Below are 46,953 nucleotides of genomic sequence, written 5' to 3'. Positions count from 1 at the left end.
CTCCACAAGCACCCACACGAATTGCTTGATTCAGTTGTTAAAGAGCGGTTGGTTAAGATCTTTCGTCTCAACCGAGGCGCGCATTCTACAGCAGCCTCTGTTGCTGTCAAGCGGTTATTTTCAGAAGTTTTCAAAGTTTCCTTTGCAACTTCAACCACTTGCGCTTCCGATCTCTCGTTAGCGGGAGGCGAATTCTACAGCGTTACTCGCTGCTGTCAACACCTCTTTTTCTCCGCTTTCGACCGAGAAGATCGAACCGTCAATCAAGCCAAACAACCTTGCTTGATCAACTCCTTCTGGGCTTCGATGACCTGAAGCAACTCGCTGTCGAAAACTGCGTAACTCTTTGTTTACCAAGGAGTTTTCCGTTTCGACTGCGCCGGAAGTGGGGCGAATTATAGACTTCCAGAATCTGCCGTCAACACCTATTTATGCTTTTCTTGCAGAAGGCGCTTTTTTGGCTATTAAACGCGGGATTCGACGGGCCACAGGCGGAATGCGCAACACTAATAGCAGCGCACCTATAGAAGCATAGATCGCCCATTCCTTGAGATCGGCACGAACGATCCACAACATATGCAGCAATCCAAGCCCGAGAATGACATACACCAGCCGATGCAGCTTCTTCCAACGAACACCCAGCCGGCGCTGACTGTAACGATTAGAAGTCATCGCCAATGCCAATAAACAGAGAAACCCCAACGTCCCGACAATGATGTACGGCCGTTTGCGCAACTCGACACCCAACTGCGACCAATCAAATCCAAGAATGAACGCCGTGTAGCCGCTCAGATGCAGAACCACATAAGCGAAACACCACAACCCCAGCTGCCGGCGCACAGCAATCCACCCCGCCCAACCGGTGATTTTCTGCAGAGGCGTCATGCTTAACGTTATTAGCAGCAGAATAAGCGTCCCCAGCCCCAGCCGATCAACCAGGACCTTGCCCGGATCGGGACCCAACACATCCTGCCAGGCCTGATACAACCAAAGCAGCGGCCAGACCGCCGCCGCTATAAAGACGCCAATTCGCCAAAACGGATAACGCATCAGTAGTTCTTCCGCAGATCGAGCCTTGTATAGAGAGAAGCGACTTCATCCGAGTAGCCGTTGAACATCTGTGTGTCCCGAACATTGGGCTTGAACAGGCCGCTCGGCAAACGACGCTCACGAGCCTGAGTCCAGCGCGGGTGATCAACTGTAGGGTTCACGTTGGCGTAGAAGCCGTATTCATCCGCGGCAATGCTCTGCCAGGTGGTTTTCGGCTGTTCGCTGACCAGACTGATCCGCACGATGGATTTGACGCTCTTGAAGCCATACTTCCAGGGCACCACCAAACGCAGAGGCGCCCCGTTCTGATTCGGCAGTTCACGCCCATACATGCCCACCGCAAGAATGGCCAACGGATTCATCGCCTCATCCAGGCGCAAACCCTCTACATAGGGCCACTCGATCAAGGCAAAACCAGAGCGCTGCCCAGGCATGCTCTTGGGATCTTGCAGCGTTTCAAAGCGGATGAACTTGGCCTTCGATGTCGGCTCGACTTGCTTCAGCAACGCCGAAAGAGGAAAACCAATCCAGGGAATAACCATCGACCAGGCCTCAACACAGCGAAGACGATAAATACGCTCCTCCAGTTGATAGGGCTTCATGAAGTCTTCCAGCGCATACCGCCCCGGCTTACCTACCTCTCCATCCACCACCACGGTCCAAGGCTCAGTCTTCAGCGAACCGGCATTGGCGGCAGGGTCGCCTTTATCAGTGCCGAATTCGTAGAAGTTGTTGTAGTGGGTCGCATCCTTGAATGGCGTGATCGCCTCATCCTTGACGTTGACTGCCCCCCATTTAGTGGCAGGAAGCTTTTCGGCAAACCAGGAAGGCGCCTTGCCTGGCTCGACATCTGCGTAACGAGCGGCTTTGTCAGCACTGGCCCAGCGCGGCAGACTGCTCACGGCCAGACCGGCAACGGCTGCACCCAGTAGATTGCGTCGAGAAAAATAGAAGGATTCAGGCGTGACGTCCGACTCGTGACAGTCAGACGCTTTGGGGACTTTGATCAGCATGGCAACTCCGCAGCATTGGAGGACAGATGCACCAATAGACTGCGGAGTATGAGGGAAATTACATCACTCGGCGTTTTTGTGCCGACGAAGATGCAACAGGTATTGCACCGGACCAGACGCCGCGTAAGCGAGGAAAACCAGCAGTAGAATGCGCGGCGGATCACTGAAGACCACGGCAAACACCAGGACTACCGCGAGGATCGCGACAAAGGGCACTCGCCCCTTCAAGTCCAGCTCCTTGAAGCTGTTGTACTTGATGTTGCTGACCATCAGCATGCCGGCGGCGGCCACCATCAGCGCAACCAGGAACGACATCTTGGAACCCTGAATGCCGTAGTCACTGAACGCCCAGACAATCCCCGCGACAACACCCGCTGCAGCCGGACTGGCCAGACCGATGAAGTAGCGTTTATCCGCGGTGCCGACTTGCGTATTGAAGCGTGCCAGGCGCAACGCTGCACCCGCGACATAGATGAAGGCAACCATCCAGCCGACCTTGCCCATGTCGCCCAAAGCCCAGCCAAACGCCAGCAACGCCGGCGCGACACCAAAGGCGACCATGTCCGACAGCGAATCGTACTCGGCGCCGAAGGCACTCTGGGTATTGGTCATGCGGGCAACGCGACCATCAAGGCCGTCGAGCACCATGGCGACGAAAATCGCAATCGCGGCAAACGCAAAATACTTGCTCGCGCCAATCGAATCACCGGCACTCAACGCACTCTGGGCGCTCATCGAGCTGATGATGGAATAAAACCCTGCGAACAGGTTCGCGGTGGTGAACAGATTCGGCAGAAGATAGATACCACGATGCCGGACTTTACGACCTTCAGCGTCATGCCCTTCCTCGATGTGTTCATCGATGGGCAGCAGGCTTTCGGCGTCAGAAGCCTTGTTTGGCTCTTCGGGACGTTCGCTCATGGACATTACCTTGCAACGGGGTGGAAAGTTTCGACAGGTGTCTGGGACGACGGTTCGGCCGCAAACGATGCAGCTTTATACCAGAACCTTTCAGCCCAAACGAAAAAACGCGGCCTAAGCCGCGTTTTTCGTACAAGTGCGCGACTTAGTTTTTAGCTTTGTCGACGATCTTGTTGGCACCGATCCACGGCATCATGGAGCGCAGTTGCTCGCCGATGATTTCGATACCGTGAGCGGCGTTGTTACGACGCTTGGCGGTCATCGAAGGATAGCCGGTCGCGCCTTCGCTGATGAACATCTTGGCGTATTCGCCGTCCTGAATACGTTTCAGGGCGTTGCGCATAGCCTGACGGGACTCGGCGTTGATCACTTCCGGACCCGTCACGTACTCGCCGTATTCAGCGTTGTTGGAGATCGAGTAGTTCATGTTGGCGATACCGCCTTCGTACATGAGGTCAACGATCAGCTTCAGTTCGTGCAGGCATTCGAAGTAGGCCATTTCCGGCGCGTAGCCAGCTTCAACCAGGGTTTCGAAACCGGCTTTGACCAGCTCAACGGTACCGCCGCACAGAACGGCTTGTTCGCCGAACAGGTCGGTTTCGGTCTCGTCCTTGAAGGTGGTTTCGATGATGCCGGTACGACCGCCACCGACGCCTGCGGCGTAGGACAGTGCAACGTTTTTGGCGTTGCCCGAAGCATCCTGATAGATAGCGATCAGGTCAGGGATACCGCCGCCTTTGACGAACTCGGAACGCACGGTGTGGCCCGGTGCTTTCGGCGCGATCATGATCACGTCGAGGTCAGCACGCGGAACAACCTGGTTGTAGTGGATCGCGAAGCCGTGGGAGAAGGCCAGGGTGGCGCCTTTCTTGATGTTCGGCTCGATTTCGTTTTTGTACAGGGCAGACTGGAACTCGTCCGGGGTCAGGATCATGACCAGGTCGGCAGCTGCAACAGCGGAAGCAACGTCGGTCACTTTCAGGCCGTGAGCTTCGGCTTTGGCAACAGTGGCCGAACCTTTGCGCAGACCGACAGTCACGTCAACGCCGGAGTCTTTCAGGTTGCACGCCTGAGCGTGGCCCTGGGAACCGTAACCGATGATGGCAACTTTCTTGCCCTGGATGATCGACAGGTCGCAGTCTTTTTCGTAATAAACTTTCATGAAATTCCCCTATATATCCAGGCCGTTCAGGCCGTTCGCTAATTTGGTTTAGATGCTGAGTACTTTGTCGCCGCGAGCGATACCGGTTACGCCGCTACGGACGGTTTCCAGGATCGAGGCGGTGCCAATGGACTGAATGAAGCTGTCGAGCTTGTCGCTGGTACCGGTCAATTGAACGGTATAAACGCTGGCGCTGACATCGACGATCTGCCCACGGTAAATATCGGTGGTGCGCTTGATCTCGGCGCGCTGGGCGCCGGTAGCCTTGACCTTGACCAGCATCAGTTCGCGCTCGATGTGAGCACTCTCCGACAGGTCGACCAGTTTGACCACTTCGATCAGCTTGTTCAGGTTTTTGGTGATCTGCTCGATGATTTCATCGTGGCCGACAGTGGTCAGCGTCAGACGCGACAAGGTCGGGTCTTCGGTAGGGGCCACGGTCAGGCTTTCGATGTTGTAGTTGCGCTGCGAGAACAGGCCGACTACACGAGACAGAGCGCCGGGTTCGTTTTCCAGAAGCAGGGAAATAATATGTCGCATGATTAAGTACGCTCCGTCTTGCTCAGCCACATATCGCGCATGGAGCCGTCTTTGATCTGCATCGGGTAGACGTGCTCAGCTGCGTCGACCTTGATGTCGATGAACACCAGACGATCCTTCATCGCGAAGGCTTGCTCCATCATCGGCTTCAAATCCTTCAAGTCCGTGATGCGCATGCCGACGTGACCGTAGGCTTCAGCCAACTTGACGAAGTCCGGCAACGATTCCATGTAGGAGTGCGAGTGACGCGCGCCGTAGCTCATGTCCTGCCACTGACGGACCATGCCGAGCACGCCGTTGTTGAGCAGGATGATCTTCACCGGCAGGTCATGTTGCAGGCAAGTGGACAGCTCCTGGATGTTCATCTGGATGCTGCCTTCACCGGTCACGCAAGCCACATCGGCTTCCGGGAAGCTCAGTTTGACGCCCATTGCTGCCGGGAAACCGAAGCCCATCGTGCCCAGGCCGCCGGAGTTGATCCAGCGATTAGGCTTGTTGAAGCGGTAGTATTGCGCCGCGAACATCTGGTGCTGACCCACGTCGGACGCAATGTAGGCATCGCCCTTGGTCACTTCGTGCAGGGTTTCGATAACGGTTTGCGGCTTGATGATGCTGCCGTCCCCTTTGTTGTAAGGGAACATGTCGCGATCACCGCGCCACTCTTCAACCTGCTTCCACCAGGCAGCCACCGAGTCCTTGTTCGGGGTCTCGCCGATTTCCTTGAAGGTAGCGACCATCTCGGTCAGTACGCTTTCCACCGGGCCTACGATAGGAACGTCGGCCTTGATGGTTTTGGAGATCGAAGCCGGGTCGATGTCGATGTGGATGATCTTGGCGCTTGGGCAGAACTTCGATGCACCGTTGATAACACGGTCATCGAAACGCGCGCCAACGGCCATGATCACGTCCGCATGGTGCATCGCCAGGTTGGCGGTGTAGCTGCCGTGCATACCGAGCATGCCGAGGAACTGACGGTCGCTGCCCGGATAGGCGCCGAGGCCCATCAAGGTATTGGTGACCGGCACGTTCAGCAGTTGCGCCAGTTCGGTCAATGGCGCGGAGCCGTTGCCCAGAATGACGCCGCCGCCGGCATAGATGATCGGCCGCTTGGCCGCCAACAGCATTTCCACCGCTTTGCGGATCTGGCCCGAATGGCCACGAACCGCTGGGCTGTAGGAGCGCAGCTTGGCTTTTTTCGGGAAGATATATTCGAACTTCTCGGCCGGGTTGGTCATGTCTTTCGGAATGTCGACAACGACAGGACCAGGACGGCCCGATTGCGCGAGGTAGAAAGCCTTTTTCATGATCTCCGGGATTTCCGAAGCATGCTTGATCATGAAACTGTGTTTCACGATCGGCCGGGAGATACCGATCATATCGGTTTCCTGGAAGGCATCGGTCCCGACCATGGTGCTAGGCACCTGGGCGGTCAGGATCACCATCGGAATCGAGTCCATGTACGCGGTAGCAATGCCGGTAATGACGTTGGTCGCACCGGGACCGGAGGTCACCAGTACAACGCCTGCCTTGCCGGTGGCGCGCGCATAGCCGTCAGCCATGTGAGTGGCAGCCTGCTCATGACGAACGAGAATATGTTGAACGGCTGGTTCTTTGAACAGCGCGTCGTAGATATGCAATGCGGCACCACCTGGGTACCCATAGATATATTTAACGCCTTCGTCACGCAAAAAGCGGACGAGCATCTCACCGCCAGATAAAAGCTCCACGTTGCTCACCTCTAAAACGCCAGAATACCGCCCACATAAACGGGGACGGGTCTTAATAGGTTTACTTCTCAGCAGAGCATGAGCGACGGTGGTCGCCGACTACGTCAGCACTGACTGAGCAAGTATTGGGATCGTCCCAAGTGTTGCGGGCCTTTCCCACCCAGCGCGAGGTAACGCGTTGCGGGTGTAACAGGTCGGCGCGGATGTGCGCCTCATGATCTGCTGAGTGGGTCTGCTTCTGGCAGTCCCTCTACAGCGGACTTTGGATTCTTCTGTTTCGTCCTCTGCAAGTCAAGCCGTCTATGTGCTTTATTGAAGTAAGCACATGAGAAAGCAAGAAAAAACCGCTAAACCGCAACTGTGTTAGCTTCAATTGCGCAACTCTGGCAAGGAAATGGCATGCGAACGTTCTTAATGATCACTTTGCTGATCAGCCCTTTGTGTATGGCCGCTCAGATCTATAAATGGGTCGACGCCCAAGGCGTTACCCACTTCGACGCGCAACCGCCTCAAGGCCAGGAGGCCACCACCGTGGTGACGCCCTCCCCGCCTGCCGGCAAACCCGCCGCACCAACGCGCAGCACGGCGATTGGCGATCAACAGGCCATCGACAACACAGTGAAAAAGCAGGTTGCCGAGCAGCAAGCCCAGCTAAAGGTATTCTGCGAGCAGGCGCGAACGAACCTGGCCCAGCTGCAGAACAATCCGCGATTGCGTGAGGACGTGGACGGTGAGAGGCGCCGCCTGACCGATGAACAACGTCAGGAGCGCACTACCGAAGCACAGAAACAGATTGCGGATAACTGCCAGTAGGCACTGGCAGTACCCGGTTCAGCGAGAGGCGGTGATCAGCAGATCGAACTCTTTGAGCAAGACCTGCAACTGCCGGTCCCTGCCTTGGACATTGCGGGCGGCGAAGACCATTTCGGCCATCTCCTGAATCCCTGACGCGTTGGGCAGCGGTAGATCCTGTTCGAGGATGACCTTCATCTTCGGCAGGAAGATCCATTGCAGCCACTGCTCGAAATCGAGCGTATCGACCGAAAACGGTTCAACGCTGGATAACGCTTCAGCGGATGGCGAAACTTCATCCCACCAACCCTGAACCCGTAGCTCACGTTCGATCAACAGCAGTTGCTCGGCAATCCTGGGGAAGCGTGCGTCCATCACGACACAACCTTGGCCTTCTGACGGGCCAGTGCCGCACCTGCGGAATCACCCTGTTTCTCACGCGCCTGGGCGATCAGTTCCCACAGGCTGGCCTGAAGCGCCGGACGACCATTGGCGAACGTCAGGCCACGACGGGCGAACTGTTCAGCCTGTGGCGCATCACCTTGGGCCATGCGCACCTGAGCCAGACGATAAAGCACTTGCGGCTCACGCGGTGCAACTCGCTGGGCGCGCTCGAGGCTGGAGGACGCACCGTTGAGATCGCCGCCGGCCTGTTGCTGCTGAGCAGTGGTCAACAGCGCCAGCACCGGACCGTCCAGTTGCTCATCGGCAGACAATCCACCGGAGCTCGCCGAAGGAATCCCGCTCGGCGTCGACGGCATGCTGTAGCTGCCCTGATTGATCGGTGCCGACTGTACCGGCGAGGTGTCGATCGGCCCTGGGGTAATCGGGCCAGGCGTAATCGGACCGGTGCTGATCGGGGCCGACGCCACTGCGCCGCCACCTGGCACCATCACGACGACACCCGTGTCACCTTGCGGAATCGCTTGAGTCTGGGCTTGCACAGGACGTTTAGTCGTCGTCTTGCGGAAACCGCCATTTGCCGACACTCGCTCACTGTTGGAGACAGCACTGCCAGAGTCCACAACCGGAATCGAACCGCGTTGTACGGAGGAACAACCGCTGAGCAAAGCCACGGCGGTAACCGCTGGAATCAACCACTTGTTCACTTGAAACCCTCTTTGCTTAATTCATCCAGCCCTTGACCCAATCCATCACCGTTTCGCCGGATGCGGGACTGTCGCCACCGCAAGCCGCGCCGGGAGGCGGTTCGCTGCCGCGAATATACGGCATCTGCACGGCACCTGGGCAGCTGCCTTCGGAACCTTGCCCGGTCCGCGAATCGACCCAGGCCTGAACAACATTGTCCGGTTGCGGCATGTCCAGCGGCAATGGATCGGCCTTGCGCATGAAACTGGTCCAGACCTGCAATGCACCGGTGGCACCGGTGAACGGGGTCTTACCGTTGTCATCGCGTCCCAGCCACACCACCGCCAGCAAGTCCTGGCTGAAACCGGCGAACCAGCTGTCTCGCGAGTCGTTACTGGTACCGGTTTTACCCGCCAGGGTCAGGGTTTTCGGCAGCACGTTGTAAACCGAACTGCCGGTACCTTCACGCATGACTCGCTGCATGGCGCTCTGAATCAGGTAAATGGAGGCCGGATCGAAACGCTGCTCAATCTGGAACGGATAACGCTTGAGCGGCTCGCCTTCGGCGGTCAATACGCTACGAATCCCGCGCATCGGCGTATTGAAGCCGCCGTTGGCCAGCGTCTGGTACATGGTCGCCACTTCGATCGGAGTCAGACCACCGGCTCCCAGCAACATCGAAGGGAACGCCGGGAACTCGCGACTGACACCCAGGCGCGCCAATGTCTTCAGGACATTCGGCACGCCAACCGCCAACCCGAGGCGCGCCGTTGACAGGTTGTAGGAATGGGCCAGGCCTTGGTACAGGAAAACCGTACCGTGGGAACGGCGATCGTAATTCTGGGGTTTCCAGACCTGACCGTCCGCGCCTTTGACCGAGAAGGATTCGTCCGACAGCCAACTGGTCAGCGTGTACTGGCTCGGCTTCTCAAGGGCTGTCAGATAAACCGCAGGCTTGATCAACGAACCGATTGGTCGCACTGCATCCAGCGCCCGGTTGAAGCCGGCGAAACTTGCCTGACGGCTGCCGATCATGGCCTGGACTTCACCGGTTTCCGGGTTGGTCACGACCATCGCCGCCTCAACCTCATCGGAACCCTTGCGTCCGGACAAGCGTTTAAAGGTGTCGTTGACCGACGCTTCGGCTTTCATCTGCAGGATCGGGTCGAAACTGGTGAAGATCCGCAGGCCTTCTTCGGTCAAGTCTTCGTCGCGATAGTCTTCACGCAGCTGACGTTTAACCAGGTCGAGGAAGCCCGGGAATGAACTGTCCGCCAGCTTGCCGCGCGTCGTCACGCCCAGAGGCATATTCTTCGCCGCTGCGACCTGCTCGGCGGTGGCGACGCCTTGTTGCTCAAGCACATCGAGCACCAGATTGCGCCGCTCCAGCGCCCGTTCCGGGTTGCGACGCGGATTGTAATAGGACGGCCCCTTGACCATCCCCACCAGCATGGCGACTTGATGCAGTTTCAGCTCGGACAATGGCTGCCCGAAGAAGAACTGGCTGGCCAGGCCGAAACCGTGCACCGCGCGCTGCCCATCCTGACCGACGAACACTTCATTGAGGTACGCCTCAAGAATTTCCCGTTTGTCGTAATGCAGCTCAAGCAGCATCGCCATCATGGCTTCGGTGAGTTTGCGGGTCAGGCTGCGTTCGCTGGTCAGGTAGAAATTCTTCACCAACTGCTGGGTCAGCGTACTGCCGCCCTGGGTCATCTTGCCGCCGGAGGTGTTGACCCACACGGCGCGGGCAATCGACTTGGGCGACACGCCCCAGTGACTATAGAAATCCCGGTCTTCCACGGCGACCAGGGTTTCCAGCAGGTACGGCGGGACCTGATCGATTTTGATCAGAATGCGGTCTTCAAGATTTTTCGGGTAAATGCCACCGATCAGCAGAGGCTCCAGACGCACGACTGAAAGCTTCGAACCGTTGGTCGCCGAAAGGTCAGCCACGTAATCGCCGGAGAAACGCACGCGCACCGGCTGAGCTTTTTCCAGGCCTTCATAGAACTGGAAGCCACGGGTATTCAAGTCGACGGTGTTGCCGTTGACCGCCGCTGCGCCGGGGCCGTTGCTCACGGCTTCGCGGCGATAGCCCAAGGCGTCGAGCTCGGTGAGGAAGTCTTCCTTGCTCAGCTTCTGGCCGGTGAACAGCTCCAGCGGGCGCGCATACACCTTGGCCGGGATGGTCCAGCGCTTGCCGGAGAACTTCTCCTGGACCACGGCGTCGAGGTAAACCGCGAACCCGGCGAGCACCACGAGGCCGACCAGACTGAGTTTAAGGGCCCAGCCCAGCCAGGGGCTCAAGCCCCGGGAAGGTGGTTTTTTGGGGGTACGGGGGGATCGAGTACGAGTCATGGCGGCGGATTATACGCACTTTATTCATACTCAACAGGAGCCCTCCGAGGTTTGCGTCAGACGGACTTGCAGCCATAATGGCGGCCGTGAATTTTCCCCAGACTCTGAAGGATCGCCTGTGAGCCAGTCCCTGATCGCCGCCCTGCAAAACCCGGCCCTCTACCCGCATCCTGTCGACGGGTTCCAGGTCATCGAGACCCATATCTCCTGGGTCGTCCTCACCGGTCCCTTTGCTTATAAAGTGAAGAAGCCCGTGAATTTCGGCTTCCTCGACTTCACCAGCCTCGACGCTCGCGAGCATTTCTGCGGCGAAGAGCTGCGCCTCAACCAGCGCCTGACCCACGATTTGTACCTGGAAGTGTTGCCTATTACCGGCAGCGAAGCTGCGCCACAACTGGGCGGCGAAGGTCCGGTTGTCGATTTCGCACTGAAAATGCGTCAATTCCCACAAAGCCAGTTGCTCAGCACCCTGCAAGCCAATGGTGAGTTGACCACCGCGCACATCGACGAGATGGCCGCACAGATCGCCCAATTCCACCTCACTGCACCGAAAGTGCCTGGCGAACACGAAGCCGGCACCCCGGACAGCGTGATGGCACCGGTACGCCAGAACTTCGAACAGATCCGCCCGTTCCTCAGCGACAAGGCCGATCTGCTGCAACTTGATGCGTTGCAAGCCTGGGCCGAAAGCAGCTTCGAACGCCTGAAGCCGCTGTTCGCCCAGCGCAAGGCTGAAGGCTTCATCCGCGAATGCCACGGCGACATCCACCTGGGCAACGCCACCGTGATCGATGGCAAGGTCGTGATCTTCGACTGCATCGAGTTCAACGAACCGTTCCGCTTCACCGACGTTTATGCCGACACCGGTTTCCTGGCCATGGACCTGGAAGATCGCGGCCTGAAAAGCCTGGCGCGTCGTTTCATCAGCCAGTACCTGGAACTGACCGGCGACTATCAGGGCCTTGAGCTACTGAACTTCTACAAAGCGTACCGCGCACTGGTTCGCGCCAAGGTCAGCCTGTTCAGCATGCCGGCCGAAGCCGACCCGGTGCAACGCGCCACCACCCTGCGTCAGTACCGCAACTACGCCAACCTGGCAGAAAGCTACAGCACCATTCCTTCGCGGTTCATGGCGATTACCCACGGCGTTTCCGCTGTCGGCAAAAGCCACGTCGCCATGCGCCTGGTGGAAGCGCTGGGCGCCATTCGCCTGCGTTCGGATGTTGAACGCAAGCGTTTGTTCGGCGAGCAAACCGTACCGAATGACCCGCAGGCCGGCATTTATAGTGCCGACGCGAGCGCCGCCACTTACAGCCGCCTGCATGAAATTGCCGCGGTCATCCTGCGCGCCGGTTTCCCGGTGGTCATCGATGCGACATACCTCAAGCGCGCTCAGCGTGACGGCGCGGCGAAAATCGCCGAAGCCACCGGGGCACCGTTCCTGATCCTCGATTGCAATGCACCACAAGCAGTCATCGAGAGCTGGCTGGCCTTGCGTCAGGCAGACCAGAAGGATCCGTCCGACGCCAACCTCGCCGTTATCGCCGCCCAGCAAGCCAGCCGCGAAGCGCTGACGCCTGCCGAGATTCTTTGCAGCAAACGCGTCCAGACCAATGAAAGCGGGACGCTCGACACCGTTGTTGCACAGATTCGCCAGCGCATGCCGGGCCTGTAAAAACTATTTCAGCCGTGAAGCCATCGCCGGCTTCACGGCTGCCAAATAGTGGCACTATACTGGCGTCATAAAACCATCAGGTGATGCGACATGAGCCAGCCGAAACTTCTCGACACCCCGCTTTATGCCTTGCTGCACAAAGACGACATCGCAGGCTTCAATGCCGAGCGCGCCAGTCATGCCTCTGTCGACATGGTCGGCGGCGATTTTCGTGGTCTGGACCTGCGTGAGCTGAACGCCGATGGCGTCGATTTCACCGATGCCTATTTCCGCTCCGCCGATTTGCGTGGTATCGACTTCCGCAACTCCTGCCTGGAAGGCGCAAGCCTGGCTCACGCACAGATCTCCGGCGCCTACTTTCCGCCAGAACTGAGTGCTGACGAGATCCTGATGTCGATGAATTTCGGTACTCGCCTGCGTTATCGCACCCGCTAAAAACGACGTTCTACCTGACAAGTCCAGCGCCCCCGCTTCGCGCTGGGCGCTGGATTTTTTGTCGGGAAAGTTGATTCCTCCGCGCTTCCTCCGACTGCTCCCGCAGACCTTCACGCAGCTATCTGAGTCTTCCTCTTAGAAGCTTTTGCGTCGAAACCGACCAAACAATCACGCTTTTCCTACTGATGGCTACACTCCTGAGAGGCTCGCCCACGCACCGTTCGGCCGTCGCAAGGAGGCTTGATGAATGATGAACTGCAACACCTGAAGAATCTTGGCAAGACGTCGGCACAGTGGCTGCATGCCGTGGGCATCCACAGCGCGTCGGACTTGCGCCGCCTGGGAGCGGTGGATGCTTATCGGGCCGTGCGTACGCGCGGGTTCCGGGCGTCCAAGGTGTTGTTGTATGCGATCGAAGGCGCGCTGATGGACGTGCACTGGAACGACATTCCAGCTGATCGCAAAGAAGCCTTGAACAAACAACTGGAAGCCATCTCGTCCCGTCACAAGAACTGAACAGGCAGATTCGCCTCAGGATTACCGACTCAGGCGCAATGATTACGGGCTTTCGCGCAAGGAAAAAGGGGATTGCAAAGAAATCAAAAAAACAGCGGTTGACTTGGTAATGAGAATCGCTATGATTATCACAACTGGTCGCGAGACTGGTCGATATTTGAAAAGCCCTTGGTTCGGACTCTCAGATATCTCCTCATCAGGCTAATCACGGTTATTTGACCCGGCTCTTGCCGGGTCTTTTTTTGCCTGTGGAAAAGTCGTCTGTTTACTTGCCGAACTGCTTACGCATTTGGGCGCAGTAATCCTGAGCCGGCTTGGCAGGCGTGTACCAGACGTAATCAGCCATGGCCGACGTGACCTCACCCCCCTCCTCCGCCAGCATCAACACCGTCGGTGCTTCAGGCTCGCCAAGATCAAGGACGTGGATCGGCACGCCAACATCCTTGCGCGCGTGGTAAGCGCCGGCAAACAGCAGCGAAGGCGTCGGTGCCGACAACAAGCGCTCGGCCATCCGACGATCACGTTGTTGCTGGACCGCCAGCATCGCGGGCATCTGCGAGGTGGGCAGCAAGCCGCAATGGGAGTCGTTGATTTGCGCCAGCAACTCATCCTTGACCGACGGAGCATTGGAAAGCCGACCGTTTAATGTCGGGGGCTTGGCATAAACGGTACGGACTTCAAGAGTGTCCAGATTGGCCGCCAACAGCGGGTAGGGTTGAGTCAGCACAAAGCGCACGATCGGCCCGTACAGATTCCAGTCCCACCCCGACTGCCAGTTCAACGCGCCGGGAAGATCTGCGGGTAGCGTCGAGGCACGGCGAATGTCATCGACGCGCGATTGTTGATCCGGCGTGAGCATTTCCAGCAACAGACTGCCTTGGGGTCGACGTTCGCCCAACGCCTGTAGCAACCACAATTGCAGTTGATGGTGATCAGAATTGTCGTGCTGCTCACCGACGATCAGCCGCGACGGCACGGCCAACCGTTCGACCAATTCCGCGGGTGTCAGGATCTGGCCACTGCGCAGGTCCTGAATATCACCGACGACCGGAGGCGGTGCCGAAACGTGCTGGCAGGCACTCAACAACACGACCGCCAGTAGCAAAATTCCTCGCATGCTCACCTCGATGTCTTTCTCAGCGGGCGATGATCAGCGGATGACCACGCTCCGGATGCCGCTGCACCAGCACTTCCAGCCCGAATACCGCTTTGAGTGGTTCCGGGCGCAAGACGTGCTCAGGGGTGTCCAGCGCCACGGGCCGCCCACCTTCGAGCAGTAACAGGCGATCACAATAGCGCGCCGCGAGATTCAGATCATGCAGGATCACCAGCACCGCAGCGCCATGATCGGCGAACTCGCGCACTGCTTGCAGGGTGGTGTGCTGGTGCAGCGGGTCGAGCATCGAAGTCGGTTCATCGAGCAACAGCGTCTGCCCCACCTCCCCCGGCCAGAGCTGCGCCAGTACCCGCGCCAGGTGTACCCGCTGCCGCTCGCCGCCGGACAGCGCCAGATAGCTGCGGCCACTCAGGTGTCCCGCATCGGCAGCGTGCAAGGCGGCGGCGACGATCTCGTCATCCCGGACCCGCCCGCTTTGATAAGGCAAACGCCCCATGCCGACCACTTCTTCCACACGGAAGGCGAAGTCCAGGGTCGACACCTGCGGCAAGACCGCCAGTCGCTGGGCTCGCTGCGCGCCGGTCCAATGGCTCAATTCGCGCTCATCGAGCCAGACGCTGCCGTGGTCAGCCTTCAACTCGCCGCACAAGGCGCCGAGCAAGGTGCTTTTGCCCGCGCCGTTGGGGCCCAACACACCGAGCACTTCGCCGGGCTTGAGCTCAAGCGTGATGTCCGTCAGTACGATTTTTGCGCCTCGACGGATTTGCAGGCTCTGGGTTCGCAACATCAGGCACGCCCTCTGAGCAGTAAATACAGAAAGAACGGCGCACCGATGAAGGCCGTGACAATTCCGATCGGCAACTCTGCTGGCGCCAAGGCCAGCCGTGCGACCAGGTCGGCAAACAGCAGGAGACTGGCACCGGCCAGCACTGAGGCCGGCAACAACACCCGATGATCAGGACCGGCCAGCAGGCGCACCAGATGCGGCACCACCAGACCGACAAACCCGATCATCCCCGCCGCCGCCACGGCCGCGCCAACTCCCAGCGCGGTGCAAAACACCAATTCGCGCTTGAGCCCTTCGACGTCAATGCCCAGGTGACCGGCCTCCGACTCGCCCAGCAGCAACGCATTCAAGGCCTTGGCCCGGCGCGGCAACCAGAGCGCCACACCGGCGCTCACCAGCAGCAACGGCCAGAGCCGTGAATAGCTGGCGCCGTTCAGGCTGCCCAGGTTCCAGAACGTGAGTGTGCGCAAGGTCGCGTCGTCGGCCAGATAGGTGAACAAACCGACCGCCGAGCCGGCCAGCGCCGTTAACGCAATACCGGCCAGGAGCATGGTCGCGACGTTCGTCTGCCCATCGCGGCGACCCAGCCTATACACCAGCGCCGTCACACCCAACCCGCCGAGAAATGCGCACACCGACAACAGATAAGGCCCGAACGATTCAGGCAGACCGCCAAACACCGAACCACCGACAATCGCGATCGCAGCGCCCAGCGCAGCACCGCTGGACACCCCGACCAACCCCGGATCAGCCAGCGGATTACGAAACAATCCCTGCATCGCCACGCCGGACAACGCCAGTACGCCACCCACCGCCAGGCCCAACAAGGTTCGAGGCAGGCGTATTTGCCCGAGGATCAGCTCGGCCTGCTCCAGCCCATCAGGGGCAATGGGCAGGCCGATCATGCGCAACGCCGCACGTAGGGTATCGAATAAAGGCAAGCTGACCGGCCCCAGCGCCAAGGACAGCCAGATCGCCACTAGACACAGCAGGCTCAGGCCAATGAACAACGCACGGGGTTTAACCAGAACGGTCATTGGGCCGTATTGCCTGGGAAGAAACCATCAGACAGCGTTTTCAACGCATCGGGCAACCGAGGCCCCAATCCACCTACCAACAAGGTCGGATCGAGCTCCATGACGCGCCCGTCCCTGGCCGCACGGGTCGAGGACAGAATCGGGTTTTCCTTGAACAACGCCGCGCGCGCGGCATCGCCGGTCATCGCTCGGTCAGCAAACACCAGCACGTCGGGGTCAAGACTGACCAGCGACTCAACGGAAAAGGGTTTGTAGCCAGTGTGCGTGGCCAGATTGTGCCCGCCGGCCTTTTGGATGAGCCAATCGGCGGCGGTGTCTTTGCCGGCGATAAGCGGCTTGCCGCCCGCATGGCCCAGCAGCAACAGCACGCCCGGCGATTTTTCCTTCAACTGCGCGCGAGTGACCCGGAGCTTCTGCTGTTCGAGTTGCTGCTGGTAGGTCTGGAGCAATTGCGCAGCCCGGTCTTCAGCACCGAGCAACTTGCCCAGATGCGCAAGATTGCCCTGCAGCGTCGGCAGATCAGGCTGGGCCGAGAACAGTTCGACCTGCACGCCCGCGCTACGAACCTGCGACAGCACCGGCGGCGGCCCCATTTCTTCGGTGCCGACCAGGATCTGCGGGCGTAAGCTCAAGATGCCCTCCGCCGACAGTTGCCGCTGATAACCGATGCTCGGCAGCGCCTTCAACGAGACAGGATGCTGACTGGTGGTATCGACGCCGACCAGTTTTGACTCACCGCCCAGCGCGCTCACCCACTCCGACAAGGCGCCACCGGCACTGACCCAACGCTGTGGCAACTCGGCCGCTGCGGCGTGGTGGCTGACGAGGAGTCCGACACACAGCGCAACAACGCGGGTACTCAGGCGCATAAACAGCTTCCTTTTAAGTTTTCCCAGGCATCGAGATGACAGGCCAAGTATCCTCGGCATCCGGCACCTGCACCCGACGGGGCGAAGCGGCCATTTGATAATTGTTTGCATTTGAACGTCAAGCTCGGACATATCCGGTCACGAGCCGCCGAAACAGAGGATAGACATGAAGTTGATTTGTACAGGTGCCGAACTGGCTGACAACAGCAGTCGCGGATTCGACATCGACAGTCAGAAACTTTTTGCTGTGCGCCGGGGCGGCCAAGTGTACGTCTACATCAATCGCTGCCCGCACCGGGGTGTCGGGCTGGAATGGAAACCCGATCAGTTTCTCGACCCCAGCAACAGCCTGATCCAGTGTGCAACCCACGGCGCACTGTTCCTGATCGAAGACGGCGAATGCGTCGCCGGCCCGTGCGCCGGACAATCCCTCACCCCCGTTGCCTGCCGCGAAGACGAACAAGGTATCTGGATCAACCTTTAACTGTTCAGCAGCACCTCCAGGCGTCGATCGACCACCATCTCTTCATGGGTCAATCGCACGCCATAGGCCATTACCTCGACGCCGCATGCCACCGCCTCTCGCAATGCTACTGCGTAGGCCGAATCGATCTCTTCTGCCGGACGCACCGCTTCAATGCCGGTCAGGTTGACGCAATACAACTGCACCGCGCGAATCCCGTCCCGAGCCAAGTGAGCCAGTTCCCGCAAATGCTTGGCGCCCCGTTGCGTCACTGCGTCGGGAAATGCCGCCACCGATGAACCGTCGAAGCCCAGGGTCACGCTTTTGACCTCTACATACGCCGGCCCGCCCGGGTAATCGAGACGGAAATCGATGCGGCTGCTTTCCTGCCCGTAGGCCACTTCGCGTTTCAACTCGGTAAAGCCGTTCAGTTCGGTAATCACGCCCGCCCGCAACGCCTCTTCGATCAACCCGTTGGCGCGCCCGGTGTTCACGCAAAACAACCGGCCTTGCGGGGTTTCGCCGACTTCCCAAGTGCCGGGCAATTTGCGCTTCGGGTCGTCGGAGCGGCTGAACCAGACCTGCCCGCCTTCCACCTGGCAATTGAGCATCGAGCCGGTGTTGGGGCAGTGAATCGTCAGCAATTCGCCGCCAACGGTTTCGATATCGGCGAGAAAACGCTTGTAACGACGGATCAGGCGACCTTCTTCGAGGGGAGGATGAAAACGCATCAGCCTTGCCAGCTCCGCAATCCACGTGCGATCCGCTCGACCGCTTCTTCCAGGCGCGGCAGGCTTTGGGTGTAGGCAAAACGCACATGATGCCCGGCCTGATAACGTCCAAAGTCCAGGCCCGGGGTAATGGCGACATGCTCGGTTTCGAGGAAATGTCGGCAGAATGCGAAGGCATCGCCGCCGAACTTGCTGATATCGGCGTACAAGTAAAACGCGCCTTCCGGCTCGACGGCGATCCCGAAGCCCAGTTCTCTCAGAGCCGGCAACAGGAAATCCCGTCGACGACCGAATTCGGCCCGACGCTCTTCCAGAATGCTGATCGTGGCCGGCTCGAAGCAGGCCAGCGCGGCGTGCTGGGCCATGCTCGGGGCGCTGATGTAGAGGTTTTGCGCAAGTTTTTCCAGCTCGCCGACTGCCGCTTCAGGAGCGACCAGCCATCCCAGCCGCCATCCGGTCATGCCGAAATACTTGGAAAAACTATTAAGGACAAAGGCGCTGTCATCGACTTCCAGCACACTGGCGGCATCGGTGCCATACGTCAGGCCATGATAGATCTCGTCCACCACCAGATGACCGTGTCGCTCCTTGATCGCAACCGACAAGCCCGCCAGTTCGTCACGGGTCAGGATGGTCCCGGTCGGGTTGGCGGGTGAGGCCACCAAGGCGCCGACGCTGTCTTGATCCCAATGGCGCGCCACCAGGTCCGGCGTCAGCTGATAGCGAACGTCCGGGCCGACCGGCACCAGTTGCGCGGCGCCTTCGACCAACCGCAGGAAATGCCGGTTGCAGGGATAACCCGGGTCCGCCAGCAGCCAATGTTTGCCCGGATCGACGAGCAAGGCGCTGGCCAATAACAAGGCGCCGGAACCGCCAGGCGTGATGAGGATTCGCTGCGGGTCGATGTTCAACCCGTAACGCTGCTGATAAAAGCCCGAAATGGCCTCACGCAACTGGGGGATACCACGCGCAGCGGTGTAACGGGTCTTCCCCGCCGTCAGTGCTGCCTGGCCGGCCTGGATGATCGGCTCGGCGGTGGTGAAGTCCGGCTCGCCGATTTCCAGGTGGATCACATCGTGACCCTCGGCTTGCAGTTCATTGGCCCGCGCCAGCAGTGCCATGACATGGAAAGGTTCGATCGCGCGACTGCGGGCACTGTAGGACTGAGCCATTAGCCTTCCTTACAACGGAGAAAAAAATCGATTCTACCCAAGCGTTGGAACGAGCGAGAACCTAAAGCGGTCAGACGCGTTATAACTTGGCCGTAAACGACACAAGCGTGTACCTCAGGTTTGACTAAAATCAATAATTGATCAGGTCTCCATCGCCGCCAGACAAGGCTTTGCGATCATTTGCAAGCCCTTTGGGCCACTACCTCGACATCCGGGAGTAGCGCGGCCCGATTTGATCTGGTAAGTTCGCCCGCTTGCAGCCGCAGGGCCGGCAGGTGTCGGTGATGGAGCAATCCTGCGCAATGGATTACAAGAGTAGAGGCGGTCCATTTCATGCCCACCCAAGCAAAGCAGCAAAACCAGTCGATCAGCGGCTTCGAACCCTACAAAGAAGTAAAGGGCGAGGAGTACATGGGCAAGCCCATGCGCGCTCACTTCACCAAGATCCTGAATAAGTGGAAACAGGACTTGATGCAGGAAGTCGACCGCACGGTTGATCACATGAAAGACGAAGCGGCCAACTTCCCTGACCCGGCCGACCGTGCCAGCCAGGAAGAAGAGTTCAGCCTTGAACTGCGTGCCCGCGACCGCGAGCGCAAGTTGATCAAGAAGATCGACAAGACGCTGCAGCTGATCGAAGACGAAGAATATGGCTGGTGCGAGTCCTGCGGCGTCGAGATCGGCGTCAAGCGACTGGAAGCCCGCCCTACCGCCGACATGTGCGTTGACTGCAAGACCCTGGCGGAAATCAAGGAAAAGCAAGTCGGCAAGTAATGTCGCCTTGAACGAAGAACGGAGCGTGCGAACGCTCCGTTTTTGTTTCTGATATTTATTGCGTCTTCGGCATTGCCTTCGCGAGCAAGCTTCGCGCCTACAAAGGCTGGCACGATCTTCTGTAGGAACGAAGCTTGCTCGCGACGGCGGCTTCAAGCCATGCTCGAAACGATTGGACAGCCTGACACCGCCTTATGACCGCCATCGCCTCCCCCACCTACATCGGCCGCTTCGCCCCCACGCCCAGCGGCCACCTGCATTTCGGTTCGCTGGTCGCGGCGCTGGCCTCATACCTCGACGCGCGTGCGGTGGGCGGTCGCTGGTTGATGCGCATGGAAGACCTCGATCCACCACGGGAAGAACCCGGCGCCCAGGCAGCCATCTTGAAAGCCCTGGAAAGCTACGGTTTCGAGTGGGACGGGGAAGTGGTCCGCCAGAGCGATCGGCATGACGCCTACGCCTTAGTCCTCAATCGCCTGTTCAATCAAGGCCTCGCTTACGCCTGCACCTGCTCGCGCAAGCAATTGGAGCCGTATCACGGCATTTACCCGGGCCTGTGCCGCAACGCCGGCCATGGCACCGAAGATGCCGCGATTCGCTTGCGCGTCCCCGAACTGGAATACCACTTCATCGACAGGGTGCAAGGCGAATATCGCCAGCACCTGGGCCGGGACGTCGGCGATTTCGTGATCCGGCGCCGCGACGGGCTCTACGCCTATCAACTGGCGGTAGTGCTGGACGACGCCTGGCAAGGCATCACCGATATCGTCCGTGGCGCTGACCTGCTCGACTCCACGCCGCGCCAGCTTTACCTGCAAGAACTGCTCGGCCTGCCTCAACCGCGTTATCTGCACATCCCGCTGATTACCCAGCCCGATGGCAATAAACTCGGCAAGTCCTACCGCTCGCCGCCATTGACCGAAGATCAGGCAACCCCTTTGTTGCTGCGTGCGTTGCGCGCATTGGGGCAAAACCCCGGTGCTGAACTGGCTTACGCCACCCCCCGCGAAGTGCTGGATTGGGGCATCGCCCACTGGGATGCGTTATTAATCCCGCGCACACTGACCCTGCCCGAAGCGCAACTACAGTGATCACACTTGCAGTGGCGCGCCCATCCGTTACCATCGCCGCACGTTTTCGGGCACGCGCATAAAAAAGAGAGGCCGGGATGTACATCTATCGCTTGGTCCTGCTCCTGGTAGTGGGGATTTACCTGTTCTCCCCGGCCATCATGGATTGGTGGATCGACGCCACTGGCGCCTGGTATCGCCCTTATCTGCTCTGGCTGATTCTGATCGTCGTGACCTTCATCCTGCAGAGCCAAAAAGATGCCGATGAGCTTTAGCCTGACCCAGATGATCCTGATCAGCGCCGCGTACCTGGCGGTGCTGTTCGGCGTCGCCTGGATCAGCGAACGGGGCATGATCCCCCGGGCGATCATTCGCCACCCGCTGACCTACACCCTGTCGCTGGGGGTGTATGCCAGTGCCTGGGCGTTTTACGGCACGGTGGGCCTGGCCTATCAGTACGGCTACGGTTTTCTGTCCAGTTACCTCGGGGTCTCCGGGGCGTTTTTGCTGGCGCCGGTGTTGCTGTACCCGATCCTGAAAATCACCCGCACCTATCAACTGTCGTCGCTGGCCGACCTGTTTGCTTTCCGTTTCCGCAGTACGTGGGCCGGGGCGCTGACCACGATTTTCATGTTGATCGGCGTGCTGCCATTGCTGGCGTTGCAGATCCAGGCGGTGGCCGACTCCATCGGCATCCTGACCCGCGAGCCGGTGCAGCATCGCGTGGCCTTGAGCTTTTGCGCGCTGATTACCCTGTTCACGATCTTCTTCGGCTCGCGCCACATCGCCACCCGCGAGAAACATGAAGGCCTGGTGTTCGCGATTGCCTTCGAGTCGGTGATCAAGCTGATCGCCATTGGCGGTGTCGGCCTCTATGCCCTTTATGGCGTGTTCGACGGCCCGCAACAGCTGGAACTGTGGCTACTGCAAAACCAGACCGCCCTCGCCGCCTTGCACACGCCCTTGCAGGAAGGCCCGTGGCGAACGCTGCTGCTGGTGTTCTTCGCCTCGGCGATTGTGATGCCGCACATGTACCACATGACCTTTACCGAGAATCTCAACCCGCGTTCGCTGGTCAGCGCCAGCTGGGGTCTGCCGCTGTTCCTGCTGTTGATGAGCCTGGCGGTGCCGCTGATTCTCTGGGCCGGACTGAAACTCGGCGCCACTACCAACCCGGAATATTTCACCCTGGGCATCGGCATCGCCGCCAACAGCAAAGCCTTGGCGTTGTTGGCGTATGTCGGCGGGTTGTCGGCCGCGAGCGGACTGATCATCGTCACCACCCTGGCGCTGTCCGGGATGGCGCTGAACCATCTGGTGCTGCCGCTCTACCAACCGCCGGCCGAAGGCAACATCTATCGCTGGTTGAAGTGGACCCGCCGGGCGCTGATCGTTGCGATCATCATGGCCGGTTACGGTTTCTACCTGTTGCTGGGCGCCGAACAGGACCTGGCCAACCTCGGCATCGTCGCGTTTGTGGCCACGCTGCAATTTCTTCCGGGGGTCCTGTCGGTCCTGTATTGGCCGACCGCCAACCGCCGCGGCTTCATCGCCGGTTTGCTGGCGGGTATCCTCGTGTGGCTGGTGACCATGTTGTTGCCGCTGGTCGGCAATCTGCAGGGCTTCTACATTCCGCTGTTGAACATGATCTACGTGCTGGACGACACCAGTTGGCACATGGCCGCGATCGCGTCCCTGGCCGCCAACGTGCTGATGTTCACCCTGATCTCGCTGTTCACCAACGCCAGCCCCGAAGAGGCCAGCGCCGCCGAAGCCTGCGCCGTGGACAACGTGCGTCGCCCGCAACGCCGTGAACTGCACGCCGCCTCGCCTCAGGAATTCGCCACGCAACTGGCTAAGCCTCTGGGCGCCAAGGCCGCGCAGAAAGAAGTTGAGCAGGCGCTGCGTGATCTCTATCTGCCGTTCGACGAGCGCCGGCCTTATGCCTTGCGCCGTTTGCGCGACCGGATCGAAGCCAACCTCTCCGGCCTGATGGGCCCGAGCGTGGCGCAGGACATGGTCGAGACCTTCCTGCCGTACAAGGCTGGCGGCGAAAACTACGTCACCGAAGACATCCACTTCATCGAAAGCCGTCTTGAGGACTACCACTCCCGCCTCACCGGCCTTGCCGCCGAACTCGATGCCCTGCGCCGCTATCACCGCCAGACCTTGCAGGAATTGCCGATGGGCGTTTGCTCGCTGGCCAAGGATCAGGAAATCCTCATGTGGAACAAAGCCATGGAGGAGCTGACCGGGATTGCCGCGCAGCGTGTGGTCGGATCGCGCCTGAGCACCATCGCCGATCCGTGGAAAGAACTGCTGCAAGGCTTCATCAATCTGCCGGACGAGCATTTGCACAAACAGCACCTGGCCCTTGATGGCCAGACCCGCTGGCTGAACCTGCACAAAGCGGCCATTGATGAACCGCTCGCACCGGGTAACAGTGGCCTGGTGTTGCTGGTGGAAGATCTGACCGAAACCCAGATGCTCGAAGACAAACTGGTGCACTCCGAGCGCCTGGCCAGCATCGGGCGACTCGCGGCGGGTGTGGCCCATGAAATCGGCAACCCGATCACCGGCATCGCGTGCCTGGCGCAGAACCTGCGCGAAGAACGCGAAGACGATGGCGAACTGAAGGAAATCAGCGGCCAGATCCTCGAACAGACCAAACGCGTGTCGCGCATCGTCCAGTCGCTGATGAGCTTCGCCCACGCCGGCAGTCACCAGCACAGCGACGAGCCCGTCTGTCTGGCTGAAGTGGCTCAGGATGCCATCGGTTTGCTGGCCCTGAACCGACGCAATTTCGAAGTGCAGTTCTATAACCTGTGCGACCCCGATCATTGGGTCGAAGGCGATCCGCAACGCCTCGCCCAGGTATTGATCAACCTGCTCTCAAACGCCCGTGACGCCTCGCCTCCCGGCAGTGCGGTGCGGGTCAAGAGCGAAGCCGGCGAACACACGGTCGATCTGATCGTGGAAGACGAAGGCAGCGGTATTCCGAAGAACATCATGGACCGATTGTTCGAACCTTTCTTCACCACCAAGGATCCTGGCGAAGGCACCGGTCTGGGCCTTGCACTGGTCTATTCCATCGTTGAAGAGCATTATGGACAAATCACCATCGACAGCCCGGCTGATGTACAAAGCCAACGCGGCACCCGTATTCGGGTGACCTTGCCGCGTCATGTCGAAGCGACGTCCGCTGTGAACTGAGACCGTCGAGAGTATCGAATCAATGCCGCACATTTTGATCGTCGAAGACGAAACAATTATCCGCTCCGCCTTGCGCCGCCTGCTGGAACGTAACCAGTACCAGGTCAGCGAAGCCGGTTCAGTGCAGGAAGCACAAGAACGCTTCACCATTCCCACGTTCGACCTGATCGTCAGCGACTTGCGTCTGCCGGGCGCTCCGGGCACCGAGTTGATCAAACTCGGCCAAGGCACTCCGGTGCTGATCATGACCAGCTACGCCAGCCTGCGTTCGGCCGTCGACTCGATGAAGATGGGCGCGGTGGATTACATCGCCAAGCCTTTCGATCACGACGAAATGCTCCAGGCTGTCGCCCGTATCCTGCGTGACCGCCAATCGCTGCCGGCCGGCGGTGAACCTGCCACCGGCAAAGCGGCCAATGGCGCGGCGAAACCGGGTGTTGATAACAGCAACGGCGAAATCGGCATCATCGGTTCGTGCCCGCCGATGCAGGACCTGTACAGCAAGATCCGCAAAGTCGCGCCGACCGATTCCAATGTCCTGATCCAGGGTGAATCCGGTACCGGTAAAGAACTGGTGGCCCGCGCCCTGCACAACCTGTCCAAACGCGCCAAGGCACCGATGATTTCGGTGAACTGTGCAGCCATCCCGGAAAGCCTGATCGAGTCCGAACTGTTCGGCCACGAAAAAGGCGCGTTCACTGGCGCCAGCGCCGGGCGTGCCGGTCTGGTGGAAGCGGCGGACGGCGGCACCTTGTTCCTCGACGAAATCGGCGAACTGCCACTGGAAGCCCAGGCCCGCTTGCTGCGCGTGTTGCAGGAAGGCGAAATTCGCCGGGTCGGTTCGGTCCAGTCACAGAAAGTCGATGTGCGCCTGATCGCCGCGACTCACCGGGACCTCAAGAGCCTGGCGAAGATCGGTCAGTTCCGTGAAGACTTGTATTACCGCCTCCATGTGATCGCCCTGAAATTGCCGGCACTGCGCGAGCGCGGTGCCGACGTCAACGAGATCGCCAATGCCTTCCTGGCGCGACAGAGCGCGCGGGTCAACCGCACCGACCTGAAATTCGCGGCGGATGCCGAACAGGCGATCCGTCATTACTCCTGGCCGGGTAACGTTCGTGAACTGGAAAACGCGGTAGAGCGCGCCGTCATCCTGTGCGAGAGCCCGGAGATTTCCGCCGAGCTGCTGGGGATCGACATCGAACTGAGCGACCTGGAAGACGACGACTTCATTGGTCTGCCGCCGCAACAGGGCAACGGCGCCAGCAACAACAATCATGAGCCGACCGAAGACCTGTCGCTGGAAGACTACTTCCAGCACTTCGTGCTTGAGCATCAGGACCACATGACGGAAACCGAGCTGGCCCGCAAACTCGGGGTGAGTCGCAAGTGCCTGTGGGAACGTCGTCAGCGCCTGGGTATCCCGCGGCGCAAGACCGGGGTTGCCAGCGAGAGCTGAACCGCGCCTGTCTGATGTGCGGGTAACACATGACTTTGTGAAAAAACTGTTACCTCAGTCTTTTCACGTAACAGAAGCCGGGGCTTACGGTAACGAAGTCCCGGTTTTTTTTCGGCCTCGAAAACCCTGCCAGCCCGCCTAACCCCTTGTTTTGCTGGACCTCACAAAAGTTGGCACGCACCCTGCTATATGTTTAGTACAAGAACAATAACAAGCAATGCACAAGACAATAAAAATAAGACGAATCGACTCACGCACAATAAAAACAAGACGGCGAGAGGCGCAGCTAACTGATTCTTTTGGAGAGGCGTTGTATTTGGGGCTTGCCCCACGACCAGGCCGAGAATAATAAAAAACTGTCTTAAGACAGTGCCTGAACTGGTTGGATCGAAAGATCACTGCAGCACAGCGACCAAAGCAATCCGTTTGCTCTTGGCTCCCGATTGGGAGGGCCATGAAGGAAACACTTCATGGCGAGGGCACTTAATAAAAACAAAAAGCCCGACTCAAAAATAAAAATAGAGCATGCAACTACTTTCTTGGGGAGCTTCGGCTCCCCTTGTAGTTTCTACGATTCGAAAAACCTACCCAAATCTGCTTTGTTTTCCGCTTGAAGCCTGCGGCTTACAGCTCATATCTGCTGTGTCCTACACCATCCCCTGACTAAATGCTAGAATCCCCGCCCATCATGCGGTCATTCTTCGTTATGGCCGAACATTCCTTCAAACAGTGCATCCCATGCTGAAGAAGTTGTTCCAGTCATTCCGTTCTCCCAAGCGTCATACGCAACACATTCGCAGTACGCCTGAAGTGCTCAACAGCGGCCAACATTCGCTGCAAAAGGCCCAATTCAGCCGTTACGCGGTGAACATCGTCGAACGCCTGCAGAACGCCGGTTACCAGGCCTACCTGGTCGGCGGCTGTGTGCGTGACATGCTCCTTGGCATCACGCCAAAAGATTTCGACGTCGCCACCAGTGCCACGCCTGAGCAGGTGCGGGCCGAATTCCGCAACGCGCGGATCATCGGTCGCCGCTTCAAGCTGGTGCATATCCACTTTGGCCGCGAAATCATCGAAGTCGCGACCTTCCGTGCCAATCACCCGCAAAACGACGAGGAAGAGGACAGCAACCAGTCTTCCCGTAACGAGAGCGGGCGCATCCTGCGCGACAACGTCTACGGCACGCTGGAAGAAGACGCGCAACGCCGCGACTTCACCATCAATGCCTTGTATTACGATCCGGTCAGCGAGCGCATTCTCGATTACGCCAATGGCGTACACGACATCCGCAATCACCTGATCCGCCTGATCGGCGACCCGAAGCAACGCTACCAGGAAGACCCGGTACGGATGCTGCGGGCCGTGCGTTTCGCCGCCAAGCTGAATTTCGGCATCGAAAAACACAGCGCCCTGCCGATCCGCGACCTGGCGCCGATGCTGCGCGAGATCCCGTCAGCCCGTCTGTTCGAAGAAGTGCTCAAGCTGTTCCTCTCCGGCCATGCCGCGGACACCTTCGAGATGCTGGTCGACCTGCAGTTGTTCGATCCGCTGTTCCCGGCCAGTGCCGAGGGGCTGGAATACAACCCGACGTACACCCACACCTTGATCAGCGAAGCGTTGATCAACACCGACCTGCGGATCAAACAGAACAAACCGGTGACCCCGGCGTTCCTGTTTGCAGCCCTGCTGTGGCCTGCCTTGCCGGCCCGCGTCCTGCGCCTGCAAGAACGTGGCATGCCACCGATTCCGGCGATGCAGGAAGCCGCTCACGAGCTGATTGCCGAGCAGTGCCAGCGGATCGCGATTCCGAAACGCTTCACCATGCCGATCCGCGAGATCTGGGACATGCAGGAGCGGCTTCCTCGCCGCAGCGGCAAGCGTGCCGACCTGTTGCTGGACAACCCGCGGTTCCGTGCCGGTTACGACTTCCTGCTGCTGCGAGAAAGCGCTGGCGAGCAGACCGATGGCCTGGGCGAATGGTGGACCGACTATCAGGACGCCAATGACAGTGAGCGTCGGGACATGATCCGCGACCTCAGCGGCAAGGATGAAGGCACCGGTGCACCCCGCAAACGGCGTCGCAGCGGTGGCGCCAAGCGCAAACGCGCGGCCGGCGCACCGAGTGCTACGGGCGAGTAATCCATGGAACGCATCTACATCGGCATGGGCAGCAATCTGGCTGACCCCGCCGAACAATTGCGCAGCGCCGTCGAGGCGCTGGCGCAGTTGCCGCAAACCCAACTGGTCGGGGTGTCCGGGTTTTATCAAAGCGACTCGCTTCTGCCCGGCCAGCCGCGTTACACCAACGCGGTCGCCGCCCTCGACAGCACGCTCCCGCCACTGGACCTGCTTGATGCGCTGCAAGCCATCGAGAACGGACAAGGCCGCGAGCGTCTTGAGCGTTGGGGTCCACGAACGCTGGACCTCGACATCGTGCTGTTTGGCGACCGGCTGATCGACGAACCGCGCCTCAAGGTGCCGCACTACCATATGCAGGAGCGGGCCTTCGTTCTGTATCCGCTGGCCGAACTGGCGCCTGCGGATTTGCGTCTGGCCGATGGCCGCAGCCTGAAGGCATTACTCGCAGCCTGCCCGTTCGTCGGCCTGGAACGCCTCCCTCCGAATTAATGCGAACCCCCTGTGGGAGTGAGCCTGCTCGCGATAGCGACTTAACATTCACCGAAGATGTTGACTGTCAGGAAGCAATCGCGAGCAGGCTCACTCCCACATCGGTTTTTGTGTTGAAAATAGAATCCGCTGCTGAATCGCATCAGTTACCCCGGTAACACCCCCCGCGTAACAATGCGGTAACACATGCAATTGACTTCCCGAGTTCTCCTCACGACTATAGGCGTCCCGCTGCCGCCAACACGGCGTTGAAGGGCGCAATCCAGGCCTTAAAAGCACGACATCAGAGCGTGCGCCTGTATTTAACGAAGAATCACGCGCGTTACTCGCAGTAGTTTCCAAGCGCCTGAATGAGGAACTTTTCATGCCAGCCATCACCCTGACCACTCTGCAAGGTTTGAAGCAAAAAGGTGAAAAAATCACCATGCTGACCTGCTATGACGCGACCTTCGCCCACGCCTGCAATCAGGCTGGCGTCGAAGTGCTGCTGGTGGGCGACTCCCTCGGCATGGTTTTGCAAGGTCACGACAGCACCCTGCCGGTGACCACCGCGGAAATGGCTTACCACGTGGCAGCCGTCAAACGCGGCAACGCCGATGCGCTGATCCTCGCCGACCTGCCGTTCATGGCCTACGCCACCACCGAACAAGCCATGAGCAACAGCGCCCTGTTGATGCAGGCCGGTGCGCACATGGTCAAGGTTGAAGGCGCATTGTGGCTCGCCGACTCGATCCGCCTGCTGGCCGAACGAGGCATCCCTGTGTGCGCGCACATGGGCCTGACACCGCAATCGGTGAACATGCTGGGCGGTTACAAAGTCCAGGGCCGCAGCGAGAACCAGGCGCGACAGATGCGCGCCGACGCCATCGCGCTGGAACAGGCCGGTGCCGCCATGCTATTGCTTGAGTGCGTACCGAGCGAATTGGCCCAGGAAATTACCCAGGCAGTGGGCATTCCGGTGATCGGTATCGGTGCCGGCAGTGACACCGATGGCCAGGTCCTGGTCCTGCACGACATGCTCGGCCTGTCCATTACCGGTCGCGTACCTAAATTCGTAAAGAACTTCATGAACGGCCAGACCAGCATTCACGCAGCTCTGAGCGCCTACGTCAGTGAAGTCAAAGCCGCCTCTTTCCCTGGGATCGAACACGGATTCTCTGCATGAACACCGTAAAAACAGTACGCGAACTCCGGGCCGCCGTGGCCCGTGCCCGCAGCGAAGGCAAGCGCATCGGCTTCGTGCCGACCATGGGCAACCTGCACAGCGGTCATGTCGCGCTGATTACCAAAGCGACCCAACGGGCGGATTTCGTAGTCGCCAGCATTTTCGTCAACCCGCTGCAATTCGGCGCCGGCGAAGACCTCGACAAGTACCCGCGGACCCTGGCGGCTGACCAGGAGAAACTGCTCCAGGCCGGTTGCCACTTGCTGTTCGCGCCCACCGTCGAAGAAATGTACCCCGACGGCATGGCCGGCCAGACCCGCGTCAGCGTCCCGCAACTCTCCGAAGGCCTGTGCGGCGCCAGCCGTCCCGGGCATTTCGAAGGTGTCGCGACGGTCGTCAGCAAGCTGTTCAACATGGTCCAGCCGGACCTGGCGGTCTTCGGCCAGAAAGATTTCCAGCAACTGGCGGTGATCAAATCCCTGGTCCATGACCTGAACATGCCAGTGCAGATCATTGGCGAACCGACCGTTCGGGCGGCCGATGGCCTGGCGCTGTCGTCGCGCAATGGTTTCCTCAGCGAAGAGCAGCGCGCCGTTGCGCCGGTGGTGTATCGCGGCCTGTGCCAGATTGCCGAGGCGATCAAACAGGGCGAGCGGGATTTCCCGGCGCTGATCGACGCACAGATCAAGCAGCTTGAAGCAGCCGGGTTGCGCACCGATTACCTGGAGATTCGTCACGCGCAAACCTTGCGCCCAGCGACTCCGGAAGATCGGGACCTGGTGATATTGGTTGCGGCGTTCCTGGGCACCACACGGTTGATCGACAACCTGCACCTGAACCTCGACGCCCCCGCCTAAGCACCGCCCCCCCGTAGGAGCGAAGCTTGCTCGCGAAGAGGCTGTCACACTCGACATTTGTGTCGACTGATACGCCGCGTTCGCGAGCAAGCTTCGCTCCGACAGAAAATTGCGTGGCTTCGCTCCCTTATTGCTGCCTTTTATGCCTTCGGGCAAACTGCCCGCCGTTCGATTCCGACCTGGGAAAACACTCATGCACGCCATCATGCTCAAAGCCAAGCTGCATCGCGCCGAAGTCACTCACGCCGTACTCGATTACGAAGGTTCCTGCGCCATCGACGGCGAATGGCTGGACTTGTCCGGCATCCGTGAGTACGAACAGATCCAGATTTATAACGTCGACAACGGCGAACGCTTCACCACCTACGCGATTCGTGGCGAAGAAGGCTCGCGGATGATCTCGGTCAACGGTGCTGCCGCGCACAAGGCCAAGGTCGGTGACCGTGTGATCATCTGCGCCTACGCCCATTACAGCGAAGCCGAGCTGCTCAACTTCAAACCGCGCATGCTTTACATGGCGCCTGGCAATGAACTGAGCCACACCAGCAATGCCATTCCGGTTCAGGTCGCCTGATCGAACCGACGCCCCTCCCGTTTGTCGAACCGTTCCCTGCTTTGTGTATAAAAAAGTACCGGGAACGTGTTAGACAAAGTCAAGACAGATCGCAGCGCGAGGTTTACTGTATTCGCCCTGTGTCATTGAAATCGTGTCGACGCAGTTGACCGGACGCCTGCCTACGGCGCGCCGGGATTTTCAGTGTTCAAAAAAGCCGTTCAAGTAAAAAGGAAACCCGCAGCGATGGCGTACTACCGCACTCCTCACGACGTGACCGCTCTGCCCGCCTGGCAAGCGTTGAATGACCACCGCCAAGCCATGCAGGATTTCAGCATGCGCGAGGCCTTCAATGCCGATCCGCAGCGTTTTACTCAATTCACCCTCAGCAGCTGCGGCCTGTTTCTCGATTACTCGAAGAACCTGATCAACGCCGAGACCCGCAATCTGCTGGTGGGCCTGGCCAATGAAGTCGACCTCAAGGGCGCGATCAAATCGCTGTTCGACGGCGAAATCGTCAACTCGTCGGAAGGTCGTCCAGCCCTGCACACCGCACTGCGTCGCCCGGTTGGCGACAAGCTGTCGGTGAATGGCGTCAACGTGATGCCAGAAGTGCACAAAGTGCTGAACCAGATCACCGACCTCGTCGGCCGCATCCATGACGGTCTGTGGCGTGGCTACACCGAGAAGCCGATCACTGACGTGGTGAACATCGGCATCGGTGGCTCGTTCCTCGGCCCTGAGCTGGTGTCTGAAGCGCTGCTGTCCTACGCCCAGAAAGGCGTGCGTTGCCATTACCTGGCGAACATCGATGGCAGTGAGTTCCACGAACTGACCATGAAGCTGCGCGCTGAAACCACGCTGTTCATCGTGTCGTCGAAATCCTTCAACACCCTCGAAACCCTGAAAAATGCCCAGGCCGCTCGTGCCTGGTACCTGGCTCAGGGCGGTTCGGAAGCCGAGCTGTATCGTCACTTCATCGCCGTATCCAGTAACAACGCGGCGGCCGTGGCGTTCGGTATCCGCGAAGAAAACATCTTCCCGATGTGGGACTGGGTCGGCGGCCGTTACTCGCTGTGGTCGGCCATCGGCTTGCCAATCGCACTGGCCATCGGCATGTCGAACTTCAAGGAGCTGCTGTCCGGTGCCTACACCATGGACCAGCATTTCCAGAGCGCGCCATTCGAACAGAACATGCCGGTGCTGCTGGCGTTGCTCGGCGTGTGGTACGGCAACTTCTGGGGTGCGCAAAGCCACGCGATCCTGCCTTACGACCACTACCTGCGCAACATCACCAAGCACTTGCAACAGCTGGACATGGAATCCAACGGCAAGAGCGTGCGCCAGGACGGTACGCCAGTGTCCACCGATACCGGCCCGGTGATCTGGGGTGGCGTGGGTTGCAACGGTCAGCACGCGTATCACCAGTTGCTGCACCAAGGCACCCAACTGATTCCGGCCGACTTCATCGTGCCGATTGTCAGCTTCAACCCGGTCTCCGACCACCACCAGTGGCTGTACGCCAACTGCCTGTCGCAAAGCCAGGCGCTGATGCTCGGCAAGACCCTTGTCGAAGCCGAAGCCGAACTGCGTGACAAAGGCATGAGCGAAGAAGACGTGCATAAAATCGCGCCGCACAAGGTGATCCCGGGCAACCGTCCGAGCAACACCCTCGTGGTCGAGCGCATCAGCCCCCGTCGTCTCGGTGCGCTGGTGGCGATGTACGAACACAAAGTCTTCGTGCAAAGCGTGGTCTGGGGCATCAATGCCTTCGACCAGTGGGGCGTGGAGCTGGGCAAGGAGCTGGGCAAAGGCGTCTACAACCGCCTGGTCGGCAGCGAAGAATCCCCGGCTGACGATGCTTCCACCCAAGGCCTGATCAACTACTTCCGCGGTCGTCACCGCGGTTGATCTGACGCCCGCCCACAGGGTTTGTGCCAAACACAAATGCTGTGGGCAACACCAATCCCTATAGGAGTGAGCCTGCTCGTGATAGCGGTTTTTCATTCAACATCGATGTTGACTGATCCACCGCCATCGCGAGCCGGCTAACTCCTACCGTTGTTTTGTGTCTGGCTTGAACCCTTTCGCTACTCGGCGCATCTTTATTACTTGTCGCAAAACAAGAATAAGGAACCGTCATGTTCGATATCAGCACGTTCCCCAAAGCCGATGCCGTCCGCCGGGCTGCACACTTGAGTCAAGACGACTACCACCGCCTCTACCGTCAATCCATCGAGCACCCCAGTGAGTTCTGGGCCGAGCAGGCCACCCGCTTTCTCGACTGGAGCACGCCGTGGGACACCGTCCAGCGCTATAACCTGAAGACCGGCGAGGCCAGCTGGTTTGCCGGTGGCAAGTTGAACGTCAGTTACAACTGCATCGACCGTCACCTGGAAAAACGCGGCGATCAGATCGCCATCCTCTGGGAAGGCGACGACCCCGCCGAATCCGCGCAGATCACCTACAAGAAACTCCATCACAACGTCTGTCGCCTGGCCAACGTGCTCAAAAGCCGTGGCGTGAAAAAGGGTGACCGCGTGTGCATCTACATGCCGATGATTCCCGAAGCGGCCTACGCCATGCTCGCCTGTACGCGGATTGGCGCGGTGCATTCGGTGGTGTTCGGCGGCTTCTCTCCAGACTCTGTGCGCGACCGGATTCTCGACGCCGATTGCCGCACGGTGATCACCGCCGATGAAGGCGTGCGCGGCGGCAAATTCGTGCCGCTCAAGCAGAAGGTCGACGAGGCACTGCAAAGTTGCCCGAACGTCAGCACCGTCATCGTCGTCGAGCGCACCCAAGGCAAAGTGGACTGGGTTGAAGGTCGCGATCTCTGGTATCACCAGGCGCTACGCGACGTCAGCGACGATTGCCCGCCAGAGCCCATGGACGCCGAAGACCCGCTGTTCATCCTCTACACCTCCGGCAGCACCGGCAAACCCAAAGGCGTACTGCACACCACCGGCGGCTATCTGCTGCAAGCGGCGATGACCTTCAAGTACGTACTCGACTACCGCGATGGTGAAGTCTTCTGGTGCACCGCCGACGTCGGCTGGGTCACCGGCCACAGTTACATCGTCTATGGCCCGCTGGCCAACGGCGCGACCACGCTGATCTTCGAAGGCGTGCCAAGTTACCCGAACAGTTCGCGCTTCTGGCAGGTGATCGACAAACACCACGTCAACATTTTCTACACCGCCCCGACTGCGCTGCGCTCGCTGATGCGTGAAGGCCCCGAGCCGTTGAAGGACACTTCTCGCCAGAGCCTCAGATTACTCGGCAGCGTCGGTGAGCCGATCAACCCGGAGGCGTGGGACTGGTACTTCAACGTCGTCGGCGAACAGCGTTGTCCGATCGTCGACACCTGGTGGCAGACCGAAACCGGCGGCATCATGCTCAGCCCGCTGGTCAGCGCGCAACGGATCAAGCCCGGCTGCGCCACCCAACCGATGTTCGGCGTGCAACCGGTGCTGCTGGATGAAACGGGCAAGGAAATCAAAGGCGCCGGCAGCGGCGTGCTGGCGATCAAATCCAGCTGGCCGGCGCAGATCCGCAGCGTCTATGGCGACCCGCAACGGATGGTCGACACCTACTTCAAGCCCTACCCCGGCTACTACTTCACCGGCGACGGCGCGCGGCGTGATGAGGATGGCGATTACTGGATCACCGGGCGCATCGACGACGTGATCAACGTCTCCGGGCACCGCATCGGCACTGCCGAGGTAGAAAGCGCGCTGGTGCTGCACGACAGCATCGCCGAGGCCGCCGTGGTCGGTTATCCCCACGACCTCAAGGGCCAGGGCATCTATGCCTTCGTCACGCCCATGAACGGCACCGAGGCCAATGACGAGCTGAAGAAGGAATTGCTGGCTCACGTCAGCAAGGAGATTGGCAGTTTCGCCAAACCGGACTTGATCCAATGGGCCCCGGCCTTGCCGAAAACCCGTTCGGGCAAGATCATGCGGCGCATCCTGCGCAAGATCGCGTGCAACGAACTGGACAGTCTGGGGGACACCTCGACACTGGCCGATCCCAGCGTGGTGCAGGGGCTGATCGACAAACGTCTGAACCAGTAACGCACCTGACAGCATCGCGAGCAGGCTCGCTCCCACATTGGCTTTGTGCGAAACGCAAAACGCTCAGCCAACAATTAGCTCTGTGGGAGCGAGCCTGCTCGCGATGGCAACACCTCGACTTCCCGCCAATGCTGTTAAACTCCCGCGCCAAATTCCCTCCTGCAAGGCGCACAGCATGTCTTCCTTGAATCAGGCGCTGCGCGCCGCCCTCGATCATCGCCAGGACCTGCTCGCCGAGCTGCATCAGCAAGGCACCGATTGCTATCGCCTGTTCCACGGCAGCCAGGAAGGCGCCGGCGGCCTGACCATCGACCGCTACGGCCCGCAACTGCTGGTACAAAGCTTCCACCAGGCGCTGGAACGTGACGCACTGCTGCAACTGCACGAGACCGTCAATCAACACCTGGGCCTCGATACGCTGCTGGTCTACAACGACCGTTCCAGGGGCAACTCGCGTATCGACCGCGAAGACACCGTCTACCGCGCCGACGAGGCAGCCCTGCAAGACTTGATCGGCCACGAATGGGGCCTGAACTACCGGGTTCGCGGCCGTCATGCCGGCCAGGATCCACTGCTGTTTCTCGACCTGCGCAACACGCGCGGCTGGGTCAAGGAGCACAGCAAAAACAAAAGCGTGCTCAACCTGTTCGCCTACACCTGTGGTGTCGGCCTGAGTGCTGCGGCCGGCGGGGCAAGTGAGGTGTGCAACCTGGATTTCGCCGAGGGCAATCTGGCGGTCGGCCGCGAGAACGGTCTGCTCAATCCGCAATTGCCGGCCATGGAATTCATCCAGTCCGATTACTTCCCGGCCATCCGCCAACTGGCGGGGCTGCCGATCAGTCAGCGACGCGGGCAGAAACTGCCGAGTTACACGCGTCTCGACCAGCGTCAGTACGACCTGGTGCTGCTCGATCCACCCGCCTGGGCCAAGAGCGCGTTCGGCACGGTCGACCTGCTGCGCGACTACCAGAGCCTGCTCAAACCCGCGCTGCTGACCACCGCCGAGAACGGCGTGCTGATCTGCTGCAACAACCTGGCAAAGGTCAGCATGGACGATTGGCGCGAGCAGGTTTTACGTTGCGCAGAGAAGGCCGGGCGGCCTGTGCGTGAGTGGACGGTGATGAAACCGGGCGGTGATTTCCCGTCGATGGATCAACAGCCGCCGCTGAAGACGTTGATTCTGCAACTCTGATCACGCAGGAAATTTCCTACGCAAATTTCTGAAAAACCAGAAGAGTGCGTTCACTTCGGAACCGGAATCGCGTGCCATACTCCAACGCACTCCGATTCAGACAGATGAAGCCACACATGCCCAAAGGATTGATTCGCGCTATTGGCGCATTGTTGACTGCTCTGGCCCTTTATAGCCTGCTGGGGTTTCTGATTTTGCCGGGCATCGCGTTGCGGGTCGCCAACCAGCAATTGGCCAATTACGCCACGATGCCCGCGACGATTTCCCGGATCGAGCTCAACCCCTTCAGCCTGGAAGTGACCCTCTGGGGCCTGGTCATCGGCGAGCCGGGCAAAGAACAGGTCGGTTTCGAACGCCTGTACGCCAACCTGCAAATCGACAGCCTGTGGACCAAGGCGCTGCACCTGTCCGATATCGAAATGGACAAACCCAAGACCGAAATCCTTTTCGGCAAGGACGGCAAGCTCAATCTGCTGGGCCTGTTCAAGATCCCCGCCAGCGAACCGACCCCGGCCGACCCGGAAGCCAAGCCGTTCCCGTTGCGTATCGAGCGGATCAAACTGGCGGGCGGCAATGTGCACTTTCAGGATTTGCGCCCCAGCGAACCCATCGAATTCCTCTACGACAAACTCGACTTCGAGCTGAAGAACCTCAGCACGCTGCCGGAAGACAGTGCCGACATGACGTTGGTGGCCATCGGCCCGGGCGGTGGGCAGCTCGACTGGACCGGTAACTTCAGCCTGATCCCGATTGCCTCCGAAGGTAAGCTCAAGATCACCGACGGCAAGATGAAAGCCTTCTGGCCCTATGTGCGTGACGCGTTGCCCCTGGTGCTCGAAGACGGTGTCGTCAACCTGAGCACTGACTACAAGCTCAACTTGTCCAAGGAAACCGAGCTGCTGCTGAGCAACGTCGCCGTCAGCGTCGCGCCATTTGCCATCAAGGCCCCGGACGGTCGACCACTGGCCAAACTCGAGCGCCTGGACATCAGTGAAACCACGGTGGACCTGGCCAAACAGCAAGTGGTGGTCGGCAAGATCCGTAGCAATAAACTGGAAACCTGGGCCGCCCTGGAAGCCGACGGACAACTCGACTGGCAGAAACTGTTCGCCAGCCATCCATCCAAAGCAGCGGTAAAAGCCAACGCCGAACCGGCGAAAACGCCGGCGGCAGCCGATTCGCCTGAAGCCGAACCCGCGCCACCGAGCAAGCCGTGGCAAGTGCGGCTCAAAGACGTGCAACTGCGCAATTACCAGGTTCATCTGGCCGACCGCAAGGCACAACCGGCCGTGGCACTGGATGTCGGTCCGCTGAACCTCGATTTGCAAAATTTCGACAGCCTCAACGGCTCGCCTTTTAACCTCAAGCTCGACACCGGCGTGGGCAAACAGGGCAAGCTCATGGCCGACGGCGTGGTCAATCTGGCACCGGTCAGCGCCAAACTGAATGTGCAAACCAAAGACATCGACCTGCGTGTCGCCCAGTCCTACATCAACCCGTTCATTCGCCTGGAGCTGCGCAGCGGCATGCTCGGCAGTGATCTGGCAGTCGATCTGAAAAGCACCGAGCCATTGGCATTCAGCGTCACCGGTAAAGCGCAGGTCGATCAACTGCACACCCTCGACACCCTCAAGACCCGCGACTTTCTCAAATGGCAGCAGCTGGTGCTCGAAGGTCTGAACTATCAGCATGGCGACAGCCTGTCGATCGACAAGGTCAACCTGTTCCAGCCTTACGTGCGTTTCATGATCAACGATGACCGCACCACCAACATCGATGACCTGCTGATACCGCAACCGGCCGACACCGCAGCTGCCAAGACAGCCGCCAGCAAACCCGCCAGCAAGGACAAACCGCTGGGCATCCACATTGGCGGCATTGCCATCAATGACGGTTCGGCGAACTTCGCCGACTTCAGCCTGACCCCGAACTTCGCCACGGCGGTGCAACAACTCAACGGTCAGATCGGCACCATCGACAGCCGTCAGGCGAAACCGGCCAGCGTCGATATCAAAGGCAAGGTCGACCGTTACGCGCCCGTGACCATCAAGGGTTCGGTCAACCCGTTCGACCCGATGGCCAGCCTCGACATCGCCACCAGTTTCAAACGTGTGGAACTGACCACGCTGACGCCCTACTCCGGCAAGTTCGCCGGGTACCGCATCCGCAAGGGCCGGCTCAATCTCGACCTGCACTACATCATCGTCAAGGGCCAGCTCAAGGCCGAAAACAAAGTGGTGGTCGAGCAACTGCAACTGGGTGAAAAGGTCGACAGCCCGGACGCCGTGAGCCTGCCGCTGAAACTGGCGATCGCGTTGCTCAAGGACGTCGACGGCAAGATTTCAATTGAGCTGCCGGTGACCGGCGACCTGAACAACCCGCAGTTCAGCGTCATGCCGATTGTCTGGCAGACCCTGCGCAACCTGATCGTCAAGGCGGCTGCCGCACCGTTCAAAATGATAGGTGGGCTGGTCAGTGGAGGGGGTTCAGAAGATTTGGGCACTGTCTCGTTTGCGCCGGGCTCCAGTGAGCTGAGCAAGGACGCCGAGGGTTCGTTGATCAAACTGTCCCAGGCCCTCAAGGAACGCCCTGCCCTGCGCCTGGAAATCGAAGGCACCGCAGCCGCCAGCAGCGACGGTCCGCTGATTGCCGAGCAACGGCTTGAGCGCGAATACCAGTACAACTACTACAAAATGCTCCAGCGACGCGGTGACAAGGTTCCGGCCCAGGCTTCATTGCTGCAAGTGCCGGACGGCGAGAAAGGTCCGCTGCTGGAAGGGATCTACCGCACGCGCCTGAAGACCCAGCCACCGGCTGAGTGGAAGGATCTGGGCAAGGAAGAACGCACCGCAAAAATGCGCGCAGACGTGATCAAATTCTGGAGCACCAGCGACGTGTTGCTGCGCCAACTGGGTCAGGAACGCGCCAGCAGCATCAAGGATTACCTGGTGGACAAGGCCCAGATGGCCGATGACCGTGTCTACTTCATCGACGCCCAACTGGGCGAGGCGGAAAGTGACGGTCGGGTGGTAACGCCGATGCACCTGGATGCCGAGTGATGATCAGACGAGTGCTGATCAGCCTGACCCTGGCGCTGGCGGCCAGTCAGGCCTCGGCGGCCGATACCCTGCGCTGTGGCAGTCAGTTGGTCAGCGTCGGGGACAGGTCCAGCGAAGTGCTGCAGAAGTGCGGTGAACCGGTCAGCCGCGATCTGCTGGGCTACAAGCGCAGCGCCAACCGACGGGAAGAGTTTCAGGTCGAGGAATGGACCTACGGGCCCAATGGCGGGATGTATCAATACCTGCGGTTTGAAGGTAATCGCCTGAAACAGATCACCAGCAAGCGCGGTAACTGAACCCCCGATCCGGAGTGGTTACATCACAAAATGTGGGAGCGAGCCTGCTCGCGATAGCGGTGTGTCATCCAGCATTGATGTTGGCTGACACACCGCTATCGCGAGCAGGCTCACTCCCACATTGGTTTGTGCGACGCCCACAATAGAACAGGCCCCCGACACGAATGTCGGAGGCCTGTAATGACCACATCCTTGTGGCCTTTCGCATGAACTCTCCAGATGCGGCTGGCGTATTGCTCGGCCCGCCTGCCGCGCCTTCTCCCAGTCCAGGCGAGAAGTCTTGCCTTACTCGGCTTTCAGGCCGTCAGCGGAGACCGCCTGGACGCCTTTGATTTTCTTGGCGATGGCCACGGCGGTGGTTTTCTGTGCTTCAGTCACTGCAACAGTGGACGACAGGGAAACAACACCTTTGTTGGTCTCAACCTTGATGTCGGTACCAGGAATGCCTTTTTCGGTTACCAGGTCTGCTTTGACTTTGGTGGTGATCCAGGTATCGGAGGTAGCTTCTTTGGCTTGGGTCACTTCACCGGCGGCCAGGACCATTGGAGCCTGAGTCGCTTGGGTTTGAGCGAATGCAGCGTTGGCCATGGTCAGGGTCAGCGCGGTAGCAGTAGCGGCAGCGATAGCGAACTTCTTCATACGAGTAACTCCTGTTTTTCTAGAAAGTCTGCTGCGTGTCTTGTCAGCAGGGTTACTGGGTATATTGCGAACGCTGTGCCAACTTTGAGACAGCCAATAAATCCTTATAAAACAATAACTTATGAAAACACCTGATTTTCGGAATCATGCAAAATGCATGACTTTGTGATTCTCTACATGCAAGTTGCGGGTTTTGACGTGGGCCTAAGGCCATGAATTGTCGAGAATTTCTTTCTTTAACGCGTTTTTCCCTTCAATAGACAAAAAAATGCCCCGCCTCGTGAAAGGCGGGGCATTTGTTAACCGCGAGTATCAGACGCCTGTGCAGCCTTTAGGTGCGTACTCCTGAGCCACTGTGGTGGCGCAAGTCCAGCCAGTCAGAGAGCGCGTCAGGGTAATGGTTTTGCTCAAGACCGGACCTGGAGCGTTAAGGATCGTGCAACCGATGGTGCCGGTACCATCAGTCGCGACACCCGCTGCCGTGGTTGTGCAATTGGAAGTCGTGGCGGTTCCGCCCACTTTTGTCAGATCCGGATTGGTACCAGAGTTCATGAGGTCCTCAAACGGGACTTTCAACGCCGTGATCTCTGCCAGACCGGCCGTCACCTTGGCACGCGCTTGATACTTCGAATAAGCCGGCAACGCAAACGTCGCCAGAATCCCGATGATCGCCACCACGATCAGCAGTTCGATCAGGGTAAAACCTTTTTGAGTATTCATAGACAGGCTCCATGCATGAGTCGAAATCTCATGATCTGAATGAACTTCAGCACAGCCCGTGCCAAGCGCTGCGCCCCCAGTTGGCGGGGCGTGAAGACAGGTCAGGGACCTTTCCTACCCCCAGGATCCGCACTATCTGACACTATTTGTCACCTGACGGCCGCTGGTTTGGCTCAGCGCCTTGACTAGGCTATAAGTCATGAACTGTCTGCGTCCGGTATCCCCATGAATGACATCGCCCTAAGCGGTCTGGCCAAGCAACTGGTCATGGCCGAACTGCTCACTGAGCAAAGCGCGCAACAGGCGTATCTGCATGCCCAACGCAGCAAAATCTCCCTGGTCAGTTACCTGGTGCAGAACAAGCTGGTGAAGAGCCGGCAGGTTGCCGAGATTGCCTCGGAGCATTTCGGCATGGCGCTGCTCGACCTCAATTGCCTGGACAAGGAAGCCCAGCCTCGAGGGTTGGTCAGCGAGAAACTGATCCGTCAGCACCACGCCCTGCCCCTGTGGCGCCGTGGCAACAAACTGTTCGTGGGGGTTTCCGACCCGACAAATCATCAAGCCATCAACGACATCCAGTTCAGCACCGGGCTGAACACCGAAGCCATTCTGGTAGAGGACGATAAGCTCGGCGATGCCATCGAGAGGTTCTTCGACAACCAAGCAACCGGCCTGGAAGACATGGCCGATGTTGACCTTGACGGGCTGGACATCGAGTCGGTCGACGACAACAAAAAGGACGCCATCGCCGGCCAGGATGCCGATGACGCGCCGGTGGTGCGCTTCGTCCACAAGATGTTGCTCGATGCGATCAAGAGCGGCTCTTCCGACCTGCATTTCGAGCCCTACGAAAAAACCTACCGGGTGCGGATGCGCACCGACGGCATGCTGCGAGAAGTCGCCAAGCCGCCGAGCCAACTGGCCAACCGCATTGCGGCGCGGCTGAAAGTCATGGCCAGCCTCGACATCTCCGAGCGGCGCAAACCCCAGGACGGACGGATCAAGATGCGCCTGTCCAAGACCAAGTCCATCGACTTCCGGGTCAACACCCTGCCGACCCTGTGGGGCGAGAAAGTGGTGATCCGGATCCTCGACCCATCCAGCGCACAAATGGGCATCGACGCCCTCGGCTACGAGCCTGAACAGAAAGCCTTGTACATGGCTGCACTGAAGCAGCCACAGGGCATGATCCTGGTCACCGGGCCGACCGGTTCGGGCAAGACCGTGTCGCTCTACACCGGGTTGAATATCCTCAACACCGTGGACATCAACATCTCCACCGCCGAAGACCCGGTGGAGATCAACATGGAAGGCATCAATCAGGTCAACGTCAATCCCAAGCAAGGGCTGGATTTCGCCCAGGCTCTGCGCTCGTTCCTGCGTCAGGACCCGGACGTGATCATGGTCGGTGAGATCCGCGACCTCGAAACCGCCGAAATCGCCATCAAGGCCGCCCAGACCGGGCACATGGTGCTTTCCACCCTGCACACCAACAGCGCCGCGGAAACCCTGACCCGCCTGCACAACATGGGCATTCAGGGCTTCAACATCGCCACCTCGGTCACCCTGATCATCGCCCAGCGGCTGGCGCGCAAACTGTGCAGCCATTGCAAGAAACCCATCGAGATTCCCCGCGAGGCGTTGCTCAAGGAAGGCTTCCCCGAGGAACGCATCGGCTCGTTCACGATCTATGAGCCGGTCGGTTGCGATCAATGCAACGGCGGTTACAAGGGGCGAGTGGGGATTTATGAAGTGGTGAAAAACACACCGGACCTGCAACGGCTGATCATGGCCGAAGGCAATTCCCTGGAAATCGACATTCAGATGCGCAAGGACGGCTTTAATGACTTGCGCACCTCGGGCTTGATCAAGGCCATGCAAGGCGTCACCAGCCTTGAAGAAATCAACCGGGTCACCAAGGACTGAACATGGCGGTCAAAGCAGCAAAAATCAGCGTCTACGCCTGGGAAGGCACGGACAGGAAAGGATCAAAGATGACCGGAGAGTTGAGCGGTCTCAACCCGGCCTTGATCAAGGCTCAGTTGCGCAAGCAGGGGATCAACCCCGGCAAGGTGCGCAAGAAATCCGCCTCGATTTTCAGTTTCGGCAATCGGATCAAGGCTCAGGAAATCGCCCTGTTTACCCGGCAAATGGCAACGATGATGAAAGCCGGCGTGCCGCTGCTGCAATCGTTCGACATCATTGGTGAAGGCTTCGACAACCCGGCCATGCGCAAACTGGTGGACGAGGTGAAGCAGGAAGTCGCGGCGGGTAACAGCTTCGCCGCGTCCTTGCGTAAAAAACCGCAGTATTTCGACGAGCTGTACTGCAACCTCGTCGACGCAGGTGAGCAGGCTGGCGCTCTGGATACTCTGCTGGAACGGGTGGCGACCTATAAGGAAAAGAGCGAAAGCCTCAAGGCCAAGATCAAGAAAGCCATGACCTACCCGCTGGCCGTGGTCTTTGTGGCGATCATTGTCACCGGGATTCTGCTGATCAAGGTGGTGCCGCAGTTCGAGTCGGTGTTCAAGGGCTTTGGCGCCGAGTTGCCGGCCTTCACTGTGATGGTCATCGGCTTGTCGGAGTTCTTGCAGGCCTGGTGGTGGATGATGCTTGGCGCGTTGATCGCCGCGATCTTCGGTGTGCGCCACGCCTTTAAAACATCCGAGGCCTTTCGGGACCGCACGGACACCTGGCTGCTGAAGCTGCCGCTGATCGGCACCTTGATGTACAAGTCCGCCGTGGCCCGTTACGCCCGCACCCTGTCGACCACATTCGCCGCCGGCGTGCCGTTGGTCGAAGCCCTGGATTCAGTGGCGGGCGCGACCGGCAACATCGTGTTCAAACGGGCGGTGCTGCGCATCAAGCAGGACGTGTCGACCGGCATGCAGCTGAATTTCTCGATGCGCACCTCCGGCATCTTTCCCAGTATGGCGATCCAGTTGACCGCCATTGGCGAAGAGTCCGGCGCTCTGGACGACATGCTCGATAAGGTCGCGAGCTTCTACGAGGACGAAGTGGACAATATGGTCGATAACCTCACCAGCCTGATGGAGCCGTTCATCATGGTGGTGCTGGGTGTTATTGTCGGTGGCCTGGTGGTTGCGATGTACCTGCCCATCTTCCAACTCGGCTCAGCGATCTGACATGCCCTTGAACGAAGTCCTGATCCTCTATCCGCTGGTGTTCGTGGCCATCGCCTTGGCAGTCGGCCTGCTGGTAGGCAGTTTCCTCAACGTGGTGGTCTGGCGCCTGCCGAAAATGCTCCAACGCGAATGGCGGCTGCAAGCCCATGACGTGTTGGGTTTTCCGCCCGAGGCAGCGGGCCCCGCCTACAACTTGATGCTGCCTCATTCCCACTGCCCGCAGTGCGACCATCGAATCCGCGCCTGGGAAAACATCCCGCTGCTCAGTTATCTGTTTTTACGGGGGCGATGCTCGAACTGCGCCGCGCCAATCAGCAAACGTTATCCGCTGACTGAACTGGCCTGCGGTCTGCTCTCGGGGTTTATCGCCTGGCATTTCGGCTTCGGCTGGCAGGCCTGCATGGTGCTGGTGCTGACCTGGGGCCTGCTGGCGATGAGTCTAATCGACGCCGAGCACCAACTGCTGCCGGATGTATTGGTGCTGCCGCTGCTGTGGCTGGGGTTGATCGTCAACAGCTTCGGGCTGTTCGTGTCACTGCATGAGGCATTGTGGGGCGCTGTGGCCGGTTATATGACCTTGTGGTCGGTGTTCTGGCTGTTCAAGCTGCTCACCGGCAAGGACGGCATCGGCCACGGCGACTTCAAGTTACTGGCCCTGCTCGGGGCCTGGGGCGGTTGGCAGATATTGCCGTTGACCATTCTGCTGTCATCGCTCGTGGGGGCCATCATCGGGGTGATTTTGCTGCGACTGCGCAACGCGCAAACCTCGACTCCGATCCCCTTCGGACCCTTTCTGGCAATTGCCGGCTGGATTGCCTTGCTCTGGGGTGGTCAAATAACCGGCTTCTATTGGCAGTTTGTCGGTTTGAAATGAATACCCCTGTGGAAAAACCCTGGATTCTCGGCCTGACCGGCGGCATCGGCAGCGGCAAAAGCGCGGCTGCCCAGCACTTCATCGACCTGGGCGTGCACGTGGTGGACGCCGATCATGCGGCGCGCTGGGTGGTGGAGCCGGGGCGCCCGGCGCTGGCGAAGATCGCTGAACATTTCGGCCCCGCCGTATTGCAAGCCGACGGACAACTGGATCGCGCGGCGCTGCGCAAACTGATCTTTGAGGTGCCGGAGGAACGCCGCTGGCTCGAAGCGTTGCTGCATCCGCTGATCGCCAAGGAAATCACCGATCACCTGGCCAAGGCACAATCGCCTTACGCGATTCTGGTTTCGCCGTTGCTGATCGAGTCCGGGCAGTACGCCATGACCCAACGGGTCCTGGTGATCGATGCCCCGGAACAGCTACAGATCGAACGCACCTTGCAGCGTGACCAGACCAGCGAGCAACAGGTCCAGGCGATCCTCAAGGCGCAATCCAGCCGCCAGGACCGCTTGAGCCACGCCGACGATGTGGTGGTCAACGACCGCGACCTCGCCTGGCTGCACAGCGAGGTCGAACGCCTGCATCACTTTTACCTTACATTGCGTGGAGGCCAGTCATGAGCCAAACCCCAACCGTCGATTGCCCAACCTGCGGAGCCCCTGTTGAATGGAGTCCCGAAAACAAATTCCGGCCATTCTGTTCTGACCGTTGCAAACTGATCGACCTGGGCGCCTGGGCGTCGGAAGAACACAAGATTCCGGTCAGCCCGGACGCCGAAGACGAGATGTTCAGCGAAGACTTCGACCCGCGTCACTGACACTCAGGGCCGCATAAAGCCGTAGTCCTGGTCTTCATCGAGGTTTTCCGCCAGAAAGCGCAACTCGTCGGCCAGGTCTTCGGCACTGCGCACCGCTTTGCTCTGCTGCACCACCGCGCTGAGCAAGGCGCGCAGGCTCAATCCCGGATCAAACCCCACTTCCTGTGCACTATCCAGACTCTGACGCAGTTCCTGCCTTGCCCATTCGTACACACTCATATCGATGCTCCTGTAGGTTTTGTGGAGCATGAAAGCGTCAGCGTTTTATCGATTTGATGTGGATCAAGATTTGGGATCGTCGTCTTTCCAGGGCGCCGAAAGGTAGCGTGTGCGGTTGAAGGTCTCCAGCCATTCCGGGCTGAACACCACCAGCGCGCTGACAATCATCCCGTTGATGAAGGCTTCCGGAAAAATCAGCAGCCACAGATAACCGACAAAATCCTCAAGCCAGTACGGCATCTCGAAACGTTCGTTGAACCACAACAGCCACAGCGCCAGCAATAGACACAGCAACGCTGACAACGCCGCGGCGAAGAAGCCGGAAACGAAGATATACACAAAGGGATTACGTGGCTGCGCGCGTTCGACCAGGATCGCACAGCATTCGGTCACCAGCACCGGCAGCACAATCAGCAGCGCACCGTTGACCCCGACGGCCGCCAGGTCCTGACGCCCGAGCAGCACCAGCCCGCATTGCGCCACCAAGGCACCGACGATCGCCAACGGCCAATCCAGCAGCAACGTCACGGCCGTCATGCCAATGAAGTGATACGACACGCCTGTATCGAAATCACGTCGCACCAGCCACAGCATGAACAGCGCGAACACTGTGCCAAACAGCAAATGCTGACGGCGGCTGTCGGTGAACAGCTCAACCCAAGGCGCACGCCAGAGGGCCCAGAGCAGCACGGACACATAAATCAGCCAGCCGACTGTCAGCGTTTGCTGGGACAGC

44 protein-coding genes and 1 pseudogene (1 of these 45 only partly in view) are annotated in these 46,953 nt (G+C 59.3%); 26 read left to right on the top strand and 19 right to left on the bottom strand.

What is annotated here, in order from left to right; all coding sequences use genetic code 11:
- Positions 1-315 (top strand): annotated as a pseudogene (locus AC1ROI_RS17310) (hypothetical protein); the annotation flags it as partial.
- Between the two features lie 114 nt (positions 316-429).
- Here AC1ROI_RS17310 and msrQ read toward each other — a convergent pair.
- From msrQ to AC1ROI_RS17280, 6 genes are all read right to left on the bottom strand, one after another.
- On the bottom strand, positions 430-1,050 hold the full coding sequence (gene msrQ / locus AC1ROI_RS17305; RefSeq protein WP_083375744.1) for a protein-methionine-sulfoxide reductase heme-binding subunit MsrQ: 621 nt from the start codon (positions 1,048-1,050) through the stop codon (positions 430-432).
- A complete protein-coding gene (msrP, locus tag AC1ROI_RS17300) occupies positions 1,050-2,063 on the bottom strand; it encodes a protein-methionine-sulfoxide reductase catalytic subunit MsrP (RefSeq protein WP_102595144.1) in 1,014 nt (337 codons plus the stop codon). The genes msrQ and msrP overlap by 1 nt, the downstream gene beginning before the upstream one ends.
- A gap of 63 nt (positions 2,064-2,126) precedes the next feature.
- Positions 2,127-2,984 carry a CDP-diacylglycerol--serine O-phosphatidyltransferase gene (gene pssA / locus AC1ROI_RS17295; protein WP_010467638.1) on the bottom strand — a complete coding sequence of 286 codons (858 nt, stop codon included), beginning with the start codon at positions 2,982-2,984 and terminating at the stop codon, positions 2,127-2,129.
- A gap of 145 nt (positions 2,985-3,129) precedes the next feature.
- On the bottom strand, positions 3,130-4,146 hold the full coding sequence (ilvC, locus tag AC1ROI_RS17290; RefSeq protein ID WP_007948647.1) for a ketol-acid reductoisomerase: 1,017 nt from the start codon (positions 4,144-4,146) through the stop codon (positions 3,130-3,132).
- Between the two features lie 48 nt (positions 4,147-4,194).
- Positions 4,195-4,686, bottom strand: coding sequence for an acetolactate synthase small subunit (gene ilvN / locus AC1ROI_RS17285; protein WP_003205610.1), 492 nt, complete (start codon positions 4,684-4,686; stop codon positions 4,195-4,197).
- A gap of 2 nt (positions 4,687-4,688) precedes the next feature.
- A complete protein-coding gene (locus AC1ROI_RS17280; protein WP_010467631.1) occupies positions 4,689-6,413 on the bottom strand; it encodes an acetolactate synthase 3 large subunit in 1,725 nt (574 codons plus the stop codon).
- Positions 6,414-6,812: 399 nt separating this feature from the next.
- Here AC1ROI_RS17280 and AC1ROI_RS17275 point away from each other — a divergent pair, with 399 nt between their 5' ends.
- Positions 6,813-7,226, top strand: coding sequence for a DUF4124 domain-containing protein (locus AC1ROI_RS17275; protein WP_083375742.1), 414 nt, complete (start codon positions 6,813-6,815; stop codon positions 7,224-7,226).
- A gap of 18 nt (positions 7,227-7,244) precedes the next feature.
- On the opposite strand, the gene AC1ROI_RS17270 is transcribed toward AC1ROI_RS17275, so the two are convergent.
- The 3 genes from AC1ROI_RS17270 to mrcB are packed head-to-tail and all read right to left on the bottom strand — an operon-like array spanning position 7,245 to position 10,655.
- A complete protein-coding gene (locus AC1ROI_RS17270; protein WP_102595143.1) occupies positions 7,245-7,580 on the bottom strand; it encodes a YqcC family protein in 336 nt (111 codons plus the stop codon).
- Positions 7,580-8,314, bottom strand: coding sequence for a tetratricopeptide repeat protein (locus AC1ROI_RS17265; RefSeq protein WP_010467627.1), 735 nt, complete (start codon positions 8,312-8,314; stop codon positions 7,580-7,582). Before AC1ROI_RS17265 ends, AC1ROI_RS17270 begins: the two co-directional genes overlap by 1 nt.
- A gap of 16 nt (positions 8,315-8,330) precedes the next feature.
- Complete coding sequence (mrcB, locus tag AC1ROI_RS17260) at positions 8,331-10,655, bottom strand: penicillin-binding protein 1B (protein WP_010467626.1); 2,325 nt, start codon at positions 10,653-10,655, stop codon at positions 8,331-8,333.
- Between the two features lie 118 nt (positions 10,656-10,773).
- Between mrcB and AC1ROI_RS17255 the strand changes: the two genes are divergently transcribed.
- From AC1ROI_RS17255 to AC1ROI_RS17245, 3 genes are all read left to right on the top strand, one after another.
- On the top strand, positions 10,774-12,330 hold the full coding sequence (locus tag AC1ROI_RS17255) for a bifunctional aminoglycoside phosphotransferase/ATP-binding protein (RefSeq protein WP_102595142.1): 1,557 nt from the start codon (positions 10,774-10,776) through the stop codon (positions 12,328-12,330).
- A gap of 90 nt (positions 12,331-12,420) precedes the next feature.
- The gene (locus AC1ROI_RS17250) at positions 12,421-12,765 is read left to right on the top strand and encodes a pentapeptide repeat-containing protein (RefSeq protein ID WP_010467624.1); all 345 of its coding nucleotides are present in this window, start codon (positions 12,421-12,423) and stop codon (positions 12,763-12,765) included.
- Positions 12,766-13,008: 243 nt separating this feature from the next.
- Positions 13,009-13,281, top strand: a complete 273-nt coding sequence (locus AC1ROI_RS17245; RefSeq protein ID WP_010467623.1) for a TfoX/Sxy family protein — start codon at positions 13,009-13,011, stop codon at positions 13,279-13,281.
- A 265-nt stretch (positions 13,282-13,546) separates the two neighbouring features.
- Here AC1ROI_RS17245 and AC1ROI_RS17240 read toward each other — a convergent pair whose 3' ends face one another.
- Genes AC1ROI_RS17240 through AC1ROI_RS17225 form a run of 4 tightly spaced genes read right to left on the bottom strand, consistent with a single transcriptional unit; the run spans position 13,547 to position 17,091 of the window.
- Positions 13,547-14,398, bottom strand: a complete 852-nt coding sequence (locus tag AC1ROI_RS17240) for a ChaN family lipoprotein (RefSeq protein WP_083375740.1) — start codon at positions 14,396-14,398, stop codon at positions 13,547-13,549.
- A gap of 19 nt (positions 14,399-14,417) precedes the next feature.
- Complete coding sequence (locus AC1ROI_RS17235) at positions 14,418-15,185, bottom strand: heme ABC transporter ATP-binding protein (RefSeq protein ID WP_102595141.1); 768 nt, start codon at positions 15,183-15,185, stop codon at positions 14,418-14,420.
- Positions 15,185-16,222 (bottom strand): FecCD family ABC transporter permease, encoded by a 1,038-nt coding sequence (locus tag AC1ROI_RS17230; RefSeq protein ID WP_102595140.1) that lies wholly within the window; start codon positions 16,220-16,222, stop codon positions 15,185-15,187. Before AC1ROI_RS17230 ends, AC1ROI_RS17235 begins: the two co-directional genes overlap by 1 nt.
- Positions 16,219-17,091, bottom strand: coding sequence for a heme/hemin ABC transporter substrate-binding protein (locus tag AC1ROI_RS17225; protein ID WP_010467617.1), 873 nt, complete (start codon positions 17,089-17,091; stop codon positions 16,219-16,221). Before AC1ROI_RS17225 ends, AC1ROI_RS17230 begins: the two co-directional genes overlap by 4 nt.
- A 166-nt stretch (positions 17,092-17,257) precedes the next feature.
- Between AC1ROI_RS17225 and AC1ROI_RS17220 the strand changes: the two genes are divergently transcribed.
- Complete coding sequence (locus AC1ROI_RS17220; RefSeq protein ID WP_102595139.1) at positions 17,258-17,575, top strand: Rieske (2Fe-2S) protein; 318 nt, start codon at positions 17,258-17,260, stop codon at positions 17,573-17,575.
- On the opposite strand, the gene sfsA is transcribed toward AC1ROI_RS17220, so the two are convergent.
- The gene (gene sfsA / locus AC1ROI_RS17215; protein ID WP_010467613.1) at positions 17,572-18,285 is read right to left on the bottom strand and encodes a DNA/RNA nuclease SfsA; all 714 of its coding nucleotides are present in this window, start codon (positions 18,283-18,285) and stop codon (positions 17,572-17,574) included. The two genes, AC1ROI_RS17220 and sfsA, sit on opposite strands and share 4 nt — an antisense overlap.
- Complete coding sequence (locus AC1ROI_RS17210) at positions 18,285-19,457, bottom strand: pyridoxal phosphate-dependent aminotransferase (RefSeq protein WP_102595138.1); 1,173 nt, start codon at positions 19,455-19,457, stop codon at positions 18,285-18,287. Before AC1ROI_RS17210 ends, sfsA begins: the two co-directional genes overlap by 1 nt.
- A gap of 333 nt (positions 19,458-19,790) precedes the next feature.
- Between AC1ROI_RS17210 and dksA the strand changes: the two genes are divergently transcribed.
- The 15 genes from dksA to AC1ROI_RS17135 all read left to right on the top strand — a co-directional run bounded on the left by dksA (position 19,791) and on the right by AC1ROI_RS17135 (position 39,802).
- On the top strand, positions 19,791-20,231 hold the full coding sequence (gene dksA / locus AC1ROI_RS17205) for an RNA polymerase-binding protein DksA (RefSeq protein ID WP_007902025.1): 441 nt from the start codon (positions 19,791-19,793) through the stop codon (positions 20,229-20,231).
- Positions 20,232-20,425: 194 nt separating this feature from the next.
- Entirely contained in the window at positions 20,426-21,322 is an 897-nt protein-coding gene (gene gluQRS, locus AC1ROI_RS17200; RefSeq protein WP_077750276.1) for a tRNA glutamyl-Q(34) synthetase GluQRS, read from the top strand.
- A 77-nt stretch (positions 21,323-21,399) separates the two neighbouring features.
- Positions 21,400-21,576, top strand: coding sequence for a hypothetical protein (locus tag AC1ROI_RS17195; protein ID WP_003176118.1), 177 nt, complete (start codon positions 21,400-21,402; stop codon positions 21,574-21,576).
- Positions 21,560-24,514 (top strand): sensor histidine kinase, encoded by a 2,955-nt coding sequence (locus AC1ROI_RS17190; protein ID WP_031319123.1) that lies wholly within the window; start codon positions 21,560-21,562, stop codon positions 24,512-24,514. Before AC1ROI_RS17195 ends, AC1ROI_RS17190 begins: the two co-directional genes overlap by 17 nt.
- 22 nt (positions 24,515-24,536) lie before the next feature.
- Positions 24,537-25,973, top strand: coding sequence for a sigma-54-dependent transcriptional regulator (locus AC1ROI_RS17185; protein ID WP_010467604.1), 1,437 nt, complete (start codon positions 24,537-24,539; stop codon positions 25,971-25,973).
- Between the two features lie 738 nt (positions 25,974-26,711).
- Positions 26,712-28,112, top strand: coding sequence for a polynucleotide adenylyltransferase PcnB (locus AC1ROI_RS17180; protein ID WP_102599737.1), 1,401 nt, complete (start codon positions 26,712-26,714; stop codon positions 28,110-28,112).
- 3 nt (positions 28,113-28,115) lie between these two features.
- Positions 28,116-28,601 carry a 2-amino-4-hydroxy-6-hydroxymethyldihydropteridine diphosphokinase gene (gene folK, locus AC1ROI_RS17175; protein ID WP_083375738.1) on the top strand — a complete coding sequence of 162 codons (486 nt, stop codon included), beginning with the start codon at positions 28,116-28,118 and terminating at the stop codon, positions 28,599-28,601.
- Positions 28,602-28,965: 364 nt separating this feature from the next.
- Positions 28,966-29,766, top strand: a complete 801-nt coding sequence (gene panB, locus AC1ROI_RS17170; RefSeq protein WP_010467597.1) for a 3-methyl-2-oxobutanoate hydroxymethyltransferase — start codon at positions 28,966-28,968, stop codon at positions 29,764-29,766.
- Positions 29,763-30,623 (top strand): pantoate--beta-alanine ligase, encoded by an 861-nt coding sequence (gene panC, locus AC1ROI_RS17165; RefSeq protein WP_102595137.1) that lies wholly within the window; start codon positions 29,763-29,765, stop codon positions 30,621-30,623. Before panB ends, panC begins: the two co-directional genes overlap by 4 nt.
- Before the next feature lie 193 nt (positions 30,624-30,816).
- Positions 30,817-31,197 (top strand): aspartate 1-decarboxylase, encoded by a 381-nt coding sequence (panD, locus tag AC1ROI_RS17160; RefSeq protein WP_003228271.1) that lies wholly within the window; start codon positions 30,817-30,819, stop codon positions 31,195-31,197.
- A gap of 225 nt (positions 31,198-31,422) precedes the next feature.
- Positions 31,423-33,087 (top strand): glucose-6-phosphate isomerase, encoded by a 1,665-nt coding sequence (gene pgi / locus AC1ROI_RS17155; protein WP_010467595.1) that lies wholly within the window; start codon positions 31,423-31,425, stop codon positions 33,085-33,087.
- Positions 33,088-33,317: 230 nt separating this feature from the next.
- Positions 33,318-35,255 carry an acetate--CoA ligase gene (gene acs, locus AC1ROI_RS17150; RefSeq protein ID WP_010467593.1) on the top strand — a complete coding sequence of 646 codons (1,938 nt, stop codon included), beginning with the start codon at positions 33,318-33,320 and terminating at the stop codon, positions 35,253-35,255.
- A 175-nt stretch (positions 35,256-35,430) separates the two neighbouring features.
- Positions 35,431-36,447: a class I SAM-dependent rRNA methyltransferase gene (locus AC1ROI_RS17145; protein ID WP_010467591.1), complete on the top strand. Its 1,017-nt coding sequence runs from the start codon at positions 35,431-35,433 to the stop codon at positions 36,445-36,447.
- Between the two features lie 104 nt (positions 36,448-36,551).
- On the top strand, positions 36,552-39,506 hold the full coding sequence (locus AC1ROI_RS17140) for a DUF748 domain-containing protein (protein ID WP_102595136.1): 2,955 nt from the start codon (positions 36,552-36,554) through the stop codon (positions 39,504-39,506).
- Positions 39,506-39,802, top strand: a complete 297-nt coding sequence (locus tag AC1ROI_RS17135; protein ID WP_010467587.1) for a DUF2845 domain-containing protein — start codon at positions 39,506-39,508, stop codon at positions 39,800-39,802. Before AC1ROI_RS17140 ends, AC1ROI_RS17135 begins: the two co-directional genes overlap by 1 nt.
- Positions 39,803-40,087: 285 nt before the next feature.
- Here the strand turns inward: AC1ROI_RS17135 and AC1ROI_RS17130 are convergent, their stop codons facing one another.
- A complete protein-coding gene (locus AC1ROI_RS17130) occupies positions 40,088-40,441 on the bottom strand; it encodes a BON domain-containing protein (protein WP_010467586.1) in 354 nt (117 codons plus the stop codon).
- A 312-nt stretch (positions 40,442-40,753) separates the two neighbouring features.
- Positions 40,754-41,161, bottom strand: coding sequence for a pilin (locus tag AC1ROI_RS17125; protein ID WP_010467585.1), 408 nt, complete (start codon positions 41,159-41,161; stop codon positions 40,754-40,756).
- 225 nt (positions 41,162-41,386) lie between these two features.
- On the opposite strand from AC1ROI_RS17125, the gene pilB reads away from it, so the two are divergent.
- From pilB to yacG, 5 genes are read left to right on the top strand one after another with little or no spacing between them, the layout of a single operon-like run.
- Entirely contained in the window at positions 41,387-43,087 is a 1,701-nt protein-coding gene (pilB, locus tag AC1ROI_RS17120) for a type IV-A pilus assembly ATPase PilB (protein WP_102593897.1), read from the top strand.
- Positions 43,088-43,089: 2 nt separating this feature from the next.
- Complete coding sequence (locus AC1ROI_RS17115; RefSeq protein ID WP_010467583.1) at positions 43,090-44,307, top strand: type II secretion system F family protein; 1,218 nt, start codon at positions 43,090-43,092, stop codon at positions 44,305-44,307.
- A 1-nt stretch (position 44,308) separates the two neighbouring features.
- A complete protein-coding gene (locus AC1ROI_RS17110; protein WP_102593898.1) occupies positions 44,309-45,181 on the top strand; it encodes a prepilin peptidase in 873 nt (290 codons plus the stop codon).
- Complete coding sequence (gene coaE, locus AC1ROI_RS17105; RefSeq protein ID WP_102593899.1) at positions 45,178-45,801, top strand: dephospho-CoA kinase; 624 nt, start codon at positions 45,178-45,180, stop codon at positions 45,799-45,801. Before AC1ROI_RS17110 ends, coaE begins: the two co-directional genes overlap by 4 nt.
- Positions 45,798-45,998: a DNA gyrase inhibitor YacG gene (gene yacG / locus AC1ROI_RS17100; RefSeq protein WP_077750267.1), complete on the top strand. Its 201-nt coding sequence runs from the start codon at positions 45,798-45,800 to the stop codon at positions 45,996-45,998. The genes coaE and yacG overlap by 4 nt, the downstream gene beginning before the upstream one ends.
- 3 nt (positions 45,999-46,001) lie before the next feature.
- On the opposite strand, the gene AC1ROI_RS17095 is transcribed toward yacG, so the two are convergent.
- Both AC1ROI_RS17095 and AC1ROI_RS17090 read right to left on the bottom strand, forming a co-directional pair.
- Entirely contained in the window at positions 46,002-46,217 is a 216-nt protein-coding gene (locus AC1ROI_RS17095; protein ID WP_077750266.1) for a hypothetical protein, read from the bottom strand.
- Between the two features lie 63 nt (positions 46,218-46,280).
- On the bottom strand, positions 46,281-46,953 hold the 3' portion of the coding sequence (locus AC1ROI_RS17090) for an energy-coupling factor ABC transporter permease (protein ID WP_083375730.1). 17 nt of this gene lie beyond the right edge of the window; only the last 673 of its 690 coding nucleotides appear in the window; its start codon lies off the right edge, out of view; the stop codon is at positions 46,281-46,283.

The sequence above is a fragment of the Pseudomonas sp. GW823-FHT02C02 genome, assembly GCF_058797635.1.
Note: the sequence above shows the minus strand (reverse complement) of the source record. Positions and strands in the feature narration are given on the sequence as shown.

Bases quoted from the DNA above. Each gene is read 5' to 3' on its own strand.
- msrQ (WP_083375744.1), bottom strand. From the start codon at position 1,050: ATGCGTTATCCGTTTTGGCGAATTGGCGTCTTTATAGCGGCGGCGGTC.
- msrP (WP_102595144.1), bottom strand. From the start codon at position 2,063: ATGCTGATCAAAGTCCCCAAAGCGTCTGACTGTCACGAGTCGGACGTC.
- pssA (WP_010467638.1), bottom strand. From the start codon at position 2,984: ATGAGCGAACGTCCCGAAGAGCCAAACAAGGCTTCTGACGCCGAAAGC.
- ilvC (WP_007948647.1), bottom strand. From the start codon at position 4,146: ATGAAAGTTTATTACGAAAAAGACTGCGACCTGTCGATCATCCAGGGC.
- ilvN (WP_003205610.1), bottom strand. From the start codon at position 4,686: ATGCGACATATTATTTCCCTGCTTCTGGAAAACGAACCCGGCGCTCTG.
- AC1ROI_RS17275 (WP_083375742.1), top strand. From the start codon at position 6,813: ATGCGAACGTTCTTAATGATCACTTTGCTGATCAGCCCTTTGTGTATG.
- AC1ROI_RS17270 (WP_102595143.1), bottom strand. From the start codon at position 7,580: ATGGACGCACGCTTCCCCAGGATTGCCGAGCAACTGCTGTTGATCGAA.
- mrcB (WP_010467626.1), bottom strand. From the start codon at position 10,655: ATGACTCGTACTCGATCCCCCCGTACCCCCAAAAAACCACCTTCCCGG.
- AC1ROI_RS17250 (WP_010467624.1), top strand. From the start codon at position 12,421: ATGAGCCAGCCGAAACTTCTCGACACCCCGCTTTATGCCTTGCTGCAC.
- AC1ROI_RS17245 (WP_010467623.1), top strand. From the start codon at position 13,009: ATGAATGATGAACTGCAACACCTGAAGAATCTTGGCAAGACGTCGGCA.
- AC1ROI_RS17240 (WP_083375740.1), bottom strand. From the start codon at position 14,398: ATGCGAGGAATTTTGCTACTGGCGGTCGTGTTGTTGAGTGCCTGCCAG.
- AC1ROI_RS17235 (WP_102595141.1), bottom strand. From the start codon at position 15,185: ATGTTGCGAACCCAGAGCCTGCAAATCCGTCGAGGCGCAAAAATCGTA.
- AC1ROI_RS17230 (WP_102595140.1), bottom strand. From the start codon at position 16,222: ATGACCGTTCTGGTTAAACCCCGTGCGTTGTTCATTGGCCTGAGCCTG.
- AC1ROI_RS17225 (WP_010467617.1), bottom strand. From the start codon at position 17,091: ATGCGCCTGAGTACCCGCGTTGTTGCGCTGTGTGTCGGACTCCTCGTC.
- AC1ROI_RS17220 (WP_102595139.1), top strand. From the start codon at position 17,258: ATGAAGTTGATTTGTACAGGTGCCGAACTGGCTGACAACAGCAGTCGC.
- sfsA (WP_010467613.1), bottom strand. From the start codon at position 18,285: ATGCGTTTTCATCCTCCCCTCGAAGAAGGTCGCCTGATCCGTCGTTAC.
- AC1ROI_RS17210 (WP_102595138.1), bottom strand. From the start codon at position 19,457: ATGGCTCAGTCCTACAGTGCCCGCAGTCGCGCGATCGAACCTTTCCAT.
- dksA (WP_007902025.1), top strand. From the start codon at position 19,791: ATGCCCACCCAAGCAAAGCAGCAAAACCAGTCGATCAGCGGCTTCGAA.
- gluQRS (WP_077750276.1), top strand. From the start codon at position 20,426: ATGACCGCCATCGCCTCCCCCACCTACATCGGCCGCTTCGCCCCCACG.
- AC1ROI_RS17195 (WP_003176118.1), top strand. From the start codon at position 21,400: ATGTACATCTATCGCTTGGTCCTGCTCCTGGTAGTGGGGATTTACCTG.
- AC1ROI_RS17190 (WP_031319123.1), top strand. From the start codon at position 21,560: ATGCCGATGAGCTTTAGCCTGACCCAGATGATCCTGATCAGCGCCGCG.
- AC1ROI_RS17185 (WP_010467604.1), top strand. From the start codon at position 24,537: ATGCCGCACATTTTGATCGTCGAAGACGAAACAATTATCCGCTCCGCC.
- AC1ROI_RS17180 (WP_102599737.1), top strand. From the start codon at position 26,712: ATGCTGAAGAAGTTGTTCCAGTCATTCCGTTCTCCCAAGCGTCATACG.
- folK (WP_083375738.1), top strand. From the start codon at position 28,116: ATGGAACGCATCTACATCGGCATGGGCAGCAATCTGGCTGACCCCGCC.
- panB (WP_010467597.1), top strand. From the start codon at position 28,966: ATGCCAGCCATCACCCTGACCACTCTGCAAGGTTTGAAGCAAAAAGGT.
- panC (WP_102595137.1), top strand. From the start codon at position 29,763: ATGAACACCGTAAAAACAGTACGCGAACTCCGGGCCGCCGTGGCCCGT.
- panD (WP_003228271.1), top strand. From the start codon at position 30,817: ATGCACGCCATCATGCTCAAAGCCAAGCTGCATCGCGCCGAAGTCACT.
- pgi (WP_010467595.1), top strand. From the start codon at position 31,423: ATGGCGTACTACCGCACTCCTCACGACGTGACCGCTCTGCCCGCCTGG.
- acs (WP_010467593.1), top strand. From the start codon at position 33,318: ATGTTCGATATCAGCACGTTCCCCAAAGCCGATGCCGTCCGCCGGGCT.
- AC1ROI_RS17145 (WP_010467591.1), top strand. From the start codon at position 35,431: ATGTCTTCCTTGAATCAGGCGCTGCGCGCCGCCCTCGATCATCGCCAG.
- AC1ROI_RS17140 (WP_102595136.1), top strand. From the start codon at position 36,552: ATGAAGCCACACATGCCCAAAGGATTGATTCGCGCTATTGGCGCATTG.
- AC1ROI_RS17135 (WP_010467587.1), top strand. From the start codon at position 39,506: ATGATCAGACGAGTGCTGATCAGCCTGACCCTGGCGCTGGCGGCCAGT.
- AC1ROI_RS17130 (WP_010467586.1), bottom strand. From the start codon at position 40,441: ATGAAGAAGTTCGCTATCGCTGCCGCTACTGCTACCGCGCTGACCCTG.
- AC1ROI_RS17125 (WP_010467585.1), bottom strand. From the start codon at position 41,161: ATGAATACTCAAAAAGGTTTTACCCTGATCGAACTGCTGATCGTGGTG.
- pilB (WP_102593897.1), top strand. From the start codon at position 41,387: ATGAATGACATCGCCCTAAGCGGTCTGGCCAAGCAACTGGTCATGGCC.
- AC1ROI_RS17115 (WP_010467583.1), top strand. From the start codon at position 43,090: ATGGCGGTCAAAGCAGCAAAAATCAGCGTCTACGCCTGGGAAGGCACG.
- AC1ROI_RS17110 (WP_102593898.1), top strand. From the start codon at position 44,309: ATGCCCTTGAACGAAGTCCTGATCCTCTATCCGCTGGTGTTCGTGGCC.
- coaE (WP_102593899.1), top strand. From the start codon at position 45,178: ATGAATACCCCTGTGGAAAAACCCTGGATTCTCGGCCTGACCGGCGGC.
- yacG (WP_077750267.1), top strand. From the start codon at position 45,798: ATGAGCCAAACCCCAACCGTCGATTGCCCAACCTGCGGAGCCCCTGTT.
- AC1ROI_RS17095 (WP_077750266.1), bottom strand. From the start codon at position 46,217: ATGAGTGTGTACGAATGGGCAAGGCAGGAACTGCGTCAGAGTCTGGAT.